The organism is Dyella caseinilytica, assembly GCF_016865235.1.
Classification (GTDB): Bacteria; Pseudomonadota; Gammaproteobacteria; order Xanthomonadales; family Rhodanobacteraceae; genus Dyella_B; species Dyella_B caseinilytica.
Genome location: NZ_CP064030.1, coordinates 518597 through 576267 on the forward strand (window position 1 = coordinate 518597; position 57671 = coordinate 576267).

A 57671-nucleotide genomic window follows, 5' to 3' on the forward strand; every position below is an offset into this window, starting at 1 on the left:
GCCTGTACGAAAATCACCAGAAATAGCAAAGGCCGACATCGCCGTTGTTCTACTTGGAACAGGCGTCGTCGGTGGTGCCTTTCTCAAGTTGCTTTGCACACCTGTCGCAAAGCGGTTGCATTTGGTCGGCGCGGCGAACTCCCGCAAGCAGCAGACAGATGCTGCGCAACTTACAGCGCGCGATTTGCGCGAGCGGCTCAAGCGCGAAGGCGCCGCCAGAGACGATGCGGCTCTGCTGTCAGCGCTGGATGCGCATCACGCCGAGCTGAAGGTCGTCATCGACGCGACCGCTTCTGGCGAACTCGCAGCGCGGCACGCAGAGTGGCTGGCTCGCGGCTACCACGTGGTTACCGCCAATAAATCACTGGCCGGAGGTCACTTGGCGGGATGGCGTGCGCTGCAAGCGGCACGTGCTGCAGGTGGGCGCTATGGCGATTCCGCCACGGTAGGAGCGGGGCTTCCTGTGCTATCGACGTTGCGCCGTCTGTGTGATTGCGGCGACAGCCTGCTTACGCTGGAAGGTGTGTTTTCCGGCTCACTTTCCTATCTGTTCAATCAATACGATGGCAGCCGCCCGTTTTCCGCTTTGCTGCGAGATGCACGCAAGCTGGGTTACACGGAGCCTGACCCGCGCGCTGATCTTTCCGGAGAGGACGTCGCGCGAAAGCTGCTGATCCTGGCACGCAATGCCGGCTTCGCGCTCGGTACCGACGAGGTGGTGGTGGAAAGCCTGGTGCCTGAAGCGTTACGTGATCTTTCCACCGAAGCCTTTCTGGACCGTCTGGAAGAACTGGACGAGCCGCTGGCTGCATTGCATGAAGCTGCGCGTGCACGAGGACAGGTACTACGTTTCCTCGCGCGACTCAACCAGCGTGGCCGCGCGCGCGTCGGGATCACCGAAGTGCCGCTGACACACCCAGCGGCGCGCTTGTATGGCACCGATAATCAATTCGCGTTGACCACCACGCGATACCACACCCAGCCGCTGGTGATTCAGGGGCCGGGAGCGGGTCCGGAAGTGACGGCCCAGGCCTTGCTCGGCGATGTCCTGGCGCTAGGTTAGGAGCGTTAGCGGCGGCCGGTAACGTGCTCAGCGATATCCTCATCCGATGGCAGCACAGGCTGCCCAGGATGCAGGTTCGCGGCTTCGCGCGCCGCTTCCACCGATGGTGTGCGCCAGCCGCTCTTGACGCCCCATACGTAGAACACCAAGCCGATTATGCCAACGACCAGCAGATCCACGCCGTAGGAAAGATAGCCTTGTCCGCCGAACGTGGTGCTGCCGCCCCAGGATACAAGGGCCACCGTCGGCAGATACACGATCAGCCACAGCGCGCCCTTGAACTGTCGGCCGAAATCATGCCAGCCAGACTTCGCCTGGTAGTAGAGATAGATCGGCAACGCCACGACCATCAGCAGGATGATTTCGCCGGTGAGTGGCCATTTCGCCCAATACAGCAGCTCCGTTGCCATGATGAAGGCGACGCCCGCAAGTATCGGCAGGCCGGCGACGCGTAGCGGCCGATGCAGTTCCGTCGCGGTACGGCGCAAGGTCATCACGCTGACCGGGCCGGTCAGGTAGGAAATGATGGTGGCGACCGAAATCACCGCCGCCAGCGTGCCCCAGCCGCGGAAGAAGAACAGGAACAGAAAGGACATCGCGAGGTTCAGCCACATCGCTGGACGCGGTACGCCCCATTTGGGATGAATGCGGCCGAGGAATTTAGGCAGCGTGCCGTTGCGTTCCATGCCGTAGATCATGCGCGCGGTCGTCGCGGTATAGGTCATGCCGGTGCCGCTCGGGCTGATGAAGGCGTCCACATACAACAGCATTGCAAGCCAGTGCAGGTTGACGATGATTGCCAGTTCGGCGAACGGCGAACGGAAATCGATGCCGTGCCAGCCGGTCTTTGCCAGCATGTCCTGCGGCACCGCGCCCAGGTAGGCCACCTGCAGGATGACGTAGATGATGGTGGCGAGCAGGATCGAGCCGACAACGGCAAGCGGAATGCTCTTGCCTGGATTTCGCGCTTCACCCGCAAGATTCACGGGGCTCTGGAAGCCATTGAAGCTGAAAACGATGCCCGCGGTAGCGACAGCCGTGAGTACGGCAGGGAAATCTATGGCGTGGCCGCCGCCGTGAATACCGACCGAGAAGTTCTCGGGATGAAAGCCGCTGGCGATCAGTGCCAGGCCGGTCGCCGCCGGCACCACCAGCTTGAACACCGTGATCAGGGTGTTGGAACGCGCAAACAGCTTCACGCTCCAGAAATTCAGCAGGAAATAGATGATCACCAGCACCGCGGCGATCATCAGTCCGGCGTGACTCAATTCACCCTGGCCATCGGTGACGTGGTACAGATCGTGCGCCCATTCCCATGGCCACGACGCCATGTACTGCACGGATGCTTCGGCTTCCACCGGAATGACCGAAACGATGGCGATCCAGTTCGCCCAGGCGGCGATGAAGCCAACCAGCGAGCCGTGCGAGTAGTGGCCGTAGCGCACCATGCCGCCGGATTCGGGGAACATCGCGCCGAGCTCCGCGTAGGTCAGGGCGATCGTCATGATGATTGCCGCGCCCAGCACCCAGGCCCAGATCGCGCCGGGACCGGCCAGGCCCGCGGCTTTCCATGCGCCAAACAGCCAGCCTGAGCCAATGATCGAACCGAGCCCGGTCAGCATCAGGGCAAACGGCCCCACGTCACGGCGAATGGCGTTGGAAGAAGACATGCAGACTCCCTGAAGCGAAGCGGCTCAAGGCCGGATAACACGAACACAAGCGGGGGATGATGACAGACCCGCGCCGGACGTGTCAGCCCATCGATCGGCCTGGAGGCGGGGACGGAGCCCATGATCAACCGTGGTGGTGAGATATGGGCGAGCCATATATCGCTTTATCCGGAATAAGAGATATATACTTATCCGACCCGCCGCCAAGGATCCGTGCAATGCCGGCTATCAGCTTCGAATTCTTCCCTCCCAAGACCGACGAACAACGCGCCCAGCTCGATCGGGCCGCCAAGGAACTGAAGGCGCTCAAGCCTGAATACGTCTCGGTGACCTTCGGCGCCGGCGGTTCCACACTCAGCTACACCAGCGAGACGGTGGCGCGTTTGCATCAGCAGCATGGGTTGGATGTGGCACCGCACCTGTCCTGCATGGGCGGCACCCGCAAGGAAATCGCCGAACTGCTCGACACTTATCGCGCTTCCGGTTACCGCCGCATCGTCGCACTGCGTGGTGACTTGCCCTCGGGCATGGCGTCGCCCGGTGATTTCCGCTACGCCGCTGAATTGGTGCGCTTTATCCGCGAGTACAGCGGCGATCATTTCCATATCGAAGTGGCGGCTTATCCCGAAATGCATCCGCAGGCCGAAGACGTTCAGGCCGATCTGCGCCACTTCAAGACCAAGATCGACGCCGGCGCAGATGGTGCCATCACGCAGTACTTCTTCAACGCGGATGCGTATTTCCGCTTTGTCGACGATGTGCGCCAGCTGGGTGTTTCCGTACCGGTGGTGCCGGGGATCATGCCGATCTCCAACTACGCGCAGCTCAAGCGCTTCTCCGACGCGTGTGGCGCGGAGATTCCGCGCTGGATCGCCAAGCGCATGCAGGCCTATTACGACGATGTGGAATCCATCCGCGCGATGGGCGCGGAAGTGGTCGCGCAGCTGTGTCGCCGCCTGTTGGACGGCGGTGCGCCGGGACTGCATTTTTATACGCTGAACCGCTCAAAAGCGACGCGCGCGGTGCTTGACCAGTTGCGCTGAATACCTCGGTGCATCGGGCTATGCTGGTTCGATGCGCCTATGGATTTTCCTGCTGCTATGCCTGCCGATCGCCACTGCCAGCGCGCAGGGTGATATCCATCGTTGCATGGGGGCGAACGGCATTCCGGTTTTCACGGACCGCGTTTGTTCCGACGTGAACGCATCGCCGCTGTTGCCGCCGGCCTCTACATCGTCCGCGCCAGCTTCCCCGATTCAGGCTCAGCCGCCACCGGTGCTTTGCGCTTCGGACATGGCACATCTGAAGCAGGCGGTGGTGGATGCGTTTGCGGACCGCAATCCCAATCGCCTGGCCGGGCTCATGCTGTGGAACGGCGACGGGCAGCAGGCCGTCGTCGCAGACATCCGCGTATTCAGCCAGTTGATGGCGCGTCCGCTTATCGGTGTCACGGTGGAGGGCGAAGCGGCATCTGATGACAATACGGGCGATCCATCGTCCAACGATGCGCCGGCGCATGGTGAGGCTTTGCTGGTGCAAACGGAGTCCGATGATGGCAGTGGGGCGGCTGAGCAGACGCGTTTCGACGTGATCCATCATTCCGGATGCCTCTGGTTGCACCCCCACAACTGAGCGCCTGTCTACGATCTCCGGGCGACCAAAGCCATCAGGCGGTATCATGCGCAGTCCCCAACGGAGAACTCCCCATGGCTCAGCAGTACCCTGAATGGATCTGGCAGAACGGCGCCATCACGCCGTGGAAGGATGCCACCGCCCACGTGATGTCGCACGCCCTGCATTACGGTTCATCCGTGTTTGAGGGGATACGCAGCTATGTCACGCCGGAAGGCGCGGCGATTTTCCGTTTGACCGATCACCTTAAGCGCCTCTACCTGTCGGCCAAGATCTACGACATGGTGCTACCGTATTCGCAGGACGAAATCGCAGCAGCGTGTCGCGATGTGATTCGCAAGAACGGTTTCACGGCGGCTTATCTGCGCCCGGTGGCTTATCGTGGTCTGGGTGGCTTCGGTCTGTCGGCGGAAACACCGATCGACGTGGCGGTTGCGAGCTGGCCAATGGGTCCGTACCTCGGGCCAGAAGCGCTGGAAGTGGGCATTACTGCATGTGTGTCGAGCTGGCAGCGTTTTGCGCCGAACACGATTCCTGCGGGTGCAAAAGCCGGCGGCAACTATCTTTCCGGACAGTTGATCGCACGTGAAGCGCGCCGCCTGGGTTTCGGCGAAGGCATTGCGTTGGCGGCGAGCGGTTTGCTCAGCGAAGGTGCGGGCGAAAACCTCTTCCTGGTATTCGATGGCGTGCTGCACACCACACCGGCCAGCGCATCGATTCTCGCCGGCATCACGCGCGACACGCTGAAGGTGCTCGCCCGCGAAGACGGTATCGAAGTGGTGGAGCGCGATATTCCGCGCGAATATCTGTATCTCGCCGATGAAATCTTGATGTGCGGTACTGCGGCAGAGATCACGCCGATTCGCGAAGTCGATGGTAAGCAGATCGGTAACGGTAAAGCTGGGCGCGTGACGCGCCGGCTGCAAGAGCTCTACTTTGGCTTGTTCAACGGCAAGACCCAGGACAAGTGGGGTTGGCTGGAACCCGTCTGAGCGCCGTTGCTCATCAAGCGTAAAGGAAGGGCGCAGCGATGCGCCCTTCTTTGTTTGTCATGCCATAGCGCAAGTGCGAAGCGCTGTGCCAGGCAAATCCGGTTAGCGATCATCGCCTCCCACTTGTGTCCAGCGCGTGCCGCCTCCATTGCCAGATGCAGGCCAAGGAGGAAACGCCATGATCGACTTGTACAAATTGCACTGGTCGCACTATGTGGAAAAAGTGCGTTGGGCGCTGGATTTTAAGCGTCTGCCGTGGCGCGGCATCGATATCGTTGCATTCACCAAAAAGGAAATGCGGCGCTTCGACTGCCCTCAAACTGTGCCGTTGATTCACGACACGGCTACCGGCGTGGCGATCAGCGATTCGTCGCCGATCATTCGATACCTCGATGAGACTTATCCGGAGCATGCGCTGTTCCCGAGTGATCCCATCGAACGCGAGGCGGTGTGGCAATGGATGCTGCGGCTCGACTCTACGCTCGGGTTACACGCGCGTCGGCTCGGTTATACGCAGGTGATCATGGAGTGCCCGAACATTCTCTCGACGCTTTTCATGCCCAATGTCTGCGGCGGCCTGTTCACGCGGCCGGTGCTGCGCGAACTGGCTGCGCCTGTGCTTGGCACAATGCTCACGCTTCGTTTTCGCTTTCATCGCAATCGCAAAGATCGGGTCTATGAGGCGCTGGAAGCGCAGTTGATACCGATCGCTGCACAACTTGAGCGCGATGGTTTCCTGGTCGGCAAACGTTTCACTGCCGCGGACCTGACGCTTGCGTCATTGTTGCGACCACTTCGCATCGTGCCTCACTTTACGCATCATCCGCAGTTGCAGTCGTTGTTCGCCTGGCAGGAACGGTTGTTTCGCGCACACGATCGTGACGTGATGTTTCCGTACGAAACGCTGATCCAGGCACAACGACAACGTTCCGGAAGCATGCGTGGTCGGGTGAGCTGGATGCGGTCGGATGGGAAGGTTGCTGTCGATACAGGAGAACAACACGCATTGCAGGTGGCGCAGAACGATATTCACGCCATCAGTCGCTGGACGCTTCTACTGGGGCTGCCTGCCTATCTGAAGCTTCGTTGGTTTGGCGGTGTCTCGCGTGTCGATTACGTACCGGCTGCATATCTACCGGGTTGAATTGCTCCAAGAAAAAAGGGCGCTTATAGCGCCCTTTTTCCTTATACGAAACATCGTTAATAGTCGCTCATCCCTTCTCGTCATCGAGGAGAAGGGCATGCATCAATAACGATAATGCTCCGGCTTGTACGGACCTTCCACCGGCACGCCGATGTAAGCGGCCTGTTCCGGCGTGAGCTTGGTCAGCTTCACGCCGATCTGCTCCAGGTGCAGGCGAGCGACTTCTTCGTCCAGCTTCTTCGGCAGGCGATACACCGTCTTCTGGTACTTGTCCTTGTTCGCCCACAGGTCGAGCTGCGCCAGCGTCTGGTTGGAGAAGCTGTTGGACATCACGAAAGCCGGATGCCCGTGCGCGCAACCAAGGTTCACCAGACGACCTTCGGCCAGCATGTAGATGCTGTGGTTGCTCTTGGCAAAGGTGTAGCGATCCACCTGCGGCTTGATGTTCTCGCGCGTGACGTCCTTGGCGGCGTTCAGGCGATCCATCTGGATCTCATTGTCGAAGTGGCCGATGTTGCAGACCAGCGCGTTGTTCTTCATCGCCGCCATGTGTTCCAGCGTGATGATGTCCTTGTTGCCGGTGGTGGTGACGTAGATGTCGCCGATGCCGAGCGTGTCTTCCAACGTGGTGACCTGGAAGCCTTCCATCGCAGCCTGCAGTGCATTGATCGGATCGATTTCGGTGACGATCACGCGCGCGCCAAAACCCTTCAGCGAATGCGCGCAACCCTTGCCCACATCACCGTAACCGCACACCACGGCGACCTTGCCAGCCACCATCAGGTCGGTGGCGCGCTTGATGCCGTCGGCCAGCGATTCACGGCAGCCGTACAGGTTGTCGAACTTGCTCTTGGTGACCGAGTCGTTGACGTTGATCGCTGGCACCAGCAGCTTGCCCGCTTCCATCATCTGATAGAGGCGATGCACGCCGGTGGTGGTTTCCTCGGACACGCCCTTCCAGTCGGCGGCGACTTTCTTCCAGAAGCCGGGGCGCTCTTTGGCGGTGCGCTTGAGCAGATCCTTGATCACCTGCTCTTCGTGGTTGGCGCCGGGTGTGTTGACCCAGTTGTCGCCGTCTTCCATCTCCACGCCCTTGTGGATCAGCAAGGTGGCGTCGCCGCCGTCATCCACGATCAGTTCCGGACCCTTCATGCCCGGGTGGGTGAGCATATCCAGCGTGCAGTCCCAGTATTCTTCCAGCGTCTCGCCCTTCCACGCGAACACCGGGATGCCCGCAGCGGCGATGGCGGCGGCGCAGTCGTCCTGAGTCGAGAAGATGTTGCACGAGGCCCAGCGCACCGAGGCGCCAAGCGTGCTGAGCGTCTCGATCAGCACGGCCGTTTCCTTGGTCATGTGCAGCGAGCCCGACAGACGCACGCCCTTCAGCGGCTTGCTTTGCGCGTAACGCGCGCGGATTTGCATCAGGCCGGGCATTTCCTCTTCGGCCATGCGGATACGGCGGCGGCCAAGCTCGGCCAGCGCGATGTCGCGGACCTTATAGTCGTGCGCAGACTTATCTTGAGTAACAGCATTCATTTCGGGATGTCTCCGAGTCTCATTGGGGAAATCCGGCGATGGCCGGATTGACGCGGGCTTTCGCGTCATGAGCGCCGTTGCAGTCGAAGCATCCACCGAGCCTGGCCGTGCTATCCACGGTCGCAGCGCCCCTCGGCGAAGACCCCCATTTTATCCACAGATCGTCGCTTATGACGACTTGGAACGCTGCAATGCGTCATAAATTGGTTAGGCTAGGGGACTCATCCAATGGAGGCCTCATGGAAGCCAGTCGCGATCCTGAATTCCTGCCCCACGACGGCCCGCTACGCGAGGACGTGCATCGCCTCGGAGCGATGGTCGGACGCATGCTGGCCGAGCAGGGCGGGGACGGCTTCTATCAGCGGGTCGAGCAGGTCCGCACCGCCTCCATACGCCGTCGCCGCGAAGGCCGTGCGGTGGACGATCTGGCCGAATCGTTGGCGGGGCTGGACGCCGAAGCCGCCGAAGCGCTCGCCCGCGCCTTCGCCACCTACTTCCAAGCCGTGAACACCGCCGAACGTGTGCACCGCATCCGCCGCCGCCGCGATTACCAACGCGAAGGCGGCAAGCCACAGCCGGAATCCTTGCTTGATGTGATGCAGCGACTGAAAGAGCAGGGCGTGGCCGCGGACGAATTGCTTGAGTGGCTGTACAAGCTCAAGGTCGAACCGGTGTTCACCGCACATCCGACCGAAGCCATCCGTCGCTCGCTGCTGGAGAAAGAACAGGCCGTCGTCCGCGCGTTGGTCGATAACTTCGATCCCACCCGCACGCCGCAGGAACGCCAAGATGACGACGACCGCATCTTCATGGCCTTGTCGGCCGGCTGGCAGACGGCGGAAGCATCGCCGATCCGCCCCAGCGTGCAGGACGAGCATCACCATGTTGGCTTCTACTTGGCCAACCCGATCTACCGCATCGTGCCCACTTTCTATGAGGCTTTAACGGATGCCTTGCAGACGGTATATGGCGTGGCGGTCCCGCTACCGCGCCTGCTCAGCTTTGCCACATGGGTGGGTGGCGACATGGATGGCAATCCCAATGTGGGTGCCGAAACCATTGCCAACAGTCTCGCGACGCAGCGTGCCCACGTGCTCGAGCATTACATTGCCGACATCGAGGGTCTGGCGCGTCTGCTGAGCCAGACGGACGACCGCATCGATTTCGACCCGGCGCTGCTGCAACGCCTGGAACTCTATCGCGAGCAGTTTCCTCGCGCGGCAGCAAGGATTCGCCCGCGCCACGCGGACATGCCCTATCGTTGCCTGCTTACCCTGATGCGTGCGCGCCTCGAAGCCACGCTCGAAGAAGGGCATGCGGAAGGTTACGCCTCCGCGGATGAGTTACTCGACGACCTGCTGCTGATCGTGCACGGCTTGATCGATCATCGCGGCCTGAATGCCGGCGCTTACGCTGTACGCCGACTCATATGGCGGGTGCGCACGTTTGGCTTCCACATGGCGCGGTTGGATGTGCGCCAGGATTCGCGCGTGCATGACGATGCGCTCAGTGCCTTGTTGCGTGATGAATCATGGACGCAGCGCCCACCCACCGAACGCATCACGGTCTTGCGCGAGTACGCCAGTGGCGACAAGGCGTTGGCGCGGGTGGATGATCCCCAAGCGGAATCCCTGCGAGCTGTATTTGCCACGCTGCATGAATCGCGTGGCCATTACGGCAAAGATGCCATTGGCCTCTACATCATCAGCATGGCGCGCTCGGCGGCCGATGTGTTGGCGGTGCTTGCTCTCGCAAGGCACGGGGGCTTCGCTTCCGGTGATCGCGAAGGGCAGAATGTCGTTGCGTTGGATATCGCCCCGTTGTTCGAAACGGTCGATGATCTCAAGAATGCGCCGGATACCTTGCGCGCGCTGCTTGCTGATCCGGTCTATCGCACTCATTTGCGTGCACGCGATGATCGCCAGTGGGTGATGCTGGGTTACTCCGATAGCGGCAAAGATGGCGGTACGCTCGCTTCGCGCTGGGGATTGCAGCGTGCGCAGGTGGAATTGCTCGAGGTGGCACAGGATGCCGGCATTCGCCTGGCGTTCTTCCATGGACGCGGCGGTTCGGCCAGCCGCGGCGGTGCACGCATCACGCCGGCGCTCATGTCTTCGCCGCGTGGTTCGGTGGCAGGTGTGCTGCGTGTAACCGAGCAAGGTGAGGTGATCCATCGCAAGTACGGTATTCGCGCCCTCGCTTTGCGCAACCTCGAACAGACCGTCAGCGCTGTGTTGCGCTCCAGCTTGCGTCCGCGCGAAGACGAGCCACGCGAAGCGCAATGGCGTGAGCACATGAATGCACTGGCGACGGAGAGCCGTCGCGCTTATCGCGCGCTGGTGGATCATGAAGGTTTTGTCGATTATTTCCGTGCCGCAACGCCGATCGATGTGATCGAGCAGATGGCGCTCGGCTCGCGTCCATCGCGCCGACGCAGCATGCGCGGCGTGGAAGATCTGCGCGCCATCCCGTGGGTGTTCGCCTGGACGCAATGCCGCTCAATCATCACCGGCTGGTATGGGTTGGGCAGTGCGCTTGAGCAAGCTGCTGCACAGCTTGGCGAGGCGGTGCTCGTAGAGATGGCGCGCGATTGGTCCTTCTTCACCAACATGCTCGACGACGTGGAAATGGTGCTGGCCAAGTGCGATCTGGATATCGCCGAAGCATTTTCAAAATTGTCCGGCCCGCTGCACGATACGTTCTTCACGCTGATCCGCGATGAATTCGAGCGGACCCGGCGTTGGGTATTGCGATTGAAAGACAGTCAGGAACTGCTGCGCGACGATCCACGATTGTCCTTGTCGATTCGCCTGCGCAATCCTTACGTCGATCCCATGAGCTTGCTGCAAGTGGACCTGCTGCAACGCTGGCGCGCGACGGATCGCACGGATGAGCACGTGCTGCACGCGCTGGTCGCCTGCGTCAATGGCGTGGCGCAGGGTTTGCAGAATACAGGCTGAGACCACTGGCTTGATTGCGTTATTGCCGAGCCGCTAGGCTGATGGAAATCCCAAGGAGTTATGACTTATGGAGCAATCCCATCAGCCCCGTCCCGGCCCCTTGCCGATCCTCATCTTCAGTTCGCGCTGGCTGCAATTGCCGTTGTACATCGGTTTGATTGTGGCGCAATGCGTTTATGTCTATCTGTTTGCCAAAGAGCTGTGGCACCTGATTCACGAAGCACCGAGCTTGGGCGAACAGGACATCATGCTGATCGTGCTTGGGCTGATCGATGTGGTGATGATTTCCAACCTGCTGATCATGGTGATCGTGGGTGGTTATGAAACGTTCGTGTCACGGTTGGGGTTGGAGAATCATCCGGATCAGCCCGAATGGTTGTCGCACGTGAATGCGTCCGTGCTGAAAGTAAAGCTGGCGATGGCGATCATCGGCATCTCTTCCATTCATCTGCTGAAGACCTTTATCGCTGCCGGCGTGTTGAATGGCTTGCCTTTCTGCTCGGCGGATATGCTTGCCACGATCGCACAGGCTGACGGTACAGGCGCAATGCTCAAATGCGCCACGCTCACGCCGACGGGTGTGATGTGGCAGACGATCATCCATGTCGTCTTTATCCTCTCCGCTATCGGCATCGCCTGGACGGACCGCCTGATGCACGCGACTGGCGGAAAAAACGGCCACTGAGTAACGCTTAAGCGCCGCCCCGGCTCCGGACTCGATCCGGGCCGGGGCGATGCGTCTTAGCCTTCCAACTCCGTCCAGCGCGCGTAAGCCAGATCCAGTTCCGCCTGCACCTTGGCGAGCGTGTCGTTCGCGAGCTGAATCGCAGCATTGTCCTGTTGATAGAACGACGGATCATTCATGGCTTCGGCACGCGCCGCGACATCGGCTTCGAGTTTTTCGATGCGTGCGGGCAGCTGCTCCAGCTCGCGCGTTTCTTTGTAGTTGAGTTTTCGTTTTGGCTTGTCGCTGTTGGCGGCAGGCTCTGGCGCCGCAATCGATTTGACTGGCTCCGCTACAGCAGGGGCGCTTTCAGACGTCCGTCGCGCGACCGGCTTCTGTCGCAGCCAGTCGCTATAACCGCCCACGTATTCGCCAACCTCGCCGTTGCCTTCCAGCACCAGCGTGCTCGACACCACGTTGTCGAGGAATTCACGGTCATGCGAAACCAGCAGCAACGTGCCCTTGTATTCGGTGAGCAATTCTTCCAGTAGCTCCAGCGTCTCGACGTCGAGATCGTTGGTTGGTTCGTCCATGACCAGCAAGTTGGAAGGTTGCGCGAACAGCTTTGCCAGCAGCAGACGATTGCGCTCGCCGCCGGAAAGGCGGGTGATGGGCGCGCGTGCTCGCTCGGGTGAAAACAGGAAGTCCTGCAGATAGCCGATGATGTGTTTACGCTGGCCATTGAGTTCGATGTACTCGCGACCCTCGGCAACGTTGTCCAGTGCATTCAAACTATCGTTAAGTTGTGCACGGTGCTGATCGAAATAGGCGATCTGCAATCCGGTGCCCAAGGTGACATCGCCACGTAGCGGCTTCAGTTCGCCGAGCAGAATCTTGAGCAGCGTGCTCTTGCCCGCGCCATTGGGTCCGATGATGCCCACCCGGTCGCCGCGCATGATGGCGGTGCTCAGATCGTTGATCAGTACGCGGCCAGCGTAGGCCTGATGCACGTGCTCCAACTCGATGACTTTCTTGCCCGATGCCTGTGCGCTGGCCAACGCCATCTTCGCGTTTCCGCTCAGTTCGCGGCGTTCCGAGCGCTCGCGGCGCATCGCTTTCAATGCACGCACGCGTCCTTCATTTCGCGTGCGACGTGCCTTGATGCCTTGGCGAATCCACACTTCTTCCTGCGCCAGCTTCTTGTCGAATAGCGCGTTGGCTTGTGCTTCCGCGTGCAAGCGTTCTTCGCGGCGCCGCAAATAGTTGTCGTAATCGCCGGGCCAACTGGTCAGCTGGCCGCGATCGATTTCAACAATACGTGTCGCCAGCGCACGCAGAAAACTGCGGTCATGCGTGATGAAGATGATGCTGCCATCGAACTGCTTGAGAAAACCCTCTAGCCAATCGATCGCTTCGATATCGAGATGGTTGGTCGGCTCATCCAGCAGCAATACATTGGGTTTGCGCACCAATGCCTGTGCCAGCAGCACGCGACGCTTCATGCCGCCAGATAGTGCGGCGAAATCCGTATCGGCAGGCAGTTCGAGTTTGGTCAGCACGTCAGTGACGCGGCGATCCAGATCCCAACCATGCTGCGCTTCAATCTGGTCTTGCACTTCACCGAGCGCTTCCATATCACCTTCTGCGAGCAGATGGTGATAGCGCGCAAGCAGGTGACCCAGATCACCCAGGCCATCGGCGACGACATCGAATACGCTGCCGGATGTCGCTTGTGGCACCTCCTGCGCCATGCGTGCGACAACGACGCCGTTCTGTACGCGCACTTCGCCATCATCGGCGTGCAGTTCGCCGGCGATCAGCTTCATCAGAGTGGATTTCCCCTCGCCGTTGCGGCCAACGATGCACACGCGCTCGTTGGCCTCGATCGAGAGGTCGACATGTTCAAGCAAGAGGGGGCCGCCGACGCTGAAGTCGACACGCTGGAGTTGTATCAGGGACATGTTTCTATTCTACCGGTTGGCCCGCCGAAAGCCGCGATTCGGGTCGGGGCTAAAGACAAGAGGCCGTATGTCGATAAATAATTCAGACAGCCGTCACGGCGGTATAACAGGTTCTTGCGCCCCTTTCGGGTGTTAAAATTTACAAAAACATGCACTTAGCGTGGCCGATTAAAGTATTTCCTCTGGAAATTGCGATAGCGATGCATTAAGGTTGCGCGACGCGGGGGCAGACCGCGGTTTTGGGAGTGAGGAGGCCGTGGTGAACATCGTCAAGTCCATACAGCCACGGCGCTTGCTGGGACGGTTCCTGGGCCTTTTTGCGGCGATGCTTGTCATTGGCTTCGGCGGTTACAGTGGTGTGGCCCATGCTGGCTACGCCGCGATCGTTATCGATCCCGCTACCGGCGAAGTGCTGAGCAACGTCAACGCCGATGAGCAGAACTACCCGGCGTCGCTCACCAAGATGATGACCCTCTATCTGACCTTCCAGGCGCTGCAGAACGGCAAGCTGAAGGTCGATCAGGATCTGTCCGTGTCCACCTGGGCCGCCTCGCGTGCCCCGACCAAGCTCGGCCTGCGTGCAGGCCAGACTGTGTCGGTCAACGACTGCATCCTTGGCATGGTCACCAAGTCCGCCAATGATGCTGCCACCGTAGTGGCAGAAGGCCTAGGCGGCACGGAAAGCCATTTCGCCGACATGATGAATGCCCAGGCAGCCTTGCTCGGCATGTCATCCAGCCATTTCGCCAATGCCAATGGCCTGCCGGATCCCAACAACCTGAGCACGGCGCGCGACATGGCCAAGCTGGCGATGGCGCTTTATCACGACTTTCCGCAGTATTCGCATTACTTCGCGACCAAGGAATTCGTGTTCCGCGGCCAGCTGATCCGCGGCCATAACAACCTGATGGACCGCTACCCGGGCATGGACGGTCTGAAAACCGGCTTTACCGATGCCTCGGGTTTCAATCTCGCTTCTACTGCAGTCCGGGACGGGCATCGCCTGTTTGCCGTGGTGCTGGGCGGTCGTTCTGCCTCGGCCCGCGACAACCTGATGGCCCGCCTGCTGGATGACGGTTTCGATCACCGTCCCACGCCAGACGCGCTGGTGGCTCAAGCCGGCGTTGGCGGTCGCGCCCGCCGCGTCCTGGCGGCGCTGTCGCCGATCGAAACGGCCGACGCCGAGGACGCGCCGGTGACCCATCGTCGGGCTCACGCCGCGGCGCCAACCTGCAAGCCGCATCGTGGCAAGACCTGCCCACCGCAAGTGGTCAAGTCGACCAAGAGCAAGCAAGGGGCCACCCGCCTGGCGCACCGCAATCACAAGGGCAAGAAGCCAGTGATGCTGGCGGCTTCAGCCGACAAGCACGACTAATCTGAATCTCCGGTTTCGGTACTGATCCTGGAATAAAGCGTGGACATCTCGCGTGGGGTCGGAGCGACTGCCGCTTGCGTACCATTGCCTGTGACGTGGTCAATAGCGCGCCAATCAGTGTCATTGGCCTTTTCAAGCGCTTAAAGACCGTGTGCCTCGCGCTGCGAGGTCTCTGGGGCGGTTGGCGCATCAAGAGGAATGTGCAATTTGCGAGGGACTGAGTCCCCACATGCGACGCATGCAGCGGGCCATATGACTGGGGTGCGCGAAGCCTGCCTCCAGCGCGATTTCCGTCAGGCTCATTCCCCCTTCGACCAGCCGTATGCGTGCACGCTCTATGCGTCGCTCCAGGACAAAACGATGAACCGGCATGCCGGCGGCTTGCTTAAACAGCGCCTTGAAGTGCGACAAGCTGTATCCCGCCACCGCCGCGAGTTCGGCAAGCGAGAGGTCCTGATCGAGATGCGCCTCGATGTATTCGATGACTCGCTGCAGTCGCCACATCGGCAGCGCACGCTTGGTCTTGGAAGCTGAGGCTGCTTTACGTGATTGAAGAGCGAGAAGGCGCGCGGCAAGCGCAGAGGCGAGGCTGTCCGTGAATAGTCGGCCGCCCGGATACCCATCACGATCTTCGCTCTGCATCATCCAGCCGATGTGCTCGATGTGCGGGTCACGGATATGAATCGAAGGCGCAAGTTCGGCCCCCTGCGTGCCCAGGCCCATCGCTTCTGCGGCGTCTCGCAAGAGCGAAGGCGTCAGTCGTAATAAGAGCGATCGTGCAGGACGCGACACGATCCAGCGAGTGCTCGCACCTGCCGGTACGACGCAGAATTGGCCATGAATCCGAACACCTTGCCGTTCGTAGTTGCCCGCACGATACGAGACAGGAACGGGGGCGCCCAAGTGAAGGCAAAGAACATGGCGATCGTCGATCGGGGATTGGAACAATCCGACGGGAACTGGTGACGTAAGCGTATCCAGCAGCGGCCAACGAGCTTGGCCCGCGCCGGACAACAGCGCAGCAGGAGGGCTTGGATAGCACGCAGGGCGGCCGGTCATGGCCCTTCTTCTACGCGCCCTGCTTTTCCTGTGCATGTGCCGAAAATCATCCATTCGTGCTCGGTATCGGCCGAATATGCGCGCGCGCCGCCAGCGTCAACGCCAGCATATCCACACATACAGACCTGTGGGATGGAGACTGGAGATGAGGCGTAGGGATTTTTTGCAATCGGCCGGCATGGCACTCGCAGCCGGTGTCGTCAGCACACATATGTCTCGCGTGCATGCGCATCGTTATGTTTTGGGAGCCGATGCGTCAGGACCCTTGGATGCGGCTGCGTTTCGCGCGATGCGGCGTTTTGCCGAACTTCCGTTTGGCAGGATCGCTTACGTTGAGCGGGGCTCGGGCGATGCGGCGTTATTTCTACATGGTGCGCCACTCAACGGCTTTCAATGGCGCAGCGCCATCGATCGGCTGTCGCCTTATCGGCGATGTATCGCCCCGGATTTCATGGGGCTGGGTTATTCGCAGATCCCCGAGCACCAGTCGCTGGCGGCCAGTTCCCAGGTTGCCATGCTTGTAGCACTGTTCGATTCGCTGGCGATTTCCAAGGCTGATATCGTGGCCAGTGATAGCGGTGGCGCGGTGGCGCAGCTGTTCGCGGTCCGTTATCCCGAACGCGTTCGAACCTTGCTTCTGACCAACTGCGACGTCGAACCCGACAGCCCGCCATCCGGTGCCAAGCCGGTTATCGAGATGGCGCGCGCTGGCAAGCTTGCGGACGCAACGGCCAAATGGCTTACGGATAAAGCGCTGGCGCGAGCGACATTCGGTGCGGCCGTCTATCACGATTCCGCCCATTTCTCCGATGAGAGCATCGAGTACTACGTCACGCCACTCGTCGGCTCGCCATTGCGCAAGCGGCAGTACGAAGCGTTCCACCTTGCACTGGAACCCAATCCGCTCGCCGGTATCGAGGCAGCACTCAGACGCTGCACGGCTCCGGTTCGAATCGTGTGGGGGGCCAGCGACACGGTCTTCGCTCAGGCTGACGCCGATTATCTCGACCGTACGTTCCCACGGTCACAAGGCATCCGCCGCGTGCCGGAAGGGAAACTGTTCTTTCAGGAGGAATTCCCTGATGTCATCGCGGAAGAAGCTCGGCGACTCTGGCATGTTGCGTAATACCGCTGTGCGATCCCTCATTCTATGGTCTGCACTGATATGGATAAGTGGCCTGGGCCAGACTGCAGGCGCGACGCAGCTCTCTGCAGAGACAAGCTCGATCGACCATATCCTGCTGTGGGGACGCGACATCGATCAGGTCACCGCAGTGATCGCGGTCAAGCTCGGGTTCCAGGTAAGGCCGGGGCGTGATCCCGGTGGCGTGGCGAATCGCTATGTTCGGATGTCTGACGGCAGCTATCTCGAACTGGAAGGCATCACGTCGTCGCATCCGGACATGGATCCTGGCATGCGTGCAGATCAGGCTGTATTGCGAGGCGGCTCAGGCTCTCGAACCTTTGGGCTCCGTTCCTGGGCGCTTGATCAGGCCCGAGCGTTCTTACTACAACAAGGCCTCAGTCCGACAGCCATCTTCTCAGCTTCGCCTACGGACCCAGATGGCGAAGGCCCTTCCATGCCTCCCCGTTGGCGTCTTTTCGCTTTCGAACACCAGCCGCTTTCGAGCAATCTGTTCTTCATAGACTACGCAACTGGCAAGGTCACGCCGACTCGCGTTTCGGATGATCAGGTTGCGCGAACGCATCCAAACAGCGCACAAGAATTGTCAGCATTATGGATACTTTCCTCAGACGCCGATGCAGATCGGAAGCAGTTCGAGCGGATGGGATTCACGGGCGGAACTCGTATCCAAATCCCGCAGATATCGGCTCATGGATATGGGGTGCCCGTCGGTCAGAAACGCATCTTTTTCCTGCAGCCGGATGGCCCAGGGATTGCCGCTGACGCGTTGCGCAAGGGTGGCCCTCAAGTTCTGGGAATCAGCGTAGGTGTTGCTGATTTCGACAGGGCAAAAAGATGGATCGAACGCGGATATGGAGAAGAGCTCGCAAGCTACCGTGGGGCGTTAGGTACGTCCTTTCTGGCGCCAACCCAAGGCGATCTTGGACTTTTGATTGAATTTCATGCTGTATCTGAGACGGCCACCGAGCGATAGCGTCCGGTTCGGGTCGCTGGATTTTTTGGCATTGGCTGCCAAGCGGTGCAGATAAACAAAAACCCCGCGGCCTGCCGCGGGGTTTTGGATGGAGCGCGGTAAGCGGAAGGTTTACAGCTTGGCGTCGGCGCGCAGGGCGTCGGCCTTGTCCGTCTTCTCCCAGGAGAACGCGGTGAAGGTCTTGCCGTCCGGACCCTTCACTTCGTACGGGGTGCGGCCGAAGTGACCGTAGCTGGCGGTCTGCTGGTACATCGGGTGGATCAGATCCAGCATCTTGATGATGCCGTACGGACGCAGGTCGAAATGCTTGCGGATCAGCTTCTCGATCTTGTCGTCAGCGATCTTGCCGGTGCCGAAGGTGGTGACCGAGATGGATGTCGGCTCAGCCACGCCGATGGCGTAGCTCACCTGCACTTCGCAGCGGTCGGCGATGCCGGCGGCCACGATGTTCTTGGCCACGTAGCGGGCTGCGTAGGCAGCCGAACGGTCCACCTTGGACGGATCCTTGCCCGAGAACGCGCCACCACCGTGACGAGCCCAGCCGCCGTAGGTGTCGACGATGATCTTGCGACCGGTCAGGCCGCAGTCGCCCACCGGGCCGCCGATCACGAACTTGCCGGTCGGGTTGATGTGGAACTTGGTGCCTTTGTGCAGCAGCTTGGCCGGCAACACGGGCTTGAGGATGTGCTCGCGCACGGCTTCGACCAGATCCTTCTGCTTCACGTCCGGATCATGCTGAGTGGACAGCACCACCGCGTCGATCGCGGTCGCGACGCCGTCTTCATAGCGCAGGGTGACCTGGCTCTTGGCGTCCGGGCGCAGCCACGGCAGCGGGGAATTCTTCTTCTTGCGGACCTTGGCCTGCTGCTCGACCAGGCGGTGCGAGTAATAGATCGCCGCCGGCATGAAGTCCTTGGTTTCGTTGGTGGCGTAGCCGAACATCAGGCCCTGGTCGCCAGCGCCCTGTTCTTCGGGCTTCTTGCGGTCCACACCTTGGTTGATGTCCGGCGACTGCTTGCCAATCAGGTTCAGCACGCCGCAGGTCTCGCCGTCGAAGCCGACGTCGGAGGAGTCATAGCCGATATCGACAATGACCTTGCGGGTCAGCGCTTCCAGGTCGATCCAGGCGCTGGTGGTGACTTCACCGGCGACAATCGCTACACCGGTCTTCACCATGGTTTCGCAAGCCACGCGCGCGCGCGGATCCTGCGCAATGATCGCGTCGAGGACGGCGTCGGAAATCTGGTCGGCGACCTTGTCCGGATGGCCTTCGGAGACCGATTCGGAGGTGAAGAGGTAATTGCTCATCGTGGCTTATATCCTTCTTTACGGATAAAGAGATGGAAGAGGGAATTACGCATGATACACGCAGCGGCCCACTTTTTCATCGCCAAGTCTGGCATATCCACATGACAGTGAGGCCGGATTCAGGCGGTGTTGCCGGCATCCCTCCCCCTGCTTCAGGCAGGGGAAGGGGCATTTTTACATGGTGCCGTTTCGAGCCTGGTCAATGGCTTGCGGTGGAGTCGGCCGAGACCTGTGGCTGTTCAAACTCCGCTGGCGGCAATCGCCGTCCGCAACGCCCTGGCGGCGTTGACCATTGCGACCAACGCGGGCTCGGTCTCCTTCCAGCCACGCGTCTTCAGCCCGCAGTCCGGGTTGACCCACAACTGCCCTGGCTCAAGCACAGTCAACGCGCGCTCCAGCAGATCGACCATCTCCTGTTGCGACGGTACGCGCGGTGAGTGGATGTCGTAGACACCAGGGCCGATGCTGCCGGGATAGCGGAAATCCTCGAAAGCCTGCAGCAATTCCATGCGCGAACGGCTGCTTTCGATCGAAATCACATCCGCGTCGAGTGCGGCTACGGCTTCGATGATGTCGTTGAATTCGCTGTAGCACATATGTGTGTGAATCTGCGTGCCATCGCTGGTGCCACCGGCGGTGATGCGGAAACAACGCACGGCCCAGTCGAGATAAGGTGCATGTTCGGCGTGCCGGATCGGCAAGCCTTCGCGCAGCGCGGGTTCGTCGATCTGGATCACGCGGATACCAGCGCTCTCCAGGTCATGCACTTCATCGCGCAAGGCGAGCGCCAGTTGCAGGCAAACCTGATCGCGCGACAAGTCATCGCGTACGAACGACCACTGCAACACCGTCACTGGTCCGGTCAGCATGCCCTTGACCGGTTTGTCGGTCAGCGATTGCGCGTAGCGCGACCATGCTACGGTCATCGGTTGCGGTCGAGAGACATCGCCCCAGATGATCGGTGGTTTCACGCAGCGCGAGCCATAGCTCTGCACCCACCCGTGACGGGTAAAGGCGAAGCCGTCGAGCTGTTCGCCGAAGTATTCCACCATGTCGTTGCGTTCGGGTTCGCCATGCACCAGCACGTCGAGGCCGATGCGTTCCTGGAAGCGGATGACGCGCTCGATTTCTTCGCGTAGCACGGCTTCGTAAGTGTGATTGTCGATGCGTTCGGCGCGGTGATCGGCGCGCGCGTGACGGAGGATATCGGTTTGCGGGAACGATCCAATCGTCGTGGTTGGCAAGGGCGGCAAGGCCAGCGCTTCGGCTTGCACACGACGGCGATGCGCGAGGCTGGAGCGTCGCTGCGTGGCTTGAGGACTCAGCGTATTGGCACGTGCACGAACCTCGTTACGCTGAACGCCATGCGCTCGCTTGCGCGCCGTCAACAGGGCGGACTGTTCGTTCAAGGCAGCTTTGGCCGTCGCGTCGCCATCCAGGGCCTTGGCATAGTGTTGGATCTCTTCAAGCTTTTGCTGCGCGAAGGCGAGCCAGCTGCGCAGATCGGCTGGCAACGCGGTTTCCTGTGATGCATCGATCGGTACGTGCAGCAGCGAACAGGATGGCGCGAGCCATAGCGCATCGGTTCCGCGCGCGGCAGCGATTTTTTCAATCAGTGGCAACACACGTGCCGGTTCGCTGCGCCAGATGTTGCGCCCATCGATGATGCCGGCGCTCAGTACGCGCTGTTTTGGCAGGGCGGACAACACGCTGTCGAGTTGTTCCGGCGCGCGTACCAGGTCGATGTGCAAACCATCCACGGGCAGGCTGGTTGCCAGCGTCAGGTTGTCGCCGAGGCTGCCAAAATAAGTGGTAAGTAGGCGTTTGGGAGACGTTCCGATGGCCAGCGCGGTGTAAGCGGCCTCATAGGCGTGCTTGGTGGCGGCGTCCAGGTCCTGCACCAGGCAAGGCTCGTCCAGCTGTACCCACGCTACGCCTGCCTGGGCCAACTGTTCCAGCAGTTCGATGTATGCCGGGATCAAGCTGTCGAGCAGGTTGAGCGTGTCGCTGCCATCGACCGTTTTGGACAGCAGCAGAAACGAAACCGGCCCGAGTAGGACAGGGCGCGCATCGATGCCCAATTCCCGCGCTTCCAGCCATTCGGCCAACGGCTTGTTGGCATTGAGCCGGAAGCGTTGGCCAGCACGAAGTTCGGGCACGATGTAGTGATAGTTGGTATCAAACCACTTGGTCATCTCTAGCGCGTGCAGTTCGCGGTTGCCGCGCGCCATCGCGAAGTAACCGGCCAGTGGATTCTCACGCAACAACGTGCGATAGCGATCGGGCACGGCATCGAACAGCACGGCCGTGTCGAGCACGTGGTCGTAGAGCGAGAAGTCGTTGACGGCAACGGTGCGTATGCCGGCCGCGCTGGCGAGTTCCCAATGTCGCCGCCTCAGTGCCTTTGCTGTGTCCAGGAGTGGCGTGGCGTTACCGTCTTGCCAGTAGGTTTCCAGCGCACGTTTCAGCTCGCGGCGACGGCCGATACGTGGAAAGCCAAGATAGGTGGTGCTTGTCATGTGTATTCCTCATTGCGGTCATGGCAAAGAGGAACGAAGGCAGGCGCGCCCGTGAGCCAGGCCCAGTGCGCACCGTCGACCTTCGCCCCCGCGGGCGAACTGGTTGGACCGCGGGCAGGCTGACGCCGCACCGGCAAAGCGGCGCTGCGCCGGGTCTCCCCGCGGAGTTCCCAGGTCGTACGAAGCACGCCGTTGCGAACGGCTGGCTTCGGCTGGGGCAGGTCTTCGGGCTCGTGGACGTGGCATCGCGCCGCCTACTGTTCGCCGCTTCCCGGGGCTTTACCCAGTGCCTATGGCGAAGGTCGTTTCCACACACCGCTGCGGGGCAGCGCCGGATTCAAACCGGCTTCCCTTTTAATTTCATCTCTTCATAAAGATGAAGAGATGAAGACCTCAGCGAGCGAACGATAGCCGTACGGATGGCTGTGGTCAATCGGGCGAATATCGCCACCCCGTCGTCCCGGCGAAGACCGGGACCCAGTGTCTTTCGCTTTGAACAAGCACCCACGTAAGTCGCTAGGTCCCGGCCTCCGCCGGGACGACGGATGGAGGATCGCGACGGCGGTCTAGTACACCGTCGCCCGCGCCTGCACAAAAGCAAAAAAGAACACCGCATTGGGGTCGTTACGCACCGCCTGCAACTCGCTGCGCATGCCTTCCACCGTGGGGATATCGGTCTTGCCGGCGGCGATCAACTGATCGGCGGCGGAAAGCAGCAGTTCCTGCCAGAACTCGATCATCTGCTTGCGACGTCCCGGTTGGCGGTTGTCCAGATGCACATTCTTCACTTCCGTCTGCACATCACGATAGCCGCCGGCCAGCAGCAAGTTGCCGAGTTTGGCGCCGACGAACGGATCGCCACCGCTGTCGTACTGGTGATCATTGAAGGCCATCCAGTAGCGCAGCAGGTTGGGTGAGTAGGGATCGAGGAAGAAGGAGGAGTTCAGTACTTCGGTGACATACACCGTGGCGCCGGGGCTGAGCACGCGACGAACTTCACTCAGCACGCGTGCGGGACTGGGCATGTGCTCTAGCACCCAGCATAGATAAGCAGCGTCGAAGCTGCGTTCGGCAAAGGGCAGATCCGTTGCGTCGGCCTGTCGAAGCGTATAGCGTGATTCGCACCAGGCGGTTGCGCCCAGATTGCGCTCGGCAGCGGCCAACTGCGTGGGCGAACGGTCGACGCCGGTGACATGCAACTCCGGAAAGCGGCGCAGCAGAATTTCAGTCTGTGCACCCACGCCGCAGCCCACTTCCAGCAGACGCGTGGCACCGCCGTAGTCGATGTGGCTGAACAACGTGGATTCGAACATGCGCGCCTGGCGCATAAGCCGCGATTGCTCGTCCGCGGAGAATCCGTGGATATACGGGAAATCGCCGGTCGCAATGCTGTTCATGCCGGGCCTGCCGGACAGGAAGGGAACCTGGGCGTGGAACGCGTCTTGGCTTTCACACCTTACTCCTGTCCCTGTCCGGCGAGGAGTGTAGGCGGCGTTTACGGCATGGTTGTGACGTCGCCGGATGGGCGATGGCTGCGGATGAAGGCCAGCACATCCGTCAGGGTGGGGGCATCGTTGTGGAACGGCCGCGACAGTGCGAACACTAGCGCATTGTGGCTTACACCCGGATACAGACGCAGCGTGACGTCGTCATGCTTCGCCTGTAATGCATGAGTCAGCGACACGGCATTCGACGGATCGACCTCGTGATCGGCTTCACCCTGAAGCAGCAGCATCGGCGGCTCGTGGCCACTGACGAAACGCACGGGTTGGGCGCGCGCCTGCGATGCCTGATCGTGGCCGAACATGCCGAGCATCTCTTTTTCGTTGGCCGGGATCGGCATGAAGTCATAGCAGCCCGCCAAGCCGATAAACCCGGCCATGTCAGTCGGACGTAAACCGTATGGCGCCAGCCAGGAGGGATCGGTTACCAGCAAGGCGCCGATCTGGCCGCCGGCAGAGTGTCCCATCACAAAGATATCGTTCGGTGCTCCGTCGATATCAGTTGCATGCTGATGCACCCACGCAACGGCTTTTGCGGCGTCCTGCATAAAACCATCCATTTTTACCTGCGGATATTTGCGGTAATCCGGAATCACCGTCACGACACCGTGCGCAGCGAGTGTCGTGCCGACAAAGCGATACCAGGCACGCTCGCCATGCGTCCAACTGCCACCGTAGAAGAACACCACAATCGGCGCATGATCGGCATGCTGTGGTCGGTAGATATCCAGTTGGAGTTGGTGCTGCGCGTCGAACACAACGCTAGGTGGCACCGTGATGCCCGCCTGGTGGTCGGTGGCATTGAGTCCGGCAAAAAGGGTGGCGCGGCAACCGCCAAGCAGCAGGGCAACTGTGATCAGCGCAATGCGGATCGAAAGCGCGTGGCGGTGATGGAGGCGAGACAAGATATTCATCGATGACGTAAGGGAGTGCACGGTATCGATGATGCCTGCATTCGCAGCGCAAGGGTTTGCGCCGTTTATGCAGCCAGCGACCACTCGTTTTGCAGGGTCTCGAAATAGCTGCGGGTCAGGCGCAACTGGTCGTGCGCATGATCGGCGCGATTGACGACATCACGAAACGACGCGTTTTCGGGCCGATCCTTTGCGTACCAGCCAAGATGCTTGCGGGCAATGCGCACACCGGCGAGCTCGCCGTAGAACGCATAGAGATGCTCGAGGTGACCGAGCAGGATCGCGGAAACATCCGCCGGTGAGGGTTCTGGCAGCAATTCGCCCGTTGCGAGGTAGTGCGATATCTCGCGAAAAATCCACGGCCGTCCCTGCGCGCCACGCCCTACCATCACCGCATCGGCACCAGTGAGTTCGAGAACACGCTTGGCTTGCTGTGGCGTGACGATGTCGCCGTTGGCCAACACGGGAATCCGCACCGAGGCTTTCACCGCAGCGATGGTGTCGTATTCCGCTTCGCCTTCGTATTTGTCTGCGCGCGTGCGGCCATGCACGGCGAGTGCTGCAATGCCGTTGTCCTCGGCGATGCGCGCGATCGTCAAAGCGTTCTTGTGCTGGCGATCCCAACCGGTACGGATCTTCAACGTCACCGGTACGTCGACCGCATCCACCACCGCCTTGACGATACGTGCAACCAGCGGCTCGTCCTGCAACAGCGCCGAGCCGGACCAGACGTTGCACACCTTCTTGGCCGGGCATCCCATGTTGATATCGATGATCTGCGCGCCATTGGCCACGTTGAAGCGTGCGGCTTCCGCAAGCATCGTCGGATCGTAGCCGGCAATCTGCACGCTCACCGGTTCAGGCTCGCCTTCGTGATCCATGCGCTTGAGTGACTTGCGCGTCTGCCACAGGCGCGGATCGGAGGCAGTCATTTCGGACACGGCAAGCCCTGCGCCCAGCTGTTTGCACAGCAAGCGGAATGGTTTGTCGGTGACGCCAGCCATAGGGGCTAGCACCACCGGCGGGTCGATGCGGTAGGGTCCGATCTGCATCCAGCCATTTTAACCCGGGATGCAGATGGCTGCCGGAAGGCGGGTCAGTGCGCGGGCAAGCCCTGCAGGGCCTCGGGTTCGTGCTTGTGTCGGAACAGGAACAGGAACAGCACCGCCACCACTAGCGAGTAGCTGGCGAAGGTGATCCAGATGCCGTGCCAATCCAGCGAGTGATCCGGGCGGGTGAAGTACTTGTCGATGATCACGCCGCTGAGCGAGCTGCCGAGCACGGCGCCGATGCCGTTGGTCATCAGCATGAACAGACCCTGGGCGCTGGCGCGGATGGCGGGATCACTCTGGCCTTCCACGAACAGCGAGCCGGAGATATTGAAGAAGTCGAAGGCCATGCCGTAGACGATGCACGACAGCACGATCATCCACAGGCCCGATCCGGGATCCCCGTATGCAAACAGGCCGAAGCGCAAGGTCCACGCCAGCATGCTGATCGTCATCACCGTCTTGATGCCGAAGCGCTTCAGGAAGAACGGAATCGCCAGGATGAACAGCGTTTCGGACACCTGCGAAATCGACATGATGATGGCCGGATAACGCACCGCCACCAGGCCCTTGTAGGCATCGACATGGGCGAAGTCGTGCAGGAAGGTGTCGCCATAGGCGTTGGTCAACTGCAGCGCTGCGCCCAGCAGCATCGCGAAGATGAAGAAGATTGCCATCTTGCCGCGCTTGAACAGGGCGAACGAGGTCAGGCCCAGCGCATCCAGCCACGAGCGGTGATCCTTGCCACGCAAACGCGGCGGGCAGGGCGGCAGGGTGAAGGCGTAAAGACCAAGCACCAGCGCAGCGACGGCAGCCACGTAGAACTGGCCGGTGGTCGTTTCCAGATGCAGCAGGCTCACCGTCCACATCGCAACGATAAAACCGACCGTGCCCCATACGCGGATCGGCGGATACACACGCACCACGTCCACGCCATCCTGTTTGAGTGCGTTGTAGGCCACGGTGATGGCCAGCGAGATGGTCGGCATGTAGCACATCATGTTGATCAACATCACCCAGAACAGCGTTTCGGGATTGTCGATCATCGGCACAATGCACAGCACGGCCGCACCGAGGATGTGCAGGGTGCCGTAGAGGCGCTCGGCGCGGATCCACTTGTCCGCAATCACGCCTGTGATCGAGGGCATGAACAGCGAGGCGATGCCCATGGTGGAGAAAATCGCGCCGAACTCGGAGCCCGACCAATGGCGATTCTGGAACCAGTAGGCGCCGATCGTGATCAACCAGGCGCCCCAGACAAAGTACTGCAAGAAATTCATCGCGATGAGTCGCAACTTCAGGCTCATGGGTTGGTCCCCTGCATGGATTTTTCCCGTGTCTGGCCGGGGACAATCCCTGGACCGCAATCCTAGCCAGCGTAGAGGAAGCGGCTGGCGGCGGGCAAGGCGCAGTGCGTCGTAAGATGCTCCCAAAGCGCTGGCGCGGCTACACTGCACGCCTGTCTGTCCGGAGCCCGACCATGAGCCTGTTCATCACCATCGCGATCGTCCAGATCATCGCCCTGATGACTCCTGGCCCGGATTTCTTTTTCGTATCGCAGACCGCGGTCAGCCGCTCGCGGCACGAAGCGATGGCTGGCGTGGCCGGAATCACCCTTGGCGTAGCGGTCTGGTCGGCGCTGGCGCTGCTCGGCTTGCAGTTGTTGCTGCATAAAGTGATTTGGCTGGAACACATGATCGCGATTGCCGGTGGCCTCTATCTGTGCTGGATGGGGGTGAAGATGCTGCGTGGCGCGTTGGCCAAGCCTTCGCAGACCCAGGTGCCCGAACCCGTGCAAGTGTTCGTCGGTGCCTGGCGCTCCATGCGCAATGGCTTGTTCACCAACCTCGCCAATCCGAAGGTGGTGATTTATTTCGGCAGCATCTTTTCAGCCTTCGTCGGGACGGGCGTGAGTTCGGGCACGCGTTGGGGCTTGTGGGCGTTGGTGGTGGCGGAGACCTTTCTGTGGTTTTCGTTCGTGGCCGGTTGCTTTGCCCTGCCGGTGATGCGTCGCGGCTATCTGCGTATCAGCCGTTGGATCGATGGCTGTGCCGGTGCAGTGTTCATGCTGTTTGGTTTGCACCTGATCTTCTCGCGGCGGGCGGCCTAAGTATCGTTAGGATAGGCGTATAGATTTTGGGTGCGCCTTGCTAACTCAGTCGGCGCAACTTCATTTCGCCCGCGACGTCATTCCGGCGAAGGCCGGAATCTATGGCAAATACGAAGCATGGATACCGGCCTTCGCCGGAATGACGCCGTGGAAAATGAAGCTTCACGTACTAAAAAGGATTTATCTCAAACGGTGCTCAGCGTCTGCGCGACTTCTCTGCGCACGACAGGAAGCAGCTCCGCCTCAAACCACGGATTACGTTTCAGCCACGCCTGATTGCGCGGGCTGGGATGCGGCAGCGGCAGAATTCCATCAGCCAAGTATTCGCGCCAGTGATGCATCGTTTCGGTAAGCGATGTGCCGCGCCGCTCACCCAGGATGCCAGCTTGCGCGTATTGCCCGATCGCCAGCGTCAGCTGTACATGTTTCAAGCGCGGCAATAGGCGTGGATGCCAAGTGGGTGCACATTCGGGGCGTGGCGGCAGGTCGCCCTGGCGACCACTGCCCGGAAAGCAGAAACCCATGGGCACGATCGCGATGCGCTGCGCGTCGTAAAACGTTTCACGATCCATCCCGAGCCATGCCCGCAGGCGATCGCCGCTGGCATCGTTGAAAGGGATACCGGTGCTATGAACCTTGCGTCCCGGCGCCTGACCGACGATCAACAAGCGCGACGATAGGCTGGCTTGAACGACGGGGCGCGGACCATCCTTCAGATGCGCGGCGCATAAGCGGCATGCGCGTATCTCGGCGAGCAGCGCGGGAAATGATTCGGTTCGTGTCACGGCAATAGCTTGCCGGGATTCAGAATGCCATCCGGATCGAAAGCTGCCTTCACGCTGCGCATCAGCCCAAGTGTGCTCGGTGGCAAGGCCAATGGCATGAACTCGCGTTTCACCAGTCCAATGCCGTGCTCGCCCGATAGCGTGCCTTGCAGCGAAATCACCAGCGCGAACACCTCGGTGAGACACGCGTGTGCGCGCTCGCGTTCGGCGTCATCGCGTGGAAGCAGATTCACGTGCAGGTTGCCGTTGCCGGCGTGGCCGAAGGTGACGATCAATACATCATGTTTTTGTGACAGCTGGCGGATGCCATTGACCAGTTCCGGCAGATGACTGACAGGTACGACCACGTCTTCGTTGATCTTGTTGGGCGATATGGTGCGTTGTGCGGGCGAAAGTGCTTTGCGCGCTGACCACAGTGCCTGGGTTTCCTCGGCTGTTTGTGCGACGTGCAATGCTTCCAGTCCATCGCCGCGTGCTGCGCGAGACACAGCTTCAACAGCGGAAGGCAGCGTTTCCGGTTCGCCGTCGACTTCGATCATCAACATCGCGCCACCCAGCGGTACGCTATCGCCGCCGTGATCACGAGCGAGCTTCAGTGCGACATCGTCAATGAATTCCAGTGCGCATGGTGTGACAGGCTGCGCCATGATGCGAGCCACGGCATGTGCTGCACTGCTGACATCGCGGTACATGGCACGCAGCGTGCGCAGTCCGGATGGTTTCGGCGTGAGCTTCAAGGTGGCTTCGGTGATCAGCGCGAGTGTGCCTTCGGAGCCGATCAATAAGCGAGTGAAGTCGTAGCCCGTCGCACCTTTACTCGTGTAGGTGCCGCAACGAAAACCCTCGCCGGTGCCGGCGACTGCACGAAAACCCAGTGTGTTTTCGCGAGGACTGCCGTACTTCACCGTGCGCGGTCCGGCCGAATTGCAGGCCAGGTTGCCGCCGATGCTGCACCAAGGCGACGAGGTCGGATCAGGTGGCCAGAAGAAACCATGCGGTGCCAGTGCACGTTGCAGATCGCCATTCAATACACCCGGTTCGACTATAGCGAAGCGGTTGTCCGGATCGATGCGCAGGATGCGGTTCATGCGCTCGAAACTGACCACGACGCCACCGTCGACGGGTACCGTGGCGCCGGTGGTATTGGTGCCGCGACCTCGGGCGATCACTGGCACGTGATGTTCACGGCAGGCCTGCATCAACTTTTCGATTTGCTCGTGCGTCCGCGCAAATACCACGGCATCCGGCAGCGCGTTACGGCGCGAGTTGTCGTAGGCGTAGGCGAGTCGTTCGGCGTCCGCGGTTGAGCACGCGTTGGGGCCGAACGTGGTGTGCAGTGTTTCGAGCAGGGCGACGGGAAGCTTCATGGGCGCAGTATCCCACCTCGGTGCCTGGTGCGTCAGGCAGCTTCGAAGGCGCCTTTCAGCCAGGTCATGCGCGCGCTGTCGACAGGGCCGTCGTAACTGACAACGTCGAAGCGGCACGCACGCTGTGCATGTTGCCGGTGGGCAGCCAACCACAACTGCGCGGTGTTTATAAGTCGTGTCTGCTTGGACGCAGTGACCGATGCAGCGGCGTCGCCGTGGCTGGCGTGCAGCCGATGGCGCACTTCCACGAACACCACCGTTTCGCCGTCGCGCATGACCAAGTCGAGCTCGCCGTAACGGGTGGTGTAGTTGCGGTCGAGCAGTTTCAATCCGGCGCGTTCGAGTTCTTTGCAGGCTCGTTGTTCGAACGCGGCACCTGCCGCCCGCATCAGCCGCCTGCCGGCGCTGATGCCGGAGTGGGCGCGCTGCTGGCTGGCGCCGGACCTGCCGGTGCGTTGTCCATCTGCAGGCTGCCATTTTGCAGACTGCCGTTCATCGGACGGGCAACGCCGTCCTGGAACTTCATCCAGGTCAGGACGCGATTGACATGTCCGAAGGTATCGGTGGTCAGCTGGCCGCTGGCGCCGGGCAGGTAGCTGCCTGGATGGTTGCGCAGCCAGTCGAGGTAAGGCACCAAGTTCCACGCGTCCATGCCGAAGGCAAACAACTGTGCCGTTGCGCCACGTGCAGTCGGCAATTGCGAAGCGACATCCTGATAGCTGGGTAGCCCGGTTTGCGCGTCGAACAGCCACGGCGCATCGCAGAACTCCACGCCTTCCAAGTCACGATCAGCAGACGGATTGTCGCTGCCGCCATAGATATGCGAAGTGGCGAAGACGGGCAGGTTGATGCGTGCTACGCGCAACTGCGGCAACAACAGGCGAGCCTGTTCTGTGCGCATGCTGATGAAGATGCCAGCATCGGTGCCTGCGCTGCCTGCATTCAATTCATTGATGGCATCACCGTAGTTGACGCTGCCGGAAGCAATTTGTGCGGTGCCGGCGATCTGTCCGCCCTTGGCCGCGAATTCGGCTTTGAACGCTGCTGCAGCGCGCTTGGCGAAATCGTCTCCGGAGATCACCACATAGGCGCTATGGATGCCGCTATCGGTCATGTGATCAGCGGCTTGCGCGCCTTCATTTTCTGGCATCAGCGCGAATTCGGTAGCGTTGCCGGCAGGCAAGCTCTTGCTGTCCGAATGATTGAGTGCGAGTACGGGAACCGGCAGCGTGGATTGTGAGAGCACGCCAATGACTTCCGCGCGTGCCAGCGGGCCTACCACTATCTGCGCGCCGTCGCTTACAGCCTGGTTATAAGCCTTGATCGCGCTTGCCGCATTGCCGCCGCTGTCGTAGACGCGAACGATGGCGCGCGGAGCATGTGTGTCGGCATCCTGATAGTAAGCAGCGAAAAAGCCTTCGCGGATGGCAGAACTTGCAGCGACCAGGCCGTCGCTATCGGGCAGCAGCAGGGCGACTTGTGCCGGCATCTTGTAGCCTTCGCGCACACTGGCGTTGCTGCCGGGTACGAGCGTGCCGACCGGTTGCGTAAGGTTCGGTTGCGCCTGCGCCACGGTCACGCCAAGTCGGCTGAGCGCTTCATTGACCCAGGGCAGCATGTGGTCATCAGGCTGCATCGCTGAAGCGCGTTGCTTGAGCGGAGCAACCCCCAGCCTGGCCAGCAGCGATACCGCTTCATCGCGATTCTGTGAGCGGTCCGCGCCTTGCAGCAGATCATCCATGTTCACGCGGGTGCGTGCGGCGCCCCACAGGTCGCCCGTATCGGCTTCGGCTTCAGCACGCAAATTGAGCAGGCGCGGCTGCAGGTTGGCAGGAACATTCGTGTCCGATTGCGTGGTCAGCTGCAACGCCGTGGCTGGATCGCGCTGCCGCAATGCGATCTCTGCACGCAGCAGGTCGAGGCGCACCGGCTCATCATCGGTCAATTGCTTGCGCTGGATGCCAGCCACCAGCGGCGCCGCGCGATCGAGCGCGTTTTCCTGGCGATAGGCTTCGGCAGCGAGCAGGTTGTAATGATCGGCGCGGTCTGGCGTTTGCGCGGCGAGTGTCAGATAAGCTTGCGCGGCTCTGTCGAACTGGCCTTGCCTTGCCAGGTCGGCGGCGCTTTGCGCGGCAGCGATTTCGGCGGGGGAGCGTGGTACGACCGACGGTACGCAGGCACTTAGCACCAGGGAAACCAGCAGTCCTGACAGGGCAAGACGACTTGGGCGCATGAACTTCCTCATTCTTAGCGAACCAGGGGGCAATTGGGCGATCATAGCCGATCGTATCGTTGCGTCGCCCCGCGATAAGGATTTTGACCATGTCTTCTGAACCAGCCGGTTGCCTGTGGGTGGTGGCGACACCGATAGGCCATCGGGACGATATCTCCGCACGCGCTATCGAAACCTTGCGCAACGTCACTGTGATCGCGGCGGAGGATACGCGGCATAGCCGTCCCATGCTGTTGCAACACAATATAGGTACGCCATTGATCGCGTTGCACGAACACAACGAGCGCGAAACGGTGGCGGCGATCGTGCGGCGGCTGCAACAGGGTGAGTCGGTGGCGCTGATTTCCGATGCGGGCACGCCACTGATCAGTGATCCGGGTTTCCGGCTGGTGCGAGCGGCACGCGAGGCAGGCATCCGTTGCATCCCTGTGCCGGGTGCGTGTGCGGCGATTGCTGCGCTTTCCGTCGCGGGCCAGCCCAGCGATCGCTTCGTTTTCGAGGGCTTTTTGCCGCCGAAATCGGCGGCGCGGCGCAGCCGGCTCGAGGAACTTGCGGGCGATCCGCGCACATTGATCTTCTACGAATCCTCGCATCGCGTGGCGGAAAGTCTGGCCGACATGCGCGATGTTTTCGGTGCAGACCGTGAAGCGGTGCTGGCGCGCGAATTGACCAAAGTGTTCGAGACGGTCATTGGCGAGCCGCTGGCGCAACTGGCGGCACGCGTGGTGGCGGATCCGAATCAGCAGCGCGGTGAATGCGTAATCCTGGTGGCGGGCCGCGGCGAAGAGGTGGACGCCAAGTTGGCCGAAGGGCAGCGTGTATTTGCAATCCTGCGTGAGGAATTGCCGCCGGCAAAAGCGGCAAAGCTGGCAGCAGCGATCACCGGCGCACCGCGCAAGCTGCTGTATGGCGATAAGGGCGAAGGTTGAGCATCGCGCTTCATCGCGTAACGTTCGCGACGGATTTACGGTATTTCGAGCCCTGATCTGGCGATGCTGGCTATAATGGCTGGCGGAGTCGGCCGGACAGTCGCGTCGCGCGCAAGCGCATCGAGGAAAGTCCGGGCTCCACAGGGCAGAGTGCCAGGTAACGCCTGGGCAGCGTGAGCTGACGGCCAGTGCAACAGAAAGCAAACCGCCGATGGCCCGCAAGGGCACAGGTAAGGGTGAAACGGTGCGGTAAGAGCGCACCGCACGCGGGGACAACGTCGCGTGGCACGGTAAACCCCACTCGGAGCAAGACCAAATAGGGGAACGTTAACGCGGCCCGCGTTGTTCCCGGGTAGGTTGCTGGAGCCAGACGGTGACGTCTGGCCGAGAGGAATGACTGTCGCGCCGCAAGGCGTACAGAACCCGGCTTACAGGCCGACTCCGCCTCTTCCATGCGCAAGCATCGCCGACTGCACGTGTCGGATTGATGCTGCTGCCGGATGCTGGTGCCGTGTGAACGTCTGTTCATGCGGCACCGGTTCCGGCGGCTTGTGCAGGCTTGTCTTGAGAAGGGCTTTTTGACCAAAAAATCCCCAGCGATCAAGCACCTCTGCGAGCTTCCTCGAAAGTGCTGGAATTTTGGCCACACTGTTGCCTTTCTCCTTGATTCACAAGCAAAAAATTCTTGACAGTCTCAGGGGGCGAGACTATCGTGGGTCCCTGTGTGAAATCGTGGGATTTCGTGGGGTTCATTGAGCCGTGTTTCAGGGCGAGACCGCCATCACCGTTGATGACAAGGGCCGACTGGCTATCCCGACTGCGTATCGGGAGCTGGTAACGGAGGCCTGCGCCAATCGACTGGTGATCACCTACAACCCGTTCGAGTCGGGCTGCCTCTGGCTGTTCCCGCATAACGAATGGGAGCGGGTGCGTGACCAGGTGAATGCGTTGCCGAGCGTGAAGGCCGTGCATCGTGCCTTGCAGATGAAACTGGTCGGTGCGGCCGCGATGGTCGAGCCGGACAGTGCGGGGCGCATCCTGTTGCCAGCCAGCCAGCGCTCGGCGGCCGGCATCGAGAAAAAGGCGGTTCTGTTGGGCATGGGCAGCAAGTTCGAGCTTTGGAGCGAACAGGCCCATCTGGCCAAGATCCGCCAGACCATCGGCGAAGACGAGATCAGCGACGACATGACGGACCTGCGGCTCTGACCGGTGACGGTCATGGCGCGGGATGAACACGAACAAGAGCGGGAGTGCGGCATGGCCGAGCAAATGTTGCGGCACATCCCGGTGATGCTGAATGAAGCGGTGGAGGGTCTCGCCGTGCGGGAAGGCGGGCGTTATCTCGATGGCACCTTCGGACGCGGCGGTCACGCCCGCGCCGTGCTGTCGCGTCTGGGTCCCGACGGCCGTCTGTTGCTGATGGATCGCGATCCGCAAGCCATTGCCGCTGCGCAGAAGGAATTCGCAGGCGATCCACGCGTGTCGATCCGTCATGCCAATTTCTCGACGTTGGCCGAGTGGGAAGAGACCGCCGAAGGCCTCGACGGTGTGCTGCTCGATCTGGGTGTTTCCTCGCCGCAGTTGGATGAAGCAGCGCGTGGTTTCAGCTTCATGGCCGATGCGCCGCTGGACATGCGCATGGATCCGACCCAGGGTGAAAGCGCTGCCGATTTCCTCGCCCGTGCTGAAGATCGCGAAATTGCCGATGTGTTGTGGACCTTCGGCGAAGAGCGCTTCAGCCGCAAGATCGCACGTGCGATCGTCGAGCACCGCAGCGAATCGCCGATCACTCGCACCAGCGAGCTGGCCGCGTTGATCGAGCGCGTGGTCGGCCGTCGTGAGCCGGGCAAGCATCCGGCCACACGCAGCTTTCAGGCGCTGCGCATTCGCGTGAATGGCGAGTTGGACGCTTTGCAGCGCGGGCTCGACGCTGCGCTGGCGTGCCTCAAGGACGGCGGCCGCCTGTCGGTGATCAGCTTTCACTCGCTGGAAGACCGCGCGGTGAAATTGTTCATCCGTGATCACTCTGGCCGTGTGCAAGGCAGTCGCCGTGGGCCGCCGGTTGCAGCGGCGCCGGCGCGTCTGGCTGCCGTGGGCAAGGCGCAATTTCCTTCCGAGGCGGAGGAAGTGGCCAATCCGCGTGCTCGTTCGGCCGTGCTGCGTGTGGCGGAAAAGCTGCCGGAGGGAGGCCGCGGATGCGAATGATCGGCGTCTTTTTCCTCCTGCTGCTGTTGAGCGCTGTAATGGTAAGTGCCATTGCCGTGGTATGGACCCGGCATCAGAGTCGTGCGTTGTTTGTGCAGTTGACCCAGCTGCAATCGCAGCGCGATGCGCTGAATATCGAATACGGCCAGCTCGAACTGGAGCAGGCTACGTGGGCCGAGCCGCGCCGCATCGATAGCGAAGCGCGCACCAAGCTCGGCATGCTGTCGCCACGTCCGCAGGACGTGCAACTGGTGCGTCAGCCATGAATCGGCTTCCGCGCCCCGCTCCCAGGTCTGCCACGCGTCGTCAGGGTGCGAGCCTCAGCACGCGCCGGCGCATGGTGCTGGTGCTCGGCGTACTTGGCTTGGCTTCGCTTGGGTTGGTGGCGCGCGCGTTCGACCTGCAAGTGGTGCGCAAGCAGTTCTATCAGGACCAGGGCGATGCGCGCTTTCTGCGCGTGGTGCCTATTGCTGTGTCGCGCGGCACGATCTTCGATCGCAATGGTGAGCCGTTGGCGGTGTCCACGCCGATGGTATCGATCACGGCGGTGCCATCAGAAGTGCTCGATAACGCGGACCGCATTCCTGCCTTGGCACAGGCGCTTGGCACCAATCCGGACGACCTGAAGTCGTATCTCGAGCAGCGCGCCGATCGCGAGTTCACTTATCTGCGGCGGCAAATGAGCCCGGATGCGGCGCAGGCGGTTTTGGACCTGGACGTGCCAGGCGTGAATGGCCAACGCGAGTTCAAGCGTTATTACCCATCCGGCGAAGTCACCGCGCACGTGCTTGGCTTTACCAATATCGACGATCACGGCCAGGAAGGCTTGGAGCTTGCGTTCGACAGCTGGCTGTCTGGTAAGCCCGGCGCCAAGCGTGTGATCCGCGATCGCATGGGCCACATCGTGGAGGACGTGGAACAGGTGCGCGCGCCGCAGCCTGGTCAGAATCTCACACTCAGTATTGATCGCCGCATTCAGTTCCTTGCCTATAGCGAACTGAAGAAGCAGCTCGATGACGTCAATGCCGATTCGGGCGAGATGGTCATTCTCGACGTGCGCACCGGCGAAATCCTGGCGATGGTCAGCTTGCCGACGTACAACCCGAATGCGGTCACCGGCTCAAACGGTGGTGCGCGCCGCAACCGCGCCGTGACCGACGTGGTCGAGCCCGGTTCGACGATGAAGCCGTTCACTTTGGCAGCGGGCTTGTCCAGCGGTAAATACACACCGACGTCGCCGATGGTCGATACCGGTAATGGGCACTGGATGTTCTACGGCCACGATATCCGCGACGACGATCCCAACGGGATGCTCACGCCGACCGGTGTGCTGACCAAGTCATCCAACATTGGCGCAGCGAAGATTTCGCTATCGCTGGACACGCAGTATGTCTATGACGCCTACAAGGCGTTTGGCTTCGGTGAAAGCACCGGTAGCGGTTTCCCGGGCGAATCGTCCGGTTTTCTCAAGGTTGGCAAGACTTGGCGCCCGCTGGAGAAAGCGACGATGGCGTTCGGCTACGGCATGAACGTCACGCCGCTGCAATTGGCGAACGCCTACGCCACGCTCGCCAATGATGGCGTGATGCATCCGCCCACTTTCATCAAGGACGGTGATAACCCGGGCAAGCAGATCGTTTCGTCGCAGATTGCGCGCGAGCTGGTCACCATGTTGGAAACCGTCACCGCGCCGGGTGGTACCGCGACGCGCGCGCAGATTGCCAACTACAGTGTGGCCGGCAAGACCGGTACTGCGCATTTGGCAGCCGCCGGCGGTTACGCCAAGAACAACTACAACTCACTGTTCGCCGGCATCGTGCCAGCCACCGATCCGCGTCTGGTGGCGGTGGTGGTGATCAACAATCCGAAAAACGGCTACTTCGGTGGCGCTGTCTCCGCGCCGGTATTCCAGCGCGTGATGGATGGCGCGCTGCGCCTGCTCGATGTGCCGCCGGACAACATCGGCCGCTGGTACGTCGGTGGCCCGATGCAATCGGGCGGCGGTCTGGCCGGCAATGCGCCGGTGCCAAGCAGTAAAGATGATGCGTCTGCTGCGGAGGGGGTCGACCCATGAGCAGCCAGCGTCTTGATCATCTTTTGCAGGGCATTGCGGAGACGTCGGCCATCGGGCCGATTGTCGTATCCGGGCTGGCGCTCGATTCGCGGCAAGTGCGCAACGGTGATGCCTTCTTTGCCTTGCGCGGTACGCGCGGGCACGGCATCGAGTTCGTCGGCGGTGCCGTGCAGCGTGGCGCCAGCGTGGTGCTGGCCGAAGCGCCGCCGTGCGTGCTGGATGACCCTGGCGTGCCGGTGTTGTGGATCGACAGTCTGCATACCTTTGTCGGCGAAATTGCTTCGCGCTTTTTCGGCCGTCCATCGGAAGCGATGCGCGTGATCGGCGTGACCGGTACCAACGGCAAAACCTCTACGGTGCAGCTGTTGGCACAGGCACTGGAAACGCTCGGTCACCGCGCGGCCACCATCGGCACGCTCGGCGCCGGATTGCATGGCCAGCTGAGCGAAGGCGAGCGCACCACACCGGACGCAATTGCCGTGCAGCGGCTCATGTCGGAGTTTCGCCGCGACGGCGCTACGCATGTCGCGATGGAAGTGTCTTCGCATGCGCTTGAGCAGGGCCGCGTTGCGGCCATGGATTTCGATGTCGCCGCGTTTACCAATCTCACGCGCGACCACCTCGACTATCACGGGAGCATGCAGGCTTATGGCGCAGCGAAGGCCAAGCTTTTTGCCTGGCCGACGCTCGACGCTGCGGTGATCAATACCGATGATGCATTCGGCCGCGAGCTGGCAGCCAAGCTCGCGCAGAGCGTGCGCAAGCTGACGCTTAGCAGCGCAGGCGATGCGCATGCCGAGATCGCTGCCAGCGATATCGTCACCTCGGCCGAGGGCGTGGCATTCCAGTTGCGTACGCCGTGGGGTGCCCGGCAGATCCGCAGCCGTTTGCTAGGCCGCTTCAATGTGGCAAACCTGCTCACTGTGGTGGGTTGTATCGGTGCGCTGGGTGAATCGTTCGATCGCATTGCTGACGCTATCGAAGCGCTGCAGCCAGTCAATGGACGTATGAATCGCTTCGGTGGCGTACGCGGCCTGCCGCTGGTGGTGGTCGACTATGCCCATACGCCGGATGCACTGGAACAAGCACTGACCGCCTTGCGCGCGCATTGCGAGGCGCGGTTGATCTGCGTATTCGGCTGCGGCGGTGAGCGTGATCAGGGCAAGCGTCCACAGATGGGCGACATCGCCGAACGTCTGGCCGATGTCGCCATCGTTACCGATGACAATCCGCGTGGCGAGGACGGCGACCTGATCGTGTCGCAGATTCTCGCTGGCATGAAACAACCCCAGGCGGCGACCGTGCTGCGCGATCGCGAGGCGGCCATCCATGTCGCGTTGCAGATGGCGCGTGCGGGTGACGTCATATTGATCGCGGGCAAAGGCCACGAAACCTATCAGGAGGGCGCGAGCGGCAAGCGTGCGTTTGACGATATGGCGGTAGCAAGAGCCATTTTGGAGAGACACGCATGATGAAGCTCAGCGCCATCGCAATGTGGACGCACGGACGCCTGCTCGGCGACGATGCCAGCATTGCCAGCGTCCAGATCGATTCGCGCAAGGTGAAGCCCGGCGACTTGTTCGTCGCTTTCAAGGGCGAACGCGTGGATGGTCACGATTACCTTGCAGACGCAAAGGCTCGCGGTGCCGCCGCGGCCTTGGTTGAGCGCAAGGTCGATAGCGATCTGCCGCAAGTGCAGGTGGAGAACGCCGAACTCGCGTTGGGCGATCTGGCCAGCGCGGTGCGTGCGCAGCGTAATGCGCGGGTGATCGGTATCACCGGTTCGAATGGCAAGACCACGGTGAAGACGCTCGTCGCGTCGATCTTGTCGCGCCATGGCCGCACCCACTTCAGCACCGGCAGCTTCAATAACGAGATCGGCCTGCCGCTGACCCTGCTGTGGATGCCTGAAGACACCGAATACGCCGTGCTCGAGATGGGCGCCGGCAAGCCGGGCGACATCGACTACCTTGCTGCCATTGCAAGGCCAGATATCGGCCTCGTCAATCTCATAGCGCCCGCGCATCTTGAGCGGATGGGTACAGTGGAAATGGTGGCCGAGACCAAAGGCGCGCTTTATCGCGCGCTACCGGCCGATGGTGTGGCGATCATCAATGCCGACGACGCATTTGCGAGCTTCTTCGCGGGGCTTGCCGGTGGGCGGAAGGTGTTGCGCTTCGGCCTGGATCACAAGGCGGATATCGGTGCGGACATTCTTGAGCAGCGCGTGGATGGTTCGCATTTCGTACTGAGCACACCCAAAGGTGATGCCGATGTGCAATTGCCTTTGCCCGGTCGCCACAACATTGCCAATGCGCTGGCAGCGAGCGCGATTGCGCTGGCGCTGGATGTGTCGCTTGAAACCATCGTCGAAGGGTTGGAACAAGCTTCCGCAGTGGAAGGGCGGCTCAAGCGCATCGCCATGCCGAACGGCTGGACCCTGATCGATGACAGCTACAACGCCAACCCCAGCTCGATGCATGCCGCAGTCGACACGCTCGCTCTAGCCGAAGGCGAGCGCTGGCTGGTGCTCGGTGACATGGCGGAGCTGGGCGCCGATGCACGCGCCCTGCATGCGGGCGTTGGCCGTCATGCGCGTGAGCGCGGCGTCCAGAAGTTGTTCGCGGTAGGTCCCTTGAGTGCTGCTGCGGTCGAAGCATTTGGAGCAGGTGGTACGCACTACGCCGACAAGGCGGGTTTGATCGCGGCGTTGCAGGCGCAATTGCATGCCGGCGTCACCTGCCTCGTAAAGGGCTCGCATTCGGCGGGTATGGAACACGTCGTGGCTGCGCTCAGACAGCCGAAGGAGGGCGCGCCCAATGCTGCTTGAACTGGCCGATTGGATGGCACGGCATTTCACCGCCTTGCATCTTTTTCAATACATTACCTTCCGCACGATCATGGCGGCGCTGACGTCCATGGCGATGTCGTTGCTGTTTGGTCCCGCACTGATCCGTAAGCTCGCCGCGCTCAAGGCGGGCCAGGTGGTGCGCAAGGATGGTCCGCAGACCCATCTTTCCAAGGCGGGCACGCCGACGATGGGTGGCGTGATGATCTTGCTATCGGTGGCCGTTGCTACCTTGCTATGGGCGGATTTGGACAACCGCTACGTGTGGCTGGTGCTGGCGGTCATGGTCTGCTTCGGCGCAATCGGCTTCTACGACGACTATCGCAAGCTGGTGCTGAAGGACAGTCGCGGGTTGGCTTCGCGCTGGAAGTATTTCTGGCAGTCGGTGTTTGGTCTGGCTGCCGCGTGGTTCCTGTATCACACGGCCACCAATCCGGCAGAGACATCGCTGTTCGTGCCGTTGTTCAAGCACGTGGAGATTCCGCTGGGCGTGTTCTTCGTCGTGCTCACGTATTTCATGATCGTGGGTTTCTCCAATGCGGTGAATCTCACGGATGGTCTGGACGGCTTGGCAATCATGCCGACTGTGTTGGTGTCAGGCGCGCTGGGTGTGTTTGCGTACCTCGCCGGCAACAAGGTGTTTTCCGAATACCTCGGTATTCCGGCGATTCCGGGTGCAGGCGAGATGGCGGTGTTCTGCGGCGCCATGTCCGGGGCGGGACTGGGTTTCTTGTGGTTCAACACCTATCCCGCGCAGGTCTTCATGGGTGACGTGGGCGCACTGGCGATCGGTGCTGCGCTCGCCGCCATTGCGGTGATCGTGCGCCAGGAAATCGTGCTGCTGGTCATGGGTGGCGTGTTCGTGATGGAAACCGTGTCGGTGATGTTGCAGGTCGCCAGTTTCAAGATGACCGGCAAACGCATTTTCCGCATGGCGCCGATCCATCATCACTTTGAATTGAAGGGCTGGCCCGAGCCTCGGGTCATTGTGCGGTTCTGGATCATCAGCGTGGTGCTGGTGTTGATTGGCTTGGCAACTCTGAAGGTGCGTTGATCAATGTTCGGCTTTGACACAACCCAGGCAAAGCGTCGGCAAGGTCCGCGCGGCAAGTTCGACTTGCCGTTGCTGGTGGCCTTGATCGGTCTTGCCTGCGTGGGTGTCGTGATGGTCGCATCTAGCTCGATCGCAGTGGCCGACAGTTCGCACATGGGGCAGTTCTACTACCTCAAGAAACATCTGTTGTTTCTCGGACTTGGCGTGGTTGCTGCCGGCGTCGCCATGCGCACCGAACTGAAGGTGGTAGAGAAGCACGCCTTCTTCTTGATGCTGGTGGCCTTCATCATGCTGCTTGCGGTGTTCGTGCCGCACCTGGGCATGAAGCTCAATGGCGCGCGACGCTGGCTCAATCTGATCGTGACGTCGTTCCAGCCGGTGGAGGCGGTAAAGCTGATCCTGGTCGTGTACCTGGCCAGCTATCTGGTGCGCCATCGTGAAAGCATCGAGACCCGTTTCCTCGGGCTGATCAAGCCGCTCGCCGTATCCGGCGTGATGGTGCTGTTGTTGCTGGCGCAGCCGGACTTCGGCTCGGCCACGCTGATCATTGCAGTGACGATCGCGATGGTGTGGCTGGGTGGATCGCGGCCGATCTTCCTGTTCCTGATGGGGTTGCCGCTGATGCCATTGCTGGTGATCGCGGCGACCAGTGAAAACTACCGCATGAAGCGCCTGACCTCCTTCATGAATCCCTGGGCGCATCCGTTTGACGATGGCTTCCAGTTGACGCAGTCGCTGATGGCGATCGGTCGTGGCGAGTGGTTTGGTGTGGGCTTGGGTTCGAGCGTCTTGAAGCTGTCCTATCTCCCTGAGGCGCATACCGACTTTATCTTTGCCGTCATCGGCGAAGAGCTGGGGCTGTTTGGCATCCTAGCGGTAATGGGTTTGTTCGCGCTAACGGTTTGGCGCGGCCTGTATGTCGGCCTGAAGGGTGTGGAAATCGGCCAGCGTTTCGCGGGTTACATCGCATTCGGCATCTCGTTGATGCTCGGCTTGCAGACCATGGTGTCGATCGGCGTGAACCTTGGTGCGCTGCCAACCAAGGGTTTGACTTTGCCGCTGATCAGCTACGGCGGTTCGTCGATTGTGCTGACCTGCGCGATGGCGGGCGTGTTGTTGCGGGCGACATTCGAAATCTATCGCGCCATCGATGCGCGGCAGATGGCGACGCGCGTGCCAGCGGCGGCCGTGCCCGATGCAAATCCAGCCAGCGCGCGCGATCGCGAAGCGGTGGCGGCATGAGTGCGCAGGCTCCTGTGCTGATCATGGCCGGCGGTACCGGTGGCCACATTTTCCCCGGCCTGGCCGTGGCGGAAACGCTGCGCGCGCAGGGCGTGCCCGTCGTGTGGCTGGGCGCGGCCGGCGGCATGGAAACCAAGGTCGTGCCGGCGCACGGTATCGAACTGCATACGGTCGCGGTGAGCGGTCTGCGAGGTAAAGGCCTGAAGTCGCGTTTGCTGGCGCCATGGATGCTGCTGCGTGCCCTGTTGTCGTCGATGGCTGTGCTGGGCAAGCTGAAGCCGCGCAGCGTGCTGTCGATGGGTGGTTACGTAGCGGGACCGGGCGGTATCGCCGCGCGCTTGTTGCATCGCCCCTTGCTGGTGCACGAACAGAATCGCGTGGCGGGTTTCACCAATCGCAAGCTGGCTGCGCATGCGAGCCGTGTGATGGCCGGGTTTGCCGATAGCCTGCCGAATGCGCAGTGGGTGGGCAATCCCGTGCGTGGATCGATTGCCACTTTGCCGCTGCCCGCACAGCGTTTGGTCGGACGCCATGGCAAGCCGCGTTTGCTGGTGCTCGGCGGCAGTCTCGGCGCACGCGCGCTGAACTTGTCCGTTCCGCAGGCCTTGGCCGACATACCGGCGGATCAGCGGCCGGAAGTGCTGCATCAGTGTGGCAGCCGAGGCATCGACGAAGCGCGTCAAGCGTATGCGGATGCGGGTGTCGAGGCGCGCATCGTGCCATTTATCGAAGACATGGCCGGCACTTACGCGTGGGCCGATCTGGCGGTGTGCCGTGCTGGCGCGCTGACGCTGGCCGAGCTGACCGCCTGTGGGCTGGGGGCGGTGCTGGTGCCGTTCCCTCATGCGGTGGACGACCACCAAACCCGCAATGCCGAGGCGCTGGTCGCCGTTGGTGCGGCCGAATTGATCCAGGAACGTGATTTGAATACGAAGGATTTGGCGCAGCGTCTGACTGCGCTGCTGGGCGATCACGCCAAATTGCTTGCGATGGCGGAAGCTGCACGCACGTTGGCCAAGCCGGATGCTGCGGCAGATATCGCCCGTGCTTGCCTGGAGGTGGCCGCATGACGCCGCGTCGCCTGCTCGCGCACGAAGATTTGATGAGCACCTTCCGCCGCGTGCACTTCATTGGCATTGGCGGCGTGGGCATGAGCGGTATTGCTGAAGTGCTGCACAATCTCGGTTACGCCGTGTCCGGCTCGGATCGCAGCGAATCACCGACGGCCTTGCGCTTGCGTGAGCTGGGTATCGATGTGCGCATCGGTCATGCCGCCGCGCATATCAGCGACGCCGATGTCGTGGTGACGTCTAGCGCAATCAAGCAAGACAACCCGGAGCTGGTCGCTGCGCGTGAAGCGCGCATTCCGGTCATTCCTCGCGCCGAAATGCTCGGGGAATTGATGCGCTTCCGCCGCGGCGTGGCCATTGCCGGTACGCACGGAAAGACCACGACCACCAGCCTGGCAGCCAGCGTGCTGGCTGAAGCCAATTACGATCCCACGTTTGTGATCGGTGGCCAGCTCAATGCCGTCGGTGCGAATGCGCGCCTGGGTACTGGCCAGTACCTGGTGGCGGAAGCGGATGAATCGGATGGTTCGTTCCTGCTGCTGTCGCCGGTGATCGCTGTCGTTACCAATATCGACGCCGATCATTTGGAGAACTATCAAGGCGATTTCGCGCTGGTGCGCAAGGCCTTTAGCGATTTTCTGCATCGTCTGCCGTTCTACGGTCTGGCTGTGTTGTGCGTGGATGATCCGGAGGTCGCCGAACTGGCCAAGATCACTGCACGCCGTGTGATGACCTATGGCATTGATGCCGAGTATGCCGACGTGCGTGCCATCAATGTGCAGCAGCGCGGTTTCGAAATGCACTTCGATCTGCTGCTGCCGGGTGTGAGTCATCCGATCCCGGTAACGCTGAACTTGCCGGGCCGCCACAACGTGCTCAATGCGCTGGCTGCTGCGTCGATCGGCTGGCAACTGGGTGTGGAAGCCGAAGCGATTGCACACGCGCTGGCTAACTTCCAGGGCGTGGGGCGCCGTTTTCATCGCCGTGGCGAGATCGCGTTGGATAAAGGTAAGGCGATGTTGGTCGATGACTACGGCCATCATCCACGCGAACTGGCGGCAGTGTTTGCGGCTGCGCGTGGTGGTTGGCCGGATCGCCGTCTGGTGGTCGGCTTCCAGCCGCATCGTTATAGCCGCACGCGCGATCTGCTCGACGACTTCGCGAACGTGTTGGCCGAAGCCGATGTGTTGGTGCTGACCGAAGTCTATCCCGCTGGCGAAGCGCCTATCGCAGGCGCGGATGGCCGGGCGCTGGCGCGCGCTGTGCGTGCGCGCGGCAAGGTCGACCCAGTGCTGATCAGTCATCCACGCGAATTGAAAGATACGTTGGCGACCTTGTTGCGTGATGGTGATTTGTTGTTGCTGCTGGGCGCCGGCGATATCGGTGCAGCTGCGGTGGAGTTGGCCCAGACCGGACATTTAAGGACGAGCGAAACATGAGCAAGATTCAGGATTCCGCGCAATTTGGCCGTGTCGCTGTCGTGATGGGCGGCAGTTCGGCCGAGCGTGAGGTATCGCTCGATTCGGGCCGCAATGTGCTTGCCGCGTTGCAGGCGCGTGGTGTCGATGCGCATGCGATCGACGGTATTCCCGCGTTGCTTGATGCGCTGCGCGCAGGACACTTTGCGCGCGTGTTCAACATCCTGCACGGCCAGCATGGCGGCGGTGAGGATGGCGTGCTGCAAGGCGCACTGGAATCCTTGAATGTGCCGTACACCGGTTCGGGTGTACTCGGTTCCGCGTTGTCGATGGACAAGACGCGTTCCAAACGCGTGTGGCAATCGCTTGGCCTGCCGACGCCGAAGTTCGTGGCTCTTCCGCGCGGTGCGGATGTGCATGCCGCCGCTAAAGAAATCGGCTTCCCGCTGATCGTCAAACCTGCGTGTGAAGGTTCCAGTGTTGGTGTGACGCGCGTGTTCGAGGAAAAGGATCTCGATGCTGCCGTAGCCCTCGCCGAGAAATATCCGGGCGACCTGCTGATGGAAACGCTGATCGAGGGTGACGAACTTACCGTTGGCGTGCTTGGCCGCCAGGTGCTGCCGAGCATCCACATCGTGCCGAAGGGCGCGTTCTACGATTACAACGCCAAATACATTGCCGAAGACACGCGTTACATCTGCCCGGGTCTGGAAGGTGAGGCGGAAGCGGCGTTGCGCGCATTGTCGCTGGAGGCGTTCGATGCCCTGGGCTGTTACGGCTGGGGCCGTGTTGACGTGATGCGCGATCGTCAAGGCCGCAACTGGTTGCTGGAAGTGAATACCGCACCGGGCATGACGTCGCACTCGCTGGTACCGAAGGCTGCTGCGGTGGCCGGCATCGACTATCAGGAACTGTGCTGGCGCGTGCTGGAAACGAGTTTCAGGGAGGCGCAATGAGGGGAAGCATTCGCCTCGTCGCCTGGTGTCTGGCCATCGCCCTGGTGGTGATGCCGATCGTCGGCGTGTTGTGCGGCTGGTTTGCCGCCGACCGCTGGCCGGTGACCCAGTTGACGTTACAGGCCGAGTTCAAGCACGTGAGCGCGGAGCAGATCCGCGCCGCCGTGCTGCCGCGCCTGGGCAAAGGCTTCTTCGCTTTGAACCTCGATGGCGTGCAGAAAGCCGTGGCGGCACTGCCGTGGGTGGAGTCGGTGGAAGCCAGCAAGCGCTGGCCCGACACCTTGCTGCTGCGTGTCTATGAGCGCCAGCCATTTGCACGCTGGAATTCCAATCAATTGATCAGCCAGGAAGGCAAGGTATTTACCGTGCCGGATGCTGCCGATTACGCACAGTTGCCGGATCTGCATGGTCCAGACGATCACCTCGCCGAAGTGGTGAGCTTCTTCGCCGATGCGCAGAAAGCCTTTACCGGCACGCATCTGAAGATCGTCGGCGTGACCCTCACCGACCGCGGCAGCTGGAGCGTCGCGACGGATACCGGCGCGCAGATCGTGATCGGTGATCGCAATCAGGCGGGGCGCCGGTTACGGCGCTTCCTTGATGTCTATCCGCAGGTCATCTCTGGCCACGATCAAGGTTTTGTGTACGCCGATCTTCGTTACACCAACGGCTTTGCCGTGAAATGGCCGCAAGCGCCGGCCGCCCCGACCGCTCCCACAGCCGGAGGCACGCCCCGCACATGAAAGCCAAGAATGAAAAGCAACTAGTCGTCGGCCTCGACATTGGCACCTCGAAAGTGGTGGCGATCGTGGGCGAGTACGAGCCGGGCGAACCGATCGAGGTGATCGGCATCGGCTCGCATGTGTCGCGTGGCATGAAGCGCGGCTCAGTAGTCGACATCGAATCCACCGTCCACTCGATCCAACGCGCGGTGGAAGAAGCCGAGCTGATGGCTGGCTGCGATATTCGCTCGGTGTATGCCTCGATTTCCGGCAGCCATCTGGAGACGCGCAACTCGCACGGCACGGCGGCGATCCGTGATCGTGAAGTCGCGCCGGGCGATCTGGATCAAGTGCTGGAAGCGGCCAGTGCCGTGGCGATTCCTGCGGATCGCAAAGTGCTCTACAAAGAGTCGCAGGAATACCGCATCGACGGCCAGGACGGCATCCGCTCGCCGGTAGGTATGAGTGGTGTGCGTCTTGAAGCTTCCGTGCATCTGGTGACGGGTGCCGCGGCTGCCGTGCAAAACATCAGCAAATGCATTCAACGCTGCGGTTTGTCAGTGGATGAGTTGGTGCCCTCTGCGGTGGCCAGCGCGAAATCTGTGCTGACCGATGACGAGCGCGAACTGGGTGTATGTCTGGTCGATATCGGCGCGGGCACCACGGACATTGCGATCTACACGCAAGGTGCGATCCGTTATACCAAGTCATTGCCGGTGGGTGGCGATCAGGTCACCAACGACATCGCCTACGGTGTGCATACGCCGACGGCGCATGCCGAGGAGATCAAGATCAAGTACGCCTGCGCTTTGGCGCAATTGGCGCATGCCGAGGAAACCATCCAGGTGCCCAGCGTGGGCGATCGTCCGCCGCGCCGACTGGCGCGCCAGTCGCTCGCGCAGAGCGTGCAGGCGCGCTACGAAGAAATCTTCGAGATGGTGCAGGACGAACTGCGCCGTTCCGGCTACGACAGCCTTGTTGCGGCCGGCGTTGTGCTGACTGGCGGCGCTGCACGCATGGAAGGTGCACTGGAGCTGGCCGAGGAGATCTTCCACAAGATGGTGCGCATTGGCGTGCCACAGCATGTGAATGGCTTTGGCGAGGTGATCGCCAATCCGCTGCATTCCACTGGCGTGGGCTTGCTGCTGCATGGCGCGCGTTCGGGCGGCATGCGCGTGAGTGGCGCGACGGGCGGCAGCGTAGGCGGCCTGGTCGACAAGTTGCGTAGTTGGCTCACCAAGAATTTTTAAGAGTTTTGGCTGCGCAGGAGGCGCGGCATGGGCGAATGGAGGTTCGCTCGCCACCACGGCATGACAGGAGTGATGCCGCGGTTACAACGACAACGAAAGCTCTACGGAGGACGGGAAATGTTTGAACTGGTCGAAAAACTCGCACCCAATGCGGTGATCAAAGTCATTGGCGTGGGCGGCGGCGGCGGGAATGCCGTGGCGCACATGCTCAATTCCAACATCGAAGGCGTCGAGTTCATCGTCGCCAACACCGACTCCCAAGCCATGAAAGGCTGCGGCGGTCGCATGCATCTGCAACTGGGCGCCAATGTCACCAAGGGCCTGGGCGCGGGTGCCAATCCGGAAGTGGGTCGCCAGGCCGCCCTGGAAGACCGCGAGCGCATCGAGGAAATGCTCGATGGCGCAGACATGGTGTTCATCACCTGCGGCATGGGTGGTGGCACGGGCACGGGTGCGGCGCCGGTTGTCGCACAGCTGGCCAAAGAGAAGGGCATTCTGACGGTGGCGGTGGTGACCAAGCCGTTCCCGTTCGAAGGTCGCCGCCGCATGCAGGTCGCGCTGAAGGGTATCGAAGACCTGTCGCAGCACGTTGACTCGCTGATCACGGTGCCGAACGAAAAGCTGCTCTCGGTGCTGGGCCGTGAAGTGACCCTGCTCAACGCCTTCAAGGCTGCCAACGATGTGCTGCAGGGTGCGGTGCAGGGTATTGCGGATCTGATCACCAGCCCAGGCCTGATCAACGTCGACTTCGCTGACGTGCGCACGGTCATGAGCGAAATGGGCCTGTCGATGATGGGCACCGGTACGGCTCGCGGCGACGATCGCGCCCAGGCCGCGGCCGAAGCGGCGATCAACAATCCGCTGCTGGAAGACGTCAACCTCAATGGCGCCTGCGGCATCCTGGTCAACGTGACTGCCGGTCCGAACCTCACCATGCGCGAGTTCGACGAGATCGGCCGCATCATCCACGACTTCGCCAGCGAAGACGCCACCGTGGTGATCGGTACCTCGCTTGATCCGGAAATGCAGGATGACGTGCGCGTGACCGTGGTGGCCACCGGCCTCAACCGCGTAGCCGCCCGCCAGCCGGTTCGCCCGGTCACGACCCAGGTGGAAATGCGCCAGCGGCCCCGCCCGATGGTGCTGCGCACCGGTACCGGCAACGAAGTGGTCGACTATGCCCAGCCGGAAGTGGTCGCCAGCAACCCCCGGGGCGGCGACAGCCAGGCCAAGAGCGCCGATCCGAGCTTCGATTACCTGGACATCCCCGCTTTCTTGCGTCGCCAGGCGGATTAATACGTAAAGAAATGTGAATGTCATGAACTAACGACGTATTAACTTGTCATAGTTCCCTGTGCCGGACGAGGAGGGGTATCCTCCCTGTCCGCTGCCTCGCCGTCACCGGATGTCGGGAGCGGTAAGGGGACATGCCATGTCGGCTGACGTCGTATTCGTGCGTTGAATGCGATAGACAGTGCGGCCTATGGATGGCGCACGATTGGCTAGTGTGGTGAGGACTGCCGCCCTGCCGGTCCTAAAGTCCCGTTGCCGGATCTTCCCGTCCCCGGCGCGGGCCTTTGTGTCACATCGCAAGTACTTGATCTATCTGTAGTGCTTGCAGCAGTTAGATGCGAATGAATCGCATTTGATGATGAAAGGAAAATGAAGGATTGACCGAACGGTTCGGTATGGTCTGTTTTTCCGCAGGTTAAGACTGTGTTAGCATCCTGGCTCGAATTGGCTGCTGCCCCTACAGGTACCCAATAAATGATTAAGCAGCGTACGCTTAAAAATATCATCCGTGCTACCGGCGTCGGGCTGCATACCGGCGACAAGGTCTACATGACGTTGCGTCCGGCGGCACCGAACACCGGCATCGTTTTTCGTCGTACTGATCTCACTCCGCCCGTGGATATTCATGCACGTCCTGATCACGTAGGTGACACGCGTTTGTCGACTACGTTGGTGAATGGTGACGTTCGTGTTTCCACTGTGGAACATCTGCTGTCGGCGATGGCCGGTCTTGGCATCGACAACGCTTATGTCGATCTGTCCGCACCGGAAGTGCCGATCATGGACGGCAGTGCCGGTCCGTTTGTCTTCCTTCTGCAATCTGCCGGCATCGAAGAGCAGCCGGTGGCCAAGCGCTTCATCCGCATCAAGAAGGCGGTGAAGGTGCAGGAAGGCGATAAATGGGCCAGTTTCGAGCCGTTTGAAGGCTTCAAGGTCGGTTTCTCGATCGAGTTCAACCACCCGATCATCTCCAAGCGCACCTCGCGCGCCGAGATCGACTTCTCGACGACCTCGTTCGTCAAGGAAGTGAGCCGCGCGCGTACCTTCGGTTTCATGCGCGACATCGAAATGCTGCGCGAGCATAACCTCGCACTCGGCGGTTCGATGGACAACGCCGTGGTGCTCGACGACTACCGCGTGCTCAATGAAGACGGTCTTCGCTACGAAGACGAGTTCGTCAAGCACAAGATCCTCGATGCGATCGGCGATCTGTATCTGCTCGGTCACAGCCTGATCGGTGCGTATTACGCGCACAAGTCCGGTCACGAGTTGAACAACAAGCTGCTGCGCTCGTTGATGGCTGATGCTTCTGCATGGGAAGAAGTGAGCTATCAGGATGATCCGGCTACGGCCCCGATCTCCTACGCGCATCCCGCTCAGGCGATCTGAAATCGCCCGCTCCACCTCTCCAAGCCGGGTCCTTCGGGGCCCGGCTTGTTCGTTTTGTGACGTGGGTCACATTTTCAGCCTTCACGCTTTCACGTTACCGAGACGGGACCTAGAGACCCGGGCAGGGGTATGCGTGGTATAAATCTCGCTTCCCGATTCCGGGCTGGCCGCTGTCGGTTTGCTGCCCGGGAAGGACGCTTCAGCTCAGGGCGTCCTGCGGGGATTGGAATCCGCAGGTTCGGCGACGGACGCCAGTTCCAGAAATAGGGCCTTCAGTTCAGGGTCCGAGATTGATTTCGCGGCTGCCTTCAAGTGAAGTGCCGCCGCGGCTGAAAGCGGTTTTGATTGCTCCGGCTGGGGATCAGGCGGAGGAAGGGGGGCCACTTTCACGGTGACTGAGCCGGCATTCGCGCCTATGGCGCGTGCGGCAGCGAGGATTTGCGCCTGTTGCAAGCGCAACCTCGACGCCCAAGCCGGTGAGGAAGCCAAAAATACCAGGCGGTCGTCGCGGAAGTTGGCGAACCTGACTTGCTCACGCAGCGGAGGCGATAACGTCTGGCGCAGTGCGCGGTCCAAGGCTTCCAGCTTGCCGGCTTTTTTGGCTAGCGCGGCGACTGGACCAACGGCGGTAATGGATTGCGGTCCATGACCGGTGCGGGGTGTGACGGGGGCGTCGCGCTGCATCGGAAAACTACAAATTTGGTAATGACATGCAAATCATACTCGTCTCACGCGCAGGGAAGGTGCCAAGAACACTGGACCTCACCAACCAGCGGCTACGCTGGCGCGTCCTGGGTATCGGGGCGGCCGTGGTACTGGCGTTGGCCAGCCTCGGCGCCGGCGTAGCGTTGGCCGTAGCCAGTCCACGTGACCATGCACTGGCGGAAATCGACGCGCTGCACAAACAGGTGCGGCAGCAGGATCAGCAGTTGGGTGATTTGCGCGACGACGCGCACCGACAGCTCGATGCGCTGGCGATCAAGCTCGGCCAGCTGCAAGCCCAAGCCACCCGGCTGAACGCGCTCGGCGAGCGCCTGGTTCAGGTCGGCAAGCTCGATAGCGGTGAATTCAATTTCGATCAGCCGCCGCCGGTCGGCGGTGTGGAAGTCGCCAGTGGTAGCGGCTCCTATTCACTGCCGCAAACGCTCGACGCCAGCATCGATCAGCTGGGAAGCCAGTTCGATACCCAACAGGCGCAGCTCAGCGCGATGCAGAGCCTGCTCATGAACGCCCGGATCGACTCGGACCTCAAGCCGACGGGGATGCCGGCGGACGGTTACATCTCCTCCTATTTCGGCGTGCGCGCCGATCCGTTCGATGGCCGGTCCGCCTTGCACACCGGCCTGGACGTCGCTGTGCCCTATGGCAGCCCTGTGCATACCGTCGCCGAAGGCATGGTCACCTACGCCGGCGTTCGCAGCGGTTACGGCAATGTGGTCGAGATCGACCATGGCAACGGCTACATGACCCGCTACGCCCACAACAGCAAGCTGCTCGTGCGTCCTGGCCAGCACGTTCGTGTCGGCGACGAGATTGCCGAGGCAGGCTCAACCGGCCGTTCCACTGGGTCTCATGTGCACTTTGAGGTCTGGTATCACGGTCGCGTGGTCAATCCGCTGGCGTATGTGAAGAACCATCGCTGAGCGGGTTCGCATGGCACCCTTGAAAGCGCTGCGCCTTACCGCCACCCCTGTCCGAAGGCTGTTCTGAGTCACCGCGCACGGTCTCGCACTGTGCCAGCGGTCGACAACGAAGGGCGATGGCGATATGCCGGGTGCGGCGCAGGTTTCCGCGTTTGGGATACCTGCCAGACCCTAGTATCATCAATCCTTTGCCCGCCAGGATCCGTCCGGGTGGGCTTCCCTAATTTTCTGATCCGGAAGATCGATGCTCAACCGTGCCCTGACGAGCCTTTTTGGCAGCCGCAATGACCGCGTGCTGCGCCAGCTGTCCAAGACCGTCGCGCGCATCAATGCGTTCGAGCCTGAGTTCGAGAAGCTCAGCGACGAGGCCTTGCGCGGCAAGACGGCCGAATTCAAGCAGCGCATCGCCGACGGTGAAACCCTGGACAAGCTGCTGCCGGAAGCCTTCGCAGTCGTCCGCGAAGGCGCCAAGCGCGTCCTGGGCATGCGCCATTACGACGTGCAGCTGATCGGCGGCATGGTGCTGCACATGGGCAAAATCGCCGAAATGCGCACCGGCGAAGGCAAGACCCTGGTGGCGACAGCCCCGGTGTACCTCAATGCCCTGGAAGGCAAGGGTGCACACGTGGTGACGGTCAACGACTACCTTGCCAAGCGTGACGCGGCCCAGATGGGCAAGCTGTACAACTTCCTTGGCCTGAGCGTGGGTGTGGTCTGGCCGGGCATGGATCATGCCGACAAGTTCGCCGCCTATGCTGCCGACATCACCTACGGCACCAATAACGAATACGGCTTCGACTATTTGCGCGACAACATGGCGTTGTCGAAGGACCAACGCTGCCAGCGTGGCTTGCACTACGCCATCGTCGACGAAGTGGATTCGATCCTGATCGACGAAGCGCGTACGCCGCTGATCATTTCCGGCCCCGCCGAGGATTCCCCGCAGCTTTACCTTGCGGTGAACAAGATCGTGCCGCGCATGACACGGCAGGAAGTCGAAGACGGTGCAGGCGACTACTGGGTCGATGAAAAGCAAAAGCAGGTGCACCTGTCCGAAGAGGGCATGCAGCATGCAGAAGAGCTGCTGCACCAGGCGAACGTGATTGAAGAGGAAAGTAGCCTCTATGATTCGCGCAACCTGGCCATCGTGCATCACCTCAATGCGGCGCTGCGCGCCAACGCCATTTATCAGCGCGATGTGGACTACATCGTGCGCGACGGCGAAGTGATCATCGTCGACGAATTCACCGGCCGTACCTTGCCGGGCCGCCGCTGGTCCGACGGCCTGCACCAGGCGGTCGAGGCGAAGGAAGGCGTGCCGATCCAGCGCGAAAACCAGACGCTGGCCACGGTCACGTTCCAGAACCTGTTCCGCATGTACAAGAAGCTGGCCGGCATGACCGGTACGGCCGATACGGAAGCCTACGAATTCCAGACGATTTATGGCTTGGAAGTGGTCGTGATCCCGACCCACAAGCCGATGATCCGTCGGGACAATTCGGACATGGTGTTCCTGAGCCAGGAAGTGAAATACAAGGCGGTGATCGAGGACATCAGGGATTGTCATCAGCGCGGCCAGCCGGTGCTGGTGGGTACCGCATCGATCGACGTCTCCGAGCTGCTGTCCGAGTTGCTGCGCAAGGAAAAGATTCCGCACGAAGTGCTCAATGCCAAGCAGCACGAGCGCGAAGCGCACATCGTGGCGCAGGCAGGCATGCCGGGGTCGGTCACCATCGCCACCAACATGGCCGGCCGCGGTACCGACATCGTGCTTGGCGGCAGTCTGGAAGCCGCATTGGCTGCGCTGCCGGAAGATGCGTCCGAAACCGACCGCGCACGCGTCAAATCCGAGTGGAAGAAGCGCCACGAGCAGGTCATCGCTGCGGGCGGTCTGCATATCGTGGGTACGGAGCGACACGAGTCCCGCCGTATCGATAACCAGCTGCGCGGCCGTTCCGGCCGTCAGGGTGACCCGGGTTCCTCGCGTTTCTACCTCTCGTTGCAGGACAACTTGCTGCGCATCTTCGGCGGCGAAGGCCTGGTGCGCTGGATGAAGCGCTTTGGCATGAAGGAAGACGAGGCGCTGGAAGATCGCATGATCAGCCGCCAGATCGAAAAGGCGCAGCGCAAGGTTGAGCAGCACAACTTCGATATCCGCAAAAACCTGTTGGAATACGACGACGTCGCCAACGATCAGCGCAAGGTGATTTACCGCCAGCGCGATGAGTTGCTGGAAGAAGACGACGTGTCCGCCACCGTGTCCGACATTCGTGATGACGTGGTTGAGAACATTGTGCGTCGCTACGTGCCCGCCGACAGCATCGACGAGCAATGGGACCTGGCCGGTCTCGATCGCGAGCTGGAAAGCGATTTCGGTCTGTCGAGCGAACTCAAGCACTGGTTGGAACAGCAATCCGAGGCCGATGCCGGTGCGGTGCTGGAGCACGTGCGCACGCTCCTCAACGACCTGTTCGAGGCCAAGGAAAAGCAGATCGGCCCGGAAACCATGCGTCAGCTCGAGAAGCACATCATGCTGAGCGTGGTGGACAACGCCTGGAAGGAACATCTCTCCAGCATGGATTACATGCGCCAGGGCATCTACTTGCGCGGCTATGCGCAGGTGGATCCCAAGCAGGCCTTCAAGCGCGAATCCTTCGATCTGTTCTCGCAGATGTTGGCGCGTATCAAGGTCGAAGTGACCCAAATGCTCGCCCGCATTCGCATCCGCAGCGAGGAAGAAGTCGTTGCGATGGAAGCCGAGCAGCAGCGTATGGCCGAGCGGTTGCAGCGCCAGATGCAGGCCAGCGGCGGTGGCGCGCCCGTGGGTGGTGCGCTTGGGCTGGAAACGCCCGTGCAGCCGCAAGTGTCATCATCCGAGCCGACGGTGAGCGGCCCGAAGGTTGGGCGTAACGATCCATGTCCTTGCGGTTCCGGCAAGAAATATAAGCACTGTCACGGTCAGCTGAGCTGATCGTGCAGGGCTGTTGATGGGTGTGCGGTCGTAGGTTGGGTTACCCGGACTTGATCCGGTGCTAAGCCCCAACCTATGGCAGCGCGCGGCGAAGACTTAATCGCCGCTGCCAGCCAGCTGCTTGCGATGCGGCTCGGCATTCACCGTGATGTACTGCGGCTCCTCGACATCCAGGCGCAGCGCAGTGAGCTTGCCACCCCACACGCATCCTGTATCGATGCCGTAAATGCCCAGGCCGGCGAAGCGGCCCAGCGCAGACCAGTGACCGCAGACGAGGCGCATCTCGCGTCGGCGCATGCCCGGCACTTCAAACCAGGGATACATGCCGGGTTTCTGCGTGCCCGGTGCGCCTTTGCCTTCGAAGTCGATGCGGCCGTTGACATCGCAGAAGCGCATCCGGGTCAGCGTGTTGATCGAGGCGCGCATGCGCTCGATGCCTTGCAGACGGCTCGACCACGCCGCGGGACGATTGCCGAACAGGTTCTTCAGCAGCCGTGGATGACGTGGGCTGGAAAGTTCGCGCTCGATTTCCTGTGCGCAGCGTTGCGCCTGCTTGAGCGTCCAGGTGGGTGCCAGACCGGCGTGCACCATCGTCCAGCCTAGTGCTTCATCATGATGCAGCAGTTTCTGGCTGCGCAGCCATTCGAACAGAACGGGCGCGTCCTCCGCGAACAGCACTTCTCGAAGTTCGGGATTGACGCGTGCCTGCGCGTCCTGCTTGCGCAAGGCAATCGCCAGCAAACTCAGATCGTGGTTGCCCAGCGTGACGATGGTGCTGTCGCGCAGTGAATGCACCAGGCGCAGCGTGTCCAGAGATTGGCCGCCACGGTTGACCAGGTCACCGCAGAACCACAGGCGATCCTGCACGGGATCAAAGTGCAGTTTTTCCAGCAGCCGCTGCAATTCTGGATAACAGCCCTGCACATCACCGATTGCATAGGTTGCCATCAGCGCATCGCCTCAAGGGTCTGCTGCGGGCACATCATCGTGGTGCCTCTCAGTGCAGGGTGCGCGGAATGGAAAGGGTAAAGGTCGGAATGGGCGCTTCGAAGCGGGTGCCGTCGTCGGCCACCATCTCATAGCTGCCCTGCATCGTGCCGACGGCGGTCTCCAGCACAGCGCCGGAGGTGTATTCGTAATCGTCGCCTGGACGCATCCATGGCTGTTCGCCAACCACCCCTTCGCCACGCACTTCCTCGATCTTGCCATTGGCATCCGTGATCACCCAGTGACGGGTGAGCAGGCGGGCCGGAATGATACCGGCATTGTGCAGCTTGATCGTGTACGCGAACACGTAGCGGTTTTCGTCGGGCGCTGACTGGTCCGGCACAAAGCGGGTTTGCACCTGCACGTCGATCGTGTAGGGGGATTTGTCGTTCATGGGGTCATTGTACGGGCTAAGCAGGCCCAAGAGCACCGTATCGGGTAAGCCTGATGGTGATGTCAGGATGCTGTCTCGACCTTGGCAAGGCGTACAAAATCCGCGGGCGAAAGTGTTTCTGCACGCGCCTTGGGATCGACATCGGCCTGGCGAATCGCGTCGGTATCCATCCATTGCCGCAGCGCATTGCCAAGTGTCTTGCGACGCTGGGCGAAGGCTGCCTTCACGATCGTGTGCAGGCGATCGGGATCCGCATCATGGCGTGCTTCAGGCGCGATCGGTACGAGGCGTACCACCGCCGAATCGACTTTCGGCGGCGGGCGGAACGCGCCGGGCGGCACTTCGAACAGCGGTTCGACGCGGCAAGCCAGCTGCAGCATCACAGATAGCCGTCCATACACCTTGCTGCCCGGTTCGGCAGCCATGCGATCGACGACTTCTTTTTGCAACATGAAATGCATATCGCTGATGGCCGCTGCATGCTCCACGCAATGGAACAGGATCGGACTGGAGATGTAATACGGCAGATTGCCTGCAATGCGCAGGCAAGAAACCCCAGCGCGATGGGCCAACGCAGTGAAATCGACCTTCAGCACATCGGCGTGCACGATGGAAAGCTCGCCGACATCCGCTGCATTGGCCTGCAGACGGGGTATGAGATCGGTATCCAGCTCGATGGCCGTGAGTTTGCCGGCGGCGGCCAGCAATGGAAAGGTCAGCGCGCCTTCGCCAGGCCCGATCTCCACCAGGAAATCGTCGGGACGTGGCGAGATCGCGTTGACGATGCGCTCGATGTAGCGGCGCTCGTGCAGGAAGTGCTGGCCGAAGCTTTTCTTGGGGCGACTAGGGGGATTCATGACGTCCTGCTTCCCTTCACCTTGGTGAAGGGAACTTGTTGCGACGATCCACCAGATCCAGCGCCATCCTGGCAGCGGCTATCAGGCTGGAAGGATCAGCTTGGCCGCTGCCGGCGAGATCCAGCGCGGTACCGTGGTCGACGGATGTGCGAATGAAGGGCAGGCCGAGCGTGAGATTGACGGTGCGATCGAAGGCTTCGCTCTTGAGCACGGGCAATGCCTGATCGTGGTACATCGCGAGCACCGCATCGTAATGATGCCGTTGCGCTGGCACGAACGCGGTGTCCGCGGGCAGCGGCCCCAGCAAGACCATGCCTTGCTGGCGGAGCGTTTCGAGCACCGGGATGATCGTGTCGATTTCCTCGCGTCCGATATGACCGCTTTCGCCGGCGTGAGGGTTGAGCCC

General features: G+C 61.3%; 48 protein-coding genes, 1 other RNA gene and 2 riboswitches (2 of these 51 running past the window's edge). Of the genes, 30 read left to right on the forward strand and 19 right to left on the reverse strand.

Annotated elements, in window-relative coordinates:
* On the forward strand, positions 1-1063 hold the 3' portion of the coding sequence (locus ISN74_RS02225; RefSeq protein ID WP_188796962.1) for a homoserine dehydrogenase family protein. Its footprint begins 23 nt before the window's first position; the window shows 1063 of its 1086 coding nt (coding positions 24-1086); the start codon falls outside the window, past its left edge; the stop codon is at positions 1061-1063.
* Between the two features lie 5 nt (positions 1064-1068).
* Here the strand turns inward: ISN74_RS02225 and ISN74_RS02230 are convergent, their stop codons facing one another.
* Positions 1069-2733 (reverse strand): APC family permease, encoded by a 1665-nt coding sequence (locus tag ISN74_RS02230; protein ID WP_188796964.1) that lies wholly within the window; start codon positions 2731-2733, stop codon positions 1069-1071.
* A gap of 218 nt (positions 2734-2951) precedes the next feature.
* Here ISN74_RS02230 and metF point away from each other — a divergent pair, with 218 nt between their 5' ends.
* The 4 genes from metF (at position 2952) to ISN74_RS02250 (ending at position 6501) form a co-directional block, all read left to right on the forward strand.
* Entirely contained in the window at positions 2952-3776 is an 825-nt protein-coding gene (gene metF / locus ISN74_RS02235) for a methylenetetrahydrofolate reductase [NAD(P)H] (RefSeq protein WP_188796966.1), read from the forward strand.
* A complete protein-coding gene (locus ISN74_RS02240) occupies positions 3760-4365 on the forward strand; it encodes a DUF4124 domain-containing protein (protein ID WP_229678951.1) in 606 nt (201 codons plus the stop codon). The genes metF and ISN74_RS02240 overlap by 17 nt, the downstream gene beginning before the upstream one ends.
* Before the next feature lie 74 nt (positions 4366-4439).
* Entirely contained in the window at positions 4440-5357 is a 918-nt protein-coding gene (locus tag ISN74_RS02245; protein ID WP_188796968.1) for a branched-chain amino acid transaminase, read from the forward strand.
* A gap of 178 nt (positions 5358-5535) precedes the next feature.
* Positions 5536-6501: a glutathione S-transferase family protein gene (locus tag ISN74_RS02250; protein WP_188796970.1), complete on the forward strand. Its 966-nt coding sequence runs from the start codon at positions 5536-5538 to the stop codon at positions 6499-6501.
* Positions 6502-6603: 102 nt separating this feature from the next.
* Here the strand turns inward: ISN74_RS02250 and ahcY are convergent, their stop codons facing one another.
* A complete protein-coding gene (gene ahcY / locus ISN74_RS02255; protein ID WP_188796972.1) occupies positions 6604-8037 on the reverse strand; it encodes an adenosylhomocysteinase in 1434 nt (477 codons plus the stop codon).
* A 62-nt stretch (positions 8038-8099) separates the two neighbouring features.
* Positions 8100-8177, reverse strand: a riboswitch (S-adenosyl-L-homocysteine riboswitch).
* A 99-nt stretch (positions 8178-8276) separates the two neighbouring features.
* On the opposite strand from ahcY, the gene ppc reads away from it, so the two are divergent.
* Both ppc and ISN74_RS02265 read left to right on the forward strand, forming a co-directional pair.
* A complete protein-coding gene (gene ppc, locus ISN74_RS02260) occupies positions 8277-10997 on the forward strand; it encodes a phosphoenolpyruvate carboxylase (RefSeq protein WP_188796973.1) in 2721 nt (906 codons plus the stop codon).
* 67 nt (positions 10998-11064) lie between these two features.
* Complete coding sequence (locus ISN74_RS02265; protein ID WP_188796976.1) at positions 11065-11682, forward strand: TIGR00645 family protein; 618 nt, start codon at positions 11065-11067, stop codon at positions 11680-11682.
* A 56-nt stretch (positions 11683-11738) separates the two neighbouring features.
* Here the strand turns inward: ISN74_RS02265 and ISN74_RS02270 are convergent, their stop codons facing one another.
* Positions 11739-13622 (reverse strand): ATP-binding cassette domain-containing protein, encoded by a 1884-nt coding sequence (locus tag ISN74_RS02270; RefSeq protein ID WP_188796978.1) that lies wholly within the window; start codon positions 13620-13622, stop codon positions 11739-11741.
* A gap of 259 nt (positions 13623-13881) precedes the next feature.
* On the opposite strand from ISN74_RS02270, the gene ISN74_RS02275 reads away from it, so the two are divergent.
* On the forward strand, positions 13882-14997 hold the full coding sequence (locus ISN74_RS02275; protein WP_229678953.1) for a D-alanyl-D-alanine carboxypeptidase family protein: 1116 nt from the start codon (positions 13882-13884) through the stop codon (positions 14995-14997).
* A 189-nt stretch (positions 14998-15186) separates the two neighbouring features.
* On the opposite strand, the gene ISN74_RS21065 is transcribed toward ISN74_RS02275, so the two are convergent.
* Positions 15187-15720, reverse strand: coding sequence for a helix-turn-helix domain-containing protein (locus tag ISN74_RS21065; RefSeq protein WP_229678954.1), 534 nt, complete (start codon positions 15718-15720; stop codon positions 15187-15189).
* Positions 15721-16234: 514 nt separating this feature from the next.
* On the opposite strand from ISN74_RS21065, the gene ISN74_RS02285 reads away from it, so the two are divergent.
* Together ISN74_RS02285 and ISN74_RS02290 are read left to right on the forward strand one after the other, a co-directional pair.
* Positions 16235-17182: an alpha/beta fold hydrolase gene (locus tag ISN74_RS02285; protein WP_239004485.1), complete on the forward strand. Its 948-nt coding sequence runs from the start codon at positions 16235-16237 to the stop codon at positions 17180-17182.
* Positions 17172-18176, forward strand: a complete 1005-nt coding sequence (locus ISN74_RS02290) for a VOC family protein (protein ID WP_229678955.1) — start codon at positions 17172-17174, stop codon at positions 18174-18176. Before ISN74_RS02285 ends, ISN74_RS02290 begins: the two co-directional genes overlap by 11 nt.
* Before the next feature lie 111 nt (positions 18177-18287).
* On the opposite strand, the gene metK is transcribed toward ISN74_RS02290, so the two are convergent.
* From metK to ISN74_RS02320, 6 genes are all read right to left on the reverse strand, one after another.
* Entirely contained in the window at positions 18288-19484 is a 1197-nt protein-coding gene (gene metK / locus ISN74_RS02295; RefSeq protein WP_188796981.1) for a methionine adenosyltransferase, read from the reverse strand.
* A gap of 239 nt (positions 19485-19723) precedes the next feature.
* The gene (metE, locus tag ISN74_RS02300) at positions 19724-22003 is read right to left on the reverse strand and encodes a 5-methyltetrahydropteroyltriglutamate--homocysteine S-methyltransferase (protein ID WP_188796984.1); all 2280 of its coding nucleotides are present in this window, start codon (positions 22001-22003) and stop codon (positions 19724-19726) included.
* Between the two features lie 199 nt (positions 22004-22202).
* Positions 22203-22414, reverse strand: a riboswitch (cobalamin riboswitch).
* A gap of 155 nt (positions 22415-22569) precedes the next feature.
* Positions 22570-23400, reverse strand: a complete 831-nt coding sequence (locus ISN74_RS02305; RefSeq protein WP_188796985.1) for a class I SAM-dependent methyltransferase — start codon at positions 23398-23400, stop codon at positions 22570-22572.
* 98 nt (positions 23401-23498) lie between these two features.
* Positions 23499-24410 (reverse strand): alpha/beta hydrolase, encoded by a 912-nt coding sequence (locus tag ISN74_RS02310; protein WP_229678956.1) that lies wholly within the window; start codon positions 24408-24410, stop codon positions 23499-23501.
* A gap of 74 nt (positions 24411-24484) precedes the next feature.
* Complete coding sequence (gene dusB / locus ISN74_RS02315; RefSeq protein ID WP_188796989.1) at positions 24485-25471, reverse strand: tRNA dihydrouridine synthase DusB; 987 nt, start codon at positions 25469-25471, stop codon at positions 24485-24487.
* 44 nt (positions 25472-25515) lie between these two features.
* On the reverse strand, positions 25516-26775 hold the full coding sequence (locus tag ISN74_RS02320; RefSeq protein WP_188796991.1) for a nucleoside permease: 1260 nt from the start codon (positions 26773-26775) through the stop codon (positions 25516-25518).
* Between the two features lie 173 nt (positions 26776-26948).
* Between ISN74_RS02320 and rhtC the strand changes: the two genes are divergently transcribed.
* Complete coding sequence (rhtC, locus tag ISN74_RS02325) at positions 26949-27578, forward strand: threonine export protein RhtC (RefSeq protein ID WP_188796993.1); 630 nt, start codon at positions 26949-26951, stop codon at positions 27576-27578.
* A 185-nt stretch (positions 27579-27763) separates the two neighbouring features.
* On the opposite strand, the gene ISN74_RS02330 is transcribed toward rhtC, so the two are convergent.
* From ISN74_RS02330 to ISN74_RS02345, 4 genes are read right to left on the reverse strand one after another with little or no spacing between them, the layout of a single operon-like run.
* A complete protein-coding gene (locus ISN74_RS02330; RefSeq protein WP_188796995.1) occupies positions 27764-28363 on the reverse strand; it encodes a uracil-DNA glycosylase family protein in 600 nt (199 codons plus the stop codon).
* Positions 28360-29730 carry an FAD-binding oxidoreductase gene (locus ISN74_RS02335; protein WP_188796997.1) on the reverse strand — a complete coding sequence of 457 codons (1371 nt, stop codon included), beginning with the start codon at positions 29728-29730 and terminating at the stop codon, positions 28360-28362. The genes ISN74_RS02330 and ISN74_RS02335 overlap by 4 nt, the downstream gene beginning before the upstream one ends.
* 32 nt (positions 29731-29762) lie before the next feature.
* Positions 29763-30119 carry a YraN family protein gene (locus ISN74_RS02340; RefSeq protein ID WP_188797000.1) on the reverse strand — a complete coding sequence of 119 codons (357 nt, stop codon included), beginning with the start codon at positions 30117-30119 and terminating at the stop codon, positions 29763-29765.
* A complete protein-coding gene (locus ISN74_RS02345; protein ID WP_188797002.1) occupies positions 30119-31963 on the reverse strand; it encodes a penicillin-binding protein activator in 1845 nt (614 codons plus the stop codon). The genes ISN74_RS02340 and ISN74_RS02345 overlap by 1 nt, the downstream gene beginning before the upstream one ends.
* A gap of 89 nt (positions 31964-32052) precedes the next feature.
* Between ISN74_RS02345 and rsmI the strand changes: the two genes are divergently transcribed.
* The 17 genes from rsmI to lpxC all read left to right on the forward strand — a co-directional run bounded on the left by rsmI (position 32053) and on the right by lpxC (position 50413).
* Positions 32053-32892 carry a 16S rRNA (cytidine(1402)-2'-O)-methyltransferase gene (rsmI, locus tag ISN74_RS02350; RefSeq protein ID WP_188797004.1) on the forward strand — a complete coding sequence of 280 codons (840 nt, stop codon included), beginning with the start codon at positions 32053-32055 and terminating at the stop codon, positions 32890-32892.
* 84 nt (positions 32893-32976) lie between these two features.
* Positions 32977-33339: RNase P RNA component class A (gene rnpB / locus ISN74_RS02355), an RNA gene on the forward strand.
* 312 nt (positions 33340-33651) lie between these two features.
* Positions 33652-34098 (forward strand): division/cell wall cluster transcriptional repressor MraZ, encoded by a 447-nt coding sequence (gene mraZ / locus ISN74_RS02360; RefSeq protein ID WP_188797006.1) that lies wholly within the window; start codon positions 33652-33654, stop codon positions 34096-34098.
* A 51-nt stretch (positions 34099-34149) separates the two neighbouring features.
* Positions 34150-35097 carry a 16S rRNA (cytosine(1402)-N(4))-methyltransferase RsmH gene (rsmH, locus tag ISN74_RS02365; protein WP_188797008.1) on the forward strand — a complete coding sequence of 316 codons (948 nt, stop codon included), beginning with the start codon at positions 34150-34152 and terminating at the stop codon, positions 35095-35097.
* On the forward strand, positions 35088-35363 hold the full coding sequence (gene ftsL, locus ISN74_RS02370; RefSeq protein ID WP_188797010.1) for a cell division protein FtsL: 276 nt from the start codon (positions 35088-35090) through the stop codon (positions 35361-35363). Before rsmH ends, ftsL begins: the two co-directional genes overlap by 10 nt.
* On the forward strand, positions 35360-37171 hold the full coding sequence (locus ISN74_RS02375) for a peptidoglycan D,D-transpeptidase FtsI family protein (protein ID WP_188797012.1): 1812 nt from the start codon (positions 35360-35362) through the stop codon (positions 37169-37171). Before ftsL ends, ISN74_RS02375 begins: the two co-directional genes overlap by 4 nt.
* Positions 37168-38643 (forward strand): UDP-N-acetylmuramoyl-L-alanyl-D-glutamate--2,6-diaminopimelate ligase, encoded by a 1476-nt coding sequence (locus ISN74_RS02380; protein ID WP_188797013.1) that lies wholly within the window; start codon positions 37168-37170, stop codon positions 38641-38643. The genes ISN74_RS02375 and ISN74_RS02380 overlap by 4 nt, the downstream gene beginning before the upstream one ends.
* Positions 38640-40001 carry a UDP-N-acetylmuramoyl-tripeptide--D-alanyl-D-alanine ligase gene (locus tag ISN74_RS02385; protein ID WP_188797015.1) on the forward strand — a complete coding sequence of 454 codons (1362 nt, stop codon included), beginning with the start codon at positions 38640-38642 and terminating at the stop codon, positions 39999-40001. The genes ISN74_RS02380 and ISN74_RS02385 overlap by 4 nt, the downstream gene beginning before the upstream one ends.
* The gene (gene mraY, locus ISN74_RS02390; protein ID WP_188797018.1) at positions 39991-41073 is read left to right on the forward strand and encodes a phospho-N-acetylmuramoyl-pentapeptide-transferase; all 1083 of its coding nucleotides are present in this window, start codon (positions 39991-39993) and stop codon (positions 41071-41073) included. The genes ISN74_RS02385 and mraY overlap by 11 nt, the downstream gene beginning before the upstream one ends.
* A 3-nt stretch (positions 41074-41076) precedes the next feature.
* Positions 41077-42315 (forward strand): putative lipid II flippase FtsW, encoded by a 1239-nt coding sequence (ftsW, locus tag ISN74_RS02395; protein ID WP_188797019.1) that lies wholly within the window; start codon positions 41077-41079, stop codon positions 42313-42315.
* Positions 42312-43385 (forward strand): undecaprenyldiphospho-muramoylpentapeptide beta-N-acetylglucosaminyltransferase, encoded by a 1074-nt coding sequence (murG, locus tag ISN74_RS02400; protein ID WP_188797042.1) that lies wholly within the window; start codon positions 42312-42314, stop codon positions 43383-43385. The genes ftsW and murG overlap by 4 nt, the downstream gene beginning before the upstream one ends.
* The gene (gene murC / locus ISN74_RS02405) at positions 43382-44824 is read left to right on the forward strand and encodes a UDP-N-acetylmuramate--L-alanine ligase (RefSeq protein ID WP_188797044.1); all 1443 of its coding nucleotides are present in this window, start codon (positions 43382-43384) and stop codon (positions 44822-44824) included. Before murG ends, murC begins: the two co-directional genes overlap by 4 nt.
* Positions 44821-45759 (forward strand): D-alanine--D-alanine ligase, encoded by a 939-nt coding sequence (locus ISN74_RS02410; protein ID WP_188797046.1) that lies wholly within the window; start codon positions 44821-44823, stop codon positions 45757-45759. Before murC ends, ISN74_RS02410 begins: the two co-directional genes overlap by 4 nt.
* Positions 45756-46502, forward strand: coding sequence for a cell division protein FtsQ/DivIB (locus ISN74_RS02415; RefSeq protein WP_188797048.1), 747 nt, complete (start codon positions 45756-45758; stop codon positions 46500-46502). The genes ISN74_RS02410 and ISN74_RS02415 overlap by 4 nt, the downstream gene beginning before the upstream one ends.
* Positions 46499-47731, forward strand: coding sequence for a cell division protein FtsA (gene ftsA / locus ISN74_RS02420; RefSeq protein ID WP_188797050.1), 1233 nt, complete (start codon positions 46499-46501; stop codon positions 47729-47731). Before ISN74_RS02415 ends, ftsA begins: the two co-directional genes overlap by 4 nt.
* A gap of 117 nt (positions 47732-47848) precedes the next feature.
* Positions 47849-49027 carry a cell division protein FtsZ gene (gene ftsZ / locus ISN74_RS02425; protein ID WP_188797053.1) on the forward strand — a complete coding sequence of 393 codons (1179 nt, stop codon included), beginning with the start codon at positions 47849-47851 and terminating at the stop codon, positions 49025-49027.
* Positions 49028-49498: 471 nt separating this feature from the next.
* Complete coding sequence (gene lpxC / locus ISN74_RS02430) at positions 49499-50413, forward strand: UDP-3-O-acyl-N-acetylglucosamine deacetylase (protein ID WP_188797055.1); 915 nt, start codon at positions 49499-49501, stop codon at positions 50411-50413.
* A 204-nt stretch (positions 50414-50617) separates the two neighbouring features.
* On the opposite strand, the gene ISN74_RS02435 is transcribed toward lpxC, so the two are convergent.
* Complete coding sequence (locus tag ISN74_RS02435) at positions 50618-51097, reverse strand: DciA family protein (protein WP_188797058.1); 480 nt, start codon at positions 51095-51097, stop codon at positions 50618-50620.
* Between the two features lie 26 nt (positions 51098-51123).
* On the opposite strand from ISN74_RS02435, the gene ISN74_RS02440 reads away from it, so the two are divergent.
* Positions 51124-52056, forward strand: a complete 933-nt coding sequence (locus ISN74_RS02440) for a M23 family metallopeptidase (protein WP_188797060.1) — start codon at positions 51124-51126, stop codon at positions 52054-52056.
* A 244-nt stretch (positions 52057-52300) separates the two neighbouring features.
* Positions 52301-55027, forward strand: coding sequence for a preprotein translocase subunit SecA (secA, locus tag ISN74_RS02445; RefSeq protein WP_188797069.1), 2727 nt, complete (start codon positions 52301-52303; stop codon positions 55025-55027).
* Positions 55028-55123: 96 nt separating this feature from the next.
* Here the strand turns inward: secA and ISN74_RS02450 are convergent, their stop codons facing one another.
* The 4 genes from ISN74_RS02450 to pdxA form a co-directional block, all read right to left on the reverse strand.
* Complete coding sequence (locus ISN74_RS02450; protein ID WP_188797071.1) at positions 55124-55975, reverse strand: symmetrical bis(5'-nucleosyl)-tetraphosphatase; 852 nt, start codon at positions 55973-55975, stop codon at positions 55124-55126.
* Positions 55976-56024: 49 nt separating this feature from the next.
* A complete protein-coding gene (apaG, locus tag ISN74_RS02455) occupies positions 56025-56408 on the reverse strand; it encodes a Co2+/Mg2+ efflux protein ApaG (protein WP_188797073.1) in 384 nt (127 codons plus the stop codon).
* A 62-nt stretch (positions 56409-56470) separates the two neighbouring features.
* A complete protein-coding gene (gene rsmA, locus ISN74_RS02460; protein ID WP_188797074.1) occupies positions 56471-57265 on the reverse strand; it encodes a 16S rRNA (adenine(1518)-N(6)/adenine(1519)-N(6))-dimethyltransferase RsmA in 795 nt (264 codons plus the stop codon).
* A gap of 16 nt (positions 57266-57281) precedes the next feature.
* Positions 57282-57671, reverse strand: partial view of a 4-hydroxythreonine-4-phosphate dehydrogenase PdxA gene (pdxA, locus tag ISN74_RS02465; RefSeq protein WP_188797077.1) — the final stretch only. 618 nt of this gene lie beyond the right edge of the window; only the last 390 of its 1008 coding nucleotides appear in the window; the start codon falls outside the window, past its right edge; its stop codon occupies positions 57282-57284.

Coding starts and splice junctions, on each gene's coding strand:
- ISN74_RS02230 (WP_188796964.1), bottom strand. CDS start 2,733: ATGTCTTCTTCCAACGCCATTCGCCGTGACGTGGGGCCGTTTGCCCTG.
- metF (WP_188796966.1), top strand. CDS start 2,952: ATGCCGGCTATCAGCTTCGAATTCTTCCCTCCCAAGACCGACGAACAA.
- ISN74_RS02245 (WP_188796968.1), top strand. CDS start 4,440: ATGGCTCAGCAGTACCCTGAATGGATCTGGCAGAACGGCGCCATCACG.
- ISN74_RS02250 (WP_188796970.1), top strand. CDS start 5,536: ATGATCGACTTGTACAAATTGCACTGGTCGCACTATGTGGAAAAAGTG.
- ahcY (WP_188796972.1), bottom strand. CDS start 8,037: ATGAATGCTGTTACTCAAGATAAGTCTGCGCACGACTATAAGGTCCGC.
- ppc (WP_188796973.1), top strand. CDS start 8,277: ATGGAAGCCAGTCGCGATCCTGAATTCCTGCCCCACGACGGCCCGCTA.
- ISN74_RS02265 (WP_188796976.1), top strand. CDS start 11,065: ATGGAGCAATCCCATCAGCCCCGTCCCGGCCCCTTGCCGATCCTCATC.
- ISN74_RS02270 (WP_188796978.1), bottom strand. CDS start 13,622: ATGTCCCTGATACAACTCCAGCGTGTCGACTTCAGCGTCGGCGGCCCC.
- ISN74_RS21065 (WP_229678954.1), bottom strand. CDS start 15,720: ATGGGCCTGGGCACGCAGGGGGCCGAACTTGCGCCTTCGATTCATATC.
- ISN74_RS02285 (WP_239004485.1), top strand. CDS start 16,235: ATGGCACTCGCAGCCGGTGTCGTCAGCACACATATGTCTCGCGTGCAT.
- ISN74_RS02290 (WP_229678955.1), top strand. CDS start 17,172: ATGTTGCGTAATACCGCTGTGCGATCCCTCATTCTATGGTCTGCACTG.
- metK (WP_188796981.1), bottom strand. CDS start 19,484: ATGAGCAATTACCTCTTCACCTCCGAATCGGTCTCCGAAGGCCATCCG.
- metE (WP_188796984.1), bottom strand. CDS start 22,003: ATGACAAGCACCACCTATCTTGGCTTTCCACGTATCGGCCGTCGCCGC.
- ISN74_RS02305 (WP_188796985.1), bottom strand. CDS start 23,400: ATGAACAGCATTGCGACCGGCGATTTCCCGTATATCCACGGATTCTCC.
- dusB (WP_188796989.1), bottom strand. CDS start 25,471: ATGCAGATCGGACCCTACCGCATCGACCCGCCGGTGGTGCTAGCCCCT.
- ISN74_RS02320 (WP_188796991.1), bottom strand. CDS start 26,775: ATGAGCCTGAAGTTGCGACTCATCGCGATGAATTTCTTGCAGTACTTT.
- rhtC (WP_188796993.1), top strand. CDS start 26,949: ATGAGCCTGTTCATCACCATCGCGATCGTCCAGATCATCGCCCTGATG.
- ISN74_RS02335 (WP_188796997.1), bottom strand. CDS start 29,730: ATGAAGCTTCCCGTCGCCCTGCTCGAAACACTGCACACCACGTTCGGC.
- ISN74_RS02340 (WP_188797000.1), bottom strand. CDS start 30,119: ATGCGGGCGGCAGGTGCCGCGTTCGAACAACGAGCCTGCAAAGAACTC.
- ISN74_RS02345 (WP_188797002.1), bottom strand. CDS start 31,963: ATGCGCCCAAGTCGTCTTGCCCTGTCAGGACTGCTGGTTTCCCTGGTG.
- rsmI (WP_188797004.1), top strand. CDS start 32,053: ATGTCTTCTGAACCAGCCGGTTGCCTGTGGGTGGTGGCGACACCGATA.
- rsmH (WP_188797008.1), top strand. CDS start 34,150: ATGGCCGAGCAAATGTTGCGGCACATCCCGGTGATGCTGAATGAAGCG.
- ftsL (WP_188797010.1), top strand. CDS start 35,088: ATGCGAATGATCGGCGTCTTTTTCCTCCTGCTGCTGTTGAGCGCTGTA.
- ISN74_RS02375 (WP_188797012.1), top strand. CDS start 35,360: ATGAATCGGCTTCCGCGCCCCGCTCCCAGGTCTGCCACGCGTCGTCAG.
- ISN74_RS02380 (WP_188797013.1), top strand. CDS start 37,168: ATGAGCAGCCAGCGTCTTGATCATCTTTTGCAGGGCATTGCGGAGACG.
- ISN74_RS02385 (WP_188797015.1), top strand. CDS start 38,640: ATGATGAAGCTCAGCGCCATCGCAATGTGGACGCACGGACGCCTGCTC.
- mraY (WP_188797018.1), top strand. CDS start 39,991: ATGCTGCTTGAACTGGCCGATTGGATGGCACGGCATTTCACCGCCTTG.
- ftsW (WP_188797019.1), top strand. CDS start 41,077: ATGTTCGGCTTTGACACAACCCAGGCAAAGCGTCGGCAAGGTCCGCGC.
- murG (WP_188797042.1), top strand. CDS start 42,312: ATGAGTGCGCAGGCTCCTGTGCTGATCATGGCCGGCGGTACCGGTGGC.
- murC (WP_188797044.1), top strand. CDS start 43,382: ATGACGCCGCGTCGCCTGCTCGCGCACGAAGATTTGATGAGCACCTTC.
- ISN74_RS02410 (WP_188797046.1), top strand. CDS start 44,821: ATGAGCAAGATTCAGGATTCCGCGCAATTTGGCCGTGTCGCTGTCGTG.
- ISN74_RS02415 (WP_188797048.1), top strand. CDS start 45,756: ATGAGGGGAAGCATTCGCCTCGTCGCCTGGTGTCTGGCCATCGCCCTG.
- ftsA (WP_188797050.1), top strand. CDS start 46,499: ATGAAAGCCAAGAATGAAAAGCAACTAGTCGTCGGCCTCGACATTGGC.
- ftsZ (WP_188797053.1), top strand. CDS start 47,849: ATGTTTGAACTGGTCGAAAAACTCGCACCCAATGCGGTGATCAAAGTC.
- lpxC (WP_188797055.1), top strand. CDS start 49,499: ATGATTAAGCAGCGTACGCTTAAAAATATCATCCGTGCTACCGGCGTC.
- ISN74_RS02435 (WP_188797058.1), bottom strand. CDS start 51,097: ATGCAGCGCGACGCCCCCGTCACACCCCGCACCGGTCATGGACCGCAA.
- ISN74_RS02440 (WP_188797060.1), top strand. CDS start 51,124: ATGCAAATCATACTCGTCTCACGCGCAGGGAAGGTGCCAAGAACACTG.
- secA (WP_188797069.1), top strand. CDS start 52,301: ATGCTCAACCGTGCCCTGACGAGCCTTTTTGGCAGCCGCAATGACCGC.
- ISN74_RS02450 (WP_188797071.1), bottom strand. CDS start 55,975: ATGGCAACCTATGCAATCGGTGATGTGCAGGGCTGTTATCCAGAATTG.
- apaG (WP_188797073.1), bottom strand. CDS start 56,408: ATGAACGACAAATCCCCCTACACGATCGACGTGCAGGTGCAAACCCGC.
- rsmA (WP_188797074.1), bottom strand. CDS start 57,265: ATGAATCCCCCTAGTCGCCCCAAGAAAAGCTTCGGCCAGCACTTCCTG.